Below are 57,502 nucleotides of genomic sequence, written 5' to 3'. Positions count from 1 at the left end.
GGAGAAAAGCGAAACAACGTATGTTGCCTATACGAGTGAACTCGATCGGCCGCTTGAAAAAATGAAGAAAGGCGTAAAAGCGGTGCTTTCCGAAGATATTAGATGGCTCCGCTGCGACATTAAAAGCCTGAATTTGCTCGGCAATGTGCTTGCAAAACAAAAAGCGGTGGAAAACGGGTGCTATGAGGCGATCCAGCACCGCGGAGAAACGGTGACGGAAGGTTCATCATCCAATGTCTTTATCGTGAAAAACGACGAATTGGCCACACATCCGGCAACCAACCTCATTTTGAACGGGATCACGAGGCAGGTTCTCCTCGATATTTGCCGGAAACAAGGGATCCCCGTCCGGGAAGAAGCATTTACGGTTGACGATTTATTGGGGGCGGATGAAGTGTTTATCACAAGCACGACGTCCGAAGTGATGCCAATTGTGCAAATTGACGGAAAAATGGTTGGAGACGGGGCCCCGGGTGCGGTTACGAGAAAACTGCAGCATGCGTTTGAACGGGAAATCAACGGGCTTTCAGCACAACTCGCATCTGGCACAATGGAATAAAAAGGGGACCCGGCTCCTGGTTGGGCCGGGTCTTGTTAGCTGCAGCGCCCGGTTTCTTCGCCGAAGACCATGAGCTCCGAAGGGTGGGCAAGGACGATTTGATGGAAGTACGGCTTTTTCAGTTCAAAGTAGCCGTTTTTGTAAATAAAAATGATTCCGCAAGTTTCTCCTTTGTAAGTGACATGGTCTCCAATTCTCACACGTGTCCCTCCTTAAATCTTGTATATACCTCCGGGCGAATAAATCAAACTTTTCTGCTTGATATGATCATATGGCGGAAGCTCGCGGAATATGTCATATGGACCCGATTTTTTGCTTGGTGCTGGTAAATTTTATTGTTGATGATTCGCCGGTCCCTGCGTGATGGCGGGGCGGATTTCCCGTTACCCGGCATTGTTTGCGGAAAAGGCCATTTGTTAAAATAAATATGAGTATAAACAGGATAGGGGCGGAAAAATGGTGAATCATTATTTTTACGCGGTATGGCTGCCAGAGGAAATCAAAACCGTGTTGCAGCAAGCCGCCGAAAATATGAAAACGGGGCTGCCGTTCCAAAGATGGGTGCACCGGGATGATTATCATATTACCCTTGCCTTTCTTGGCGCAGCCGGAGAAGACCAATTGGAAAAAGCAAACCGGGCCATTGCCGGAGAAATTGTAAAATATGGTGGTTTCCCTTTGGTGCTTGACCACTTCGGAACATTTGGCAAAAAAGATGAACCGCGTGTGTTATGGGCCGGGACACGCGCTTCAGAGCTCCTTTCCGGCCTCCAGAAAATGGTGGCCCGCTGCTGCCTTGATACGGGCTTCCGGCTTGATAAAAAGCCTTTTAACCCACATATCACGTTGGCAAGAAAATGGCGGGGAGATTTGCCTTTCCAGGCGGGGGTGCTGGACGGCTTTTTGCCGCAGCCTGCGCATTTCCAGGCTGAGCGGATCGTGCTGTATGAAACGCATTTGGACAGAATGCCGAAATACGAAATGAAGCAGTCTTTTCGCTTAGGCTCCAATAACATGAATTTGAAGTAAAGGGACGGATTATGGGACAGTTGTTGAAAATCCAAGATTATGTTTCACGGTATGAGGTGGATATCATCCGCTATACAAACCAATTTGTACGCCTGAAAAAACAGCAGTGGCAAACATTCCGGGAAAACTGGGAAAACAGGCTGGCAGCAGGGCAAATGCAGGAGGTACAGGAAGAAGAGGCTGCCCCCGATGAAGATTCCCGGCAGCTTTTTTCGCGCATTAAACATTGGTTAAGAAAAAAGAACGAAGTTGAAATGGAAGAGCTCGCGGAACCGGTGGCCCCCTTTCAGCCGGGTATACTCCAATTTTCGCCGCAGCTCGTGTTTTTCCCGGAAACGGAAGACCAGTTAAAAAAATTATTTTTGGACCAGCTGTTCAGGTTCCAGCTCAAATGGGCAAGTTCCACTTTGCTAGAGGATTCCCCGATACCAGCCGCCCTGTATTTTGATGCGGACTTAAAATATTTTTTGCAGAGATTTCCGGATACATTTTTATTGCTGTATAAACCGGTTTTTGTTTTTAAAAAAGCCATTTTGGAAATGGAGACGATATTGATTTCCCCTTTGGCAGTATGGTGTTTAACGTTTTTGGAAGAAGAGAAAGATGCCGTCTTTTTCGGTTCAAAAAGCCATTTCTGGGAAAAGCGGGCAGGCAAAAACGCGAAAAAAATTTTAAACCCGGTGATTGCGCTTGATCGGACCGAGAAAATTGTGCGCGGCATTTTGAAACAGCATGGTGTCACAATTCCGATTGAAAAAGGGCTGATTTGCCGGAACGGTTACATTACTTGGCCGGATGCGCCGCAGGGCCTGCATATCCTTGACAAACGGCCCCATATGGAGTGGTTCCGGCACCAGCGGAATTTACGGTCGCCGTTAAAATATATGCAGCTGAAGGCGGCACAGGCGCTGTTGAACGAATGTCTGGCAAAAAGTGTGGCACGAAAAAGACGGGAGTTGGAAGATCACTCACGGGACGGGGAATGATCGTATGAAACCACTCATTTTTATTGTCAATCCGGCGGCAAAAAACGGTGCCTGTTTAAAAGTATGGGAGAAAATGGAGGCAATGCTCGGAGGCCTGCAATATGATGTTTATTTTTCAAAGTACAGGGGGCACGCGAAAGAACTAGCAGAAAAGTTTGCAAAAAAGCTTGCGGAACCGGTTGTGCTCGTTGCAGTCGGGGGAGATGGTACGATCCATGAAGTCATTAACGGCGTGCATCATTTCAGCCATGTGACGGTCGCCTACATTCCGGCCGGGTCCGGCAATGACTTTGCGAGGGGCTACAGGCTGCCGAAAAAACCGCAAGCATGCATCCGCGCCATTTTCGGCATGCTTGAAGAAAGCCCCTCCGCTTATGACCTCGGCCATTTCTTCACGGCAGGCGGAAAAGAAGGCTATTTTGTCAACAGCCTCGGCGCCGGGTTTGATGCTGTCATTTCCGAACGGGCCAACCGTTCGAAGCTGAAGAAATGGCTGAACCGCGTGCTTCTCGGGAAACTGGCCTATGTGCTGATCCTTGTGCTGGAACTGTTTAAATACCGTCCGGTGACGGTGGAAATTGCGGCGGATGGCGTGAAGAAAGTTTTCCGCCGTACATGGTTGGTGGCCGTTTCCAACCAACCGTATTACGGGGGCGGCATGAAAATCTCCCCGGTGGCGGATCCGTCTGACGGCATGCTGAATATGATAGTCGTGCATGATTTATCCCGCTTGAAACTTTTGTTGATCTTTTTCACCGTTTTTTTAGGGAAACATGAATATTTTAAGGAAGTGTCCACTTTTACAGGAACGAAAATGTCAGTCATTTCAAGCACACCACTGCTCGTCCACGCCGACGGGGAAATTGTGGGCAGAACCCCCATTGAATTGAAAATCTGCCCGGAAGGGTGGAACCTTTTAAATACCGGACGCATCGCATCTGGCTTTTCGCCATTATTCTACGAAAACGATAAAATCAGCTTGACGAAAAAAGTCAAAAAGAGATAAAATTTATTAAAAGGTGGCTATTGTTGAATGATACTTGCCAATAGCTGTCTTTTTTTTGTTTTGGACCGTTGTTGATCCTGCAAAGTTTGCGGAAACTTTTGTGGAAACTATAGAAAATTTTAACAGATCCTTTATTTTTCGTGTAAAATGCTTGTATTTGGAAATCATTGTATACATAGAATCACAGTGATATGAGGTTGACTTACTGGATTTGAAGGTGAACGATGTTGGAAGATATATTAGGAAATGGCTGGGAAATTACACCGGCCGGGGGGGCAACAGGAGAAGCCTTCTACGCCAAATATAAGGAACAGACCCTGTTTTTAAAACGGAATTCGTCGCCGTTTCTTGCGGTGCTGTCCGCCGAAGGGATTGTCCCAAAACTCGTCTGGACAAAACGGATGGAAAATGGCGATACCATTACTGCCCAGCAGTGGGTGCAGGGCAGGGAACTGGAACCTTATGAAATGGAAGAACAGCGCGTTGCCAGACTGCTGAAAAAAATTCACGAGTCCAAACCGCTCTTGAATATGCTGCAGAGGCTTGGGATGGAGCCGATGAAGCCGGCCGATATGCTGGGTGATTTGGAGCACGGGATCGGGAAGGAATTGCTGGAGATGCCCGGGGTGCCAGATGCCCTGCAATTTCTTGAAATAGAACAGCCGAACATCCAATATGAGGATTATGTTGTTTGCCACGGCGATGTAAACCACAACAACTGGCTTTTGTCTGATGAGAATGAACTTTTCCTGATCGACTGGGACGGCCCGCTGATCGGCGATCCGGCAATGGATATCGGCATGCTGCTGTATTCGTATATCCCGCCGGAAAAATGGGAAAATTGGCTCATGGAATACGGTATTGGGATGACCGATGATTTGGCTTTAAGAATGAAGTGGCATGCGATATTCCAAACCATTGCCATGATCCGGTGGCATAAGGAAAAAAACCGGTTGGAAGAGATGCGCCGCTGGCTTGATTTTTTGCAGATCGTTTACCATGGCCGTGAAAATGGGAAGAGAAACCGCTGAACGGTTCCTCTTTCGTTTTTCCGGCGTGCGCCGGCATTAAAAATAGGTGTTTAACTGGTCAACCCATTCACTTAATTTGCTTTGATGCGCTTCAATATGGTCATCCAAATGCTGGGCATATTTCCCCGCCTGGCTGTAGCTGTACACATCTGTCAGCATTTGTTTCATATCTTCCCCGACAGCGGGATTCACCAGCAATGATTTTACCAGCCTTTCCAACTGTTCACATTCCGAAACAGATCCGCAGCAGTCTGTCTGATGGTCGTACAAAATATCGGTTAATAAATTCAACTGGTCGCGATGACTGAGTGTCAAATGGAACACATCCTTCACTTTGATATGCAGCTGTTTGCGTGCTATCATCATAAACGGCTGCCGCCGCTTGTACGAAGGATTCATGCTATTTTCCCCGCAACTCACGCGGGGCGTAAACTTCCTTCATACACATTTATTGTTTGATTTACATGTTTTTTTATGCAAATGGAATCCATAAATCGAGGTGCTTTCATGAGATTACGGAATAAACCATGGGCGGAAGATAAAATAAAGCAGTATCCCCAATATGTTGTCCCCGAACCGGAAAAATGGCGCGGCAAATGGCGGGAATTATTCGGGAACAGCCGGCCGCTCCATATTGAAATCGGAACAGGCAAGGGCAGATTTATCGCAGGGATGGCGGAACAACATCCGGATATCAATTTTCTCGGGATCGAAAGACAGCCGAGCGTGATTGTTTCCGCCCTTGACAAGCTGATTGAGAAAGAACTCGGAAATGTAAAGCTGTTAAACGTGGACGGCAGCAGGCTGCGCGATTTTTTTGCGAAAGGTGACGTAGAGCGGATCTATTTAAATTTTTCCGATCCTTGGCCGAAAAAACGCCATGAAAAGCGGCGACTGACATACCGCATGTTTTTAAAACTGTATGAGGATATTTTGGTGGAAGGCGGGGAAATCCATTTCAAAACGGACAACCAGGGCCTGTTTGAATACTCGCTGCAAAGTTTTTCCGAATACGGCCTGCTTTTGAAAAATATCAGCCTTGATCTGCATAACAGCGGTTTTGAAGGCAATATTATGACGGAATATGAAGAAAAATTTTCCGCCAAAGGGCAGCGCATATACCGCTGCGAAGCAAAATACCGGAATTGAACGCGCGCCGCACTGCAAAAAGTTTTGCAGTACGGGGCGCTTTTTCGTACCGCGAAAAAAAGGAAAAAAAGAAGTGACGGAGAATACATTTTAAGGAAACGGTTACATAATCAGGAGGGAAAAAACATGGAACATTTAAAAGTCGGAGAAATGGTGCTGTACTGGCTGGACGGCGGCGTTACGCACCTGGACGGCGGCGCGATGTTCGGCGTTGTTCCGAAGCCGCTTTGGTCGAAAAAATACTCGTATAATGATAAAAACCAGATTGAACTGCGAACAGACCCGATTTTTTTCCAGTTAAACGGGAATAATATCATCATTGATGCCGGCATTGGGAACGGCAAATTGACGGACAAGCAGAAACGCAATTACGGTGTGACGGCGGAATCGAGGATTGATGTGTCTCTGAAAGAATTCGGCCTGGCGCGGGAAGATATCGATATCGTCCTGATGACGCATCTGCATTTCGACCATGCATGCGGATTGACCATACCGGATGCGGACAGGCATGTTCCTTCATTTCCGAATGCGGTGATCTATGTGCCGGAAACCGAGTGGGAGGAAATGTGCCATCCGAACATTCGCTCAAAAAGCACGTACTGGAAAGAAAACTGGGAAGCTGTGCAGGACCAGGTACAGACGTTTAAAGAAGAGATCACAATTGAAGGTGCAGTCCGAATGATCCATACCGGCGGGCACAGCGACGGCCATGCGATAATTACCGGGGAGTCCGGCGGGGAAAAATGGATCCATATGGCGGACCTTTTGCCGACGCATGCGCACCGCAATCCACTGTGGGTCATGGCGTATGACGACTATCCGATGACTTCGATTTTCCAAAAACAAAAATGGATTGATAAGGCAATACAGGAAAATGCCTGGTTTGTATTTTACCACGATGCAATCTACCGGGCGCTGAAATGGGACGCGGAAGGGAATATTGTTGCGAAAGTGGAAAGGGAAAGAAATCCCGAATCATGATTTTCTGAAAAACGGTGAACACCTGGCATGTCCACCGTTTTTTTTTAAGGCTCCCTTATATCGGATACACATCGAGCACGATGCCGGTTTTGGCATCGGCGATGAATTCGTACTGCTTTTTCTCGCCGCCTTCCGTCATTGAAATCCCGCCGCGGTAAACCTTTGTTTTGAACGGGTATTTTTCATAATCTTCTGCTGCCATTTGGATCCATGATCCGTCGATCGGTCCGTTTTCTTTAAACGCTTTTTTTACTTTGGAAAGGACTGAATCCGCAGAAGTTGGCACTGTCTGGTGCACCGTTTCATTGACCGCATATCCCGCCGCTGCGCCAATTGCAATCCCTGCTAAAAACGTTTTCCAATTCATATTTGCCCACCCTTTCTTCTTTTTTGCAGCATATATTGCCATTTGCCTATCATTATACACTGAAACGGCAGGGAAAGTTAACAAACGGGAGCATCTTTGCACGGTATCAACAAATTGTGGCCATATTCGGCGGCCCCTAATCAGCGGAAAAACAGCAGATACCTTCTTTAAAAAAATCAGCGGTAATCTGCAGAAAATCGGTGTTTCCGTATTTACTCTCCAAATTTCAAAAACTGGAAGCCTCCCTTTTCGTCTTGTACAATAAAAAAGTACATACCCAATAAAGGAGCCATACAAATGGAATAAGAAACGCTCGAATTATTTAAAACGCTGACTGAACTTCCGGGCGCGCCCGGGAATGAGCATGCGGTTCGGAATTTTATGAAAGAGCAGCTGCAAAAATATGCGGATGAAGTCGTGCAGGACAATCTCGGCAGTATTTTCGGCGTCCGCCGTGGAAAGGAAAACGGCCCGGTTGTTATGGTCGCCGGGCATATGGATGAAGTCGGATTTATGGTCACCTCCATTACCGATAACGGCTTGATCCGCTTCCAAACGCTCGGCGGCTGGTGGAGCCAAGTGCTGCTAGCCCAACGCGTGCAGATTTGGACAGATAACGGTCCTGTGGCCGGAGTCGTCAGTTCGATTCCGCCGCATCTCTTGTATGAAGCGCAAAAATCGAAGCCGATGGACATCAAAAATAGATCGATATCGGTGCGGATTCCCGGGAAGATGCGGAAAAAATCGGGATCAGGCCGGGGCAGGCGATCGTGCCGGTCTGCCCTTTCACCCCGATGGCCAACCCGAAAAAAATCCTTGCCAAGGCGTGGGACAACCGATACGGCTGCGGCCTAGCAATCGAATTATTAAAAGAACTGCAAGGAAAGAAATTGCCGAATACGCTCTATTCCGGTGCAACGGTAATGGAGGAAGTCGGGGCGCGTGGGGCAAAAACGGCTGCGGCGATGATCAGGCCGGATATTTTCTTTGCGCTTGATGCAAGCCCGGCGAACGACGCCTCCGGGGATAAGGAACAGTTCGGGTAGCTTGGAAAAGGCGCGCTGCCGAGAATTTATGACCGGACAATGGTGACGCATAAGGGCATGCGCGAATTTGTCCTTGATATCGCCGAAAGCAACGGTATCCCTTACCAATATTTTGTCGCCCCGAACGGCGGGACGGATGCCGGCAACGTCCATATTTCCAATGAAGGCATTCCGAGCGCCGTCATCGGGGTTTGTGCCCGCTATATCCACACACATGCATCAATCCTCCATGTAGATGATTATGCGGCGGCGAAAGCTTTAATCATTAAACTCGTTCAGGCCTGCGACCGGGTAACGGTGGATGCCATCAGCGGAAGTAATTGTTAAAACATTGAGGTGAATACATTTGATCATTGCAATTGGTTCAATCAATCCGGCGAAAGTTTCGGCCGTCCGGAACGTTTTTGAAATGATGGAAAAAGCAGAATTTGCCCCTGCCGCCGTTCCATCCGGCGTTAACGAGCAGCCGTTTTCCGATGAAGAAACGATTACGGGCGCGGTCAACCGTTCGAAAGCGGTACTCAAATTAAAAAATGCCGATATCGGTATTGGGCTTGAAGGCGGCGTCACCGAGACACCGCACGGTATGTTTTTATGCAATTGGGGTGCACTCACGGTAAAAGGTGGCGGGACTTATGTTGCAGGCGGGGCGCGGATCCCTCTACCCGAAGAAATTGCGGTGCGACTGCGCGGCGGCGAAGAACTCGGCCCTGTCATGGAAGACTTCGCCCAAAAAGAAAATGTCCGGGAAAAAGAAGGGGCGGTCGGTATTTTTACAAACGGGCTGGTTACAAGAGGGGAAATGTTTACCCATATTGCAAAACTGCTTTTAGGACAGTACTTGTATCATAACAATTGATTGCAGTGCAGGCGGGGCAGTCCTGCCTGTTTTACATTAGGAAAAAAGACCGGCTTTTAAAATCATACTTTTGGCGGACTGCTTTGTAACAAAATTGTCACAAACACATGGTATAATGTGTGGAAAATGAGGAATAGATTACAACTGGCTGACTGCACGTTGTAAGGGACGGATAAAACAATACGTTTAGATACGTGACGCAAAGCACAGACCGATATGGCAGGAGGAAGAAAGCCCAGGTTTTTAGAAAAAACAATATTCAGGCTTTGGCAACATCGCCTTTTTGTTGGCCACAGCAGCAACTGGGCTCATTTTGATGAAAATATGTCTGAAAATTGTGCAGGACAGTTATTTAAAGCTAAAAATGGCAACAGAGATCCAGCTGCTTTTTGCGCAGTCCGACAGGGAAATCCTTTACATATTACAATGAAGAAAAAGGGAAAAACGCTGAAAGCAGCATCAAAAACATCAATCAAAACGGTGACAAAATCCAATCGCGGCTGAATAAGCCCAACGATATTTTAAAACGGAGCCAGGCAGGGAATCTGCTGGCCCAGAGCCAAAACGGCTTCGGACGCAGTTTTTTAAAATTACACGATTTTAGGTTACAATAAAAGACAGAAAATAACTGGGAGGTACTCGAATGGAAGACTTGCAATCTGTAGAAGCATTTCATGAATTGAAAGAAAGCGGCGCGCATATCTTTTTGTTTTCGGCGGTGTGGTGCCCGGACTGCCGTTTCCTCGATCCGTTTATGCCGGAAATTGAAAAAGAATTTAGCGATTACACGTTTGTCCATGTTGACCGAGATAAGTTCATTGATTTATGCGGGGAACTGGATGTATACGGCATCCCGAGTTTTATCGCATACCGCGACGGCAAAGAAATCGGCCGTTTTGTCAGTAAAGACCGGAAAACAAAAGAAGAAGTGGAAAACTTTATTGAAGGCCTTGCCTGATTTGGCTTTTCCCTCCATCATGCCGATGGGGGATTTTTTCGGAAGGCGGCTGCCAGTTGCTTGGATCAGCGTGAATGTCATGGCAATCTAAAACTAAATTTTATAGAGGGAGGTGCGGCGTAAAAAATGGATACGAAACAAATGAGAAAAGAGCTGCAAAAACGGCTGGAAAAAGGAGGAAGAATTTTTTCCTATGATCGTGAGAAAGACGTGCTCCGCGTGGAAAACGGGGCAACCCATCAGGGAATGAATATTTCCCTACCGGAGATTGTGGCCAAATGGAATACGCAAAAAGAAAAAGCGATCGATGAAGTCGTGTATTATGCCGAAGAAGCGCTCAATGTCATGGGGAAAGCCCACCCACTTTCGGGCCGGGAAAAGTATATTTTCCCGGTCATCCGCTCCTCTTCGTTTCCAAAAGAAGCCCGCGAAGGTGTTCTGTTTTTGACGGATGAACATACGGCGGAAACGCGCATTTATTACGCCCTGGACCTCGGGAAAACATACCGGCTGATCGATCTCAAACTGTTGGAAGAAGAAGGCTGGAGCGGGGAGCATGTACGCGAAACGGCGCGTTTTAATGTGCGTTCGCTTTCCACGGAGATGAAAAAAGATACGGTGGCCGGTAATGATTTTTATTTTTTAAATACAAATGACGGTTATGATGCGAGCCGGATTTTGAATGAAAAATTTTTAAAAGAAATGGCAGAAAAAGTGAAGGGGGAAATGGTTGTCGCCGTTCCCCACCAGGATGTTTTAATTATAGGTGACATCCGGAATGAAACAGGGTATGATGTAATGGCGCAAATGACGATGAACTTTTTTGCAAACGGCCATGTGCCGATTACAGCCCTTTCGTTTTTATACAAAGACGGCGAACTGGAGCCGATCTTTATTATGGGCAAAAAGCGCAAATCTTGAAAGGAGTTCGTTTCATGAATGTATTTTACAACCGCGAAGGAATCGGCGATACGCTGATTATCATGATCAAAGATATGGAGCATACCGCTTTTGAAAAAAAAGGCAATGTTGCCCGCATTTATGATGAAAAGACAAATGATACCACCGGCTATAACATTTTCGGGGCATCAAAATACATGGAGATTGATGCAAAAGGCCCAGTAAAGTTAACGGAAGCACTGATGGATAAGCTGAATGGGATTCTCGCTGAAAACGGGTTTGATGAAAAGCTTGAAGCCGACCTATCTCCAAAATTCGTTGTCGGATATGTGAAAGAAAAAGTGAAGCATCCGGATTCCGACCATTTGAGCATCTGCCAGGTCGATGTCGGCAATGAGACGCTGCAAATTGTCTGCGGCGCTCCAAATGTGGAGGCCGGCCAAAAAGTTGTCGTTGCGAAAGTCGGCGCCTGCATGCCGAACGGGATGATTATCAAAGATGCTTCGCTGCGCGGCGTCGCTTCTAGCGGCATGATTTGTTCGGCACGTGAACTTGGGCTGCCGAATGCACCGCAAAAGAAAGGCATCCTTGTGTTAGATGACGAATACGAGGTTGGCCGGGAATTTCCGCTACCGGCTTAACCATTTGAAAAGGCCACGCCCGCTCTGCGGTTCGTGGCCGGATTTTTAACGGCTGCCGTTCGGAAATACACGCTGGACCGTATCATTAAACTGGTCAAAGAAGCCGGAAATCGGGCGCCCGTTCCGAAAATCATTTACATAGTCGTTCATTTGGTCAAAGAAATCCGGGTTTTCGGAAACATACACATCATCGATCGACTTATCTGTTTGCTTGACAACTTTTGCAATTTTGTTTTTTAAACTTTTGTTCAATTTGTCATTATTTTGCTTGTTGTCCAGCAATACGGCCACGTAAGCATTGTCATCCGTAGCGATGACTCTCGCTTTATCCACTTCTTTTAAATCTTCAACGCGGCGGGCGATTTTGTTTGCGACCCTGACGTTTTGCGTGTTTGTCATATTGTTGTTGGCATCATTATCCAACAAGTTTGTATTGTTTGTGCCGTTGTCATTCCGGGTGTTATAACGGACGTTGTTGTAACGAACATCATTGTTATCAGCCGTGTTATCATAGCGGACAGGGCGCGTATTGTTGTTGTCCACGTTAGAACGGTTATTGTTGTTGCCGCATCCGATTAATAGGCCTGATGCAAGCCCGATGCCCAGCAATGTTTTTGCAGCTTTCAATTTACTTGCCTCCTTTTAAAATGGTATCAATCATAATGTGCCTAGCGCAGTTTTTTTTATGCTGGAAGGGCTGTGTTAAAAAATCCCTCGAAAAACATGTGTTTCCTTTGTATAATGGAGAGTGACAGGATTTTTTGGGGACTCTTCGGACGCAGGAGCAAAGGGAAAGAGTGATGAATGTGAATTGGTTTAAAAAAATGGCAAAATACTTTAAAGACGACAGCGGGCACGAAGAGGAAACAGAAACGGCCCAAAATCACCGGACGTTAAACAAAAACATTGATACCCGTGTGGTTTACCAATATCCGAAAAACCATTTCCGTTTTCCGGTAATACCGGATCAGGACGCCCTTCCTGCCCGTACGTCGAAAAAGGGGCTGGAGCGCCCGCAGCCTGATTTAAGGGCGCATCAGCCTATTACCCGCTATAAAAGAGAAAAAATTGGGCAAAAGGGAAGCCATCCTTTCCGGCCGACCGATATCCCTTCCCCGGTTTACGGGTATAAACGGCCGGAAAACGGGCCGCCGCTTCAGCAGAAAGAACCGGTTTTTGAATATGAACTGGAAGACGATTACCAAAAAGATATCCGTATTTGTGATATAGAAAAAGTGACAAAACAGGCGCTTGATTTTGAACCCGTTTTTGGCCAAAATACGGCGGAAGCGGCTCCAGTAACGGGTTTGTCAGCACATGGTGAAAAGGTGCAGGCATTTACCGGAACAGATTCTATATCAGGGACCCAATCGGAAACGTCTGAAAATCTTTCCGGAGAAAAGGCTGCTCAAAAAGTGCAACAAAGGGAAGCTGCGGCAATGGGCCGGGCAGCTGGTACGGGAAGCCCAGATCAAATATTGGATCCGCAGACAGGGGAAATAGCAGCAACAACTGATCCTGAAGCGGTTTTTGGAACGCCGGGACCCCTCTCTGTGGAAGGTGAGGCGGAGATACCGCAGCAAGGAATGATGCAGGACGTTTCACAAACGGGAACGGCAGCTTATACAAAAGGCTCCTCTGATGCGTTGGAAAATTCCGCCGGGGAACAGGCGTTTTTAGAAGCGGGCCCGAGCCTGCAGGAAGAAACCGGTGGCCGGACAGAGCGGCAGGAGCATGTTATCGGTAAAGGTACAGAGCTGTTGACTGCGGAGAAAGAAACAGAAGCATCCGGACTCGTTCAACCATCTGAAACGGAACAGGTGAAAGAAGAACAGCAAACGGCATCTGAAACGGAACAAGTTGGAGCAGCGGCTGTTGAAACTATTGAAGCACAGGATGTTTCCGGAAAAACGGAAGAGAAGCCTAAAAAAGAGAGGAAACACTTGCCATTTAATGTATTGATGCTAAACCAGGACCGCAGAAAAATCGCTGCAAAAAAAGAAGCGCCGCGCATACAGCAGGAAAAACCGGCGCTTGGCATGGCAGCGCAGGCGGAAAACGGCAGGGAGAAGCCGTATGCTTTCCCGCCGCTTTCCCTGCTGGATCCGCCGGTAAAACAAACCCGGGATGCTGAATGGATAAACGAACAAAGCGAAACGCTTGACCGGGCGCTTGAAAATTTTAATGTCCGCGCCAAAGTGGTCAATGCGAGCCAGGGGCCATCCGTGACGCGCTTTGAAGTACAGCCTGAGCCGGGTGTAAAAGTCAATAAAATTACAAACTTAAATGACGACTTAAAATTAAGCCTTGCCGCGAAAGATATAAGGATCGAGGCGCCGATCCCGGGCAAGCATACGGTCGGCATTGAAATCCCGAATGTGAAAAGCCGCCCTGTGCGGTTAAGCGAAATTATCGGGGATCCGGCATTCCAAAACGGCCCCTCGCCATTGACCGTTGCGATGGGCCTCGACATTTCCGGAAAGCCGGTTGTGACCGACCTGCAAAAAATGCCACACGGGCTGATCGCCGGCGCCACCGGGTCCGGGAAAAGCGTCTGCATCAATTCCATTCTGGTGTCGCTTCTTTACAAAGCGGCGCCGCACGATTTAAAACTACTTTTAATTGATCCAAAAATGGTGGAACTGGCACCGTACAACAATATCCCGCATTTGGTTAGCCCTGTGATTACAGATGTGAAGATGGCGACGGCCGCATTAAAATGGGCGGTGGAAGAAATGGAAAGGCGTTATGAACTGTTCGCCCATGAAAGTGTGCGCGACATCCACCGCTTTAATCAAATGGCGGAACAATCGCGGTGTTTTGCGGAGAAATTGCCGTATATTGTGATCGTGATCGACGAGCTTGCCGATTTGATGATGACATCTCCAGCGGATGTTGAAGATGCGATTTGCCGGATCGCGCAAAAAGCCCGCGCCTGCGGCATCCATTTGATCATCGCGACGCAGCGGCCGAGCGTGGATGTCATCACCGGTTTAATTAAAGCCAATATTCCGACACGGATTGCCTTTTCCGTTTCTTCGCAGGTCGACTCGCGCACCATCATCGACACGGGCGGGGCGGAGAAACTGCTTGGGAAAGGGGATATGCTGTTTTTGGAAAACGGCTCTTCCAAACCGGTCAGGCTGCAGGGCACTTTTGTAAGCGACAGAGAAATCGATGATGTTGTGCTGCACGCCAGAAAAATGGCAAAGCCCGAATATTTGTTCAAGCCGGAAGAATTGATGGTGCAGGCGCAAATGAATGAAGAGGAAGACGAACTTTTTTTGGATGCGTGCGAATTTGTCATTGAGCAGGGCAGCGCGTCCACTTCGCTTTTGCAGCGCAATTTCAGGATCGGCTATAACCGTGCGGCCCGCCTCGTCGATATGATGGAGGAGCAGGGCATCATATCGGAAGCAAAAGGCAGCAGGCCACGCGACGTCCTTGTTTCAAAAAGCGAATTCAGGCAAATGCAGGAAGCTGGTGCCGCCCGCGAGTAAAAGTTTTTCCTTATATGCGGCGGGGATAATGGCAACGCTAGGAAGTGAAGGGTGCTCTTCCCGCACATATTTGCCGCTTTAGCAGGGTGAAGCAAAGTTTCTGTTTTTTGTGTTCACAGCTGCCCAGAAGTGATATAATGACTAAGCATAAATTTTTTTGTGAAGATGGGCATCGAAACCGGCCGCACGCAGCAAGTGCAGCCGGTGCAGAAACGTGCGCTATCGCACATGATGGGTTTTTATCATATACTGCATACATATAGACAGTGTTGGAGGTTCTATTATGACTGTATACCATTTCGTAGGCATTAAGGGATCGGGCATGAGTGCGCTGGCACAAATCCTGCACGACATCGGATACGAGGTGCAGGGATCGGACGTAGAAAAGCGCTTTTTTACACAACAAGCGCTGGAGGATGCGGGCATCAAAATATTGCCGTTCCAACGTGAAAATATACAGCCGGGGTTGACGGTTATTGCAGGAAACGCATTTCCCGATACGCATGAAGAAATTGACGAGGCATTCAAACGCGGGATTCCTGTGATCCGTTATCACAAATTCCTCGGAGATTTTATCACCAGGTTCACAAGCATTGCCGTTACGGGCGCGCACGGAAAAACATCGACAACAGGGCTGCTTGCACATGTGATGCATGCGATCAAGCCGACTTCCTACTTGATCGGGGACGGCACGGGAAAAGGCGTAAAAGATGCGGAGTATTTTGTGTTTGAAGCTTGCGAATACCGTCGTCATTTCCTTTCTTACCATCCGGATTATGCGATCATGACCAATATTGATTTTGACCATCCTGATTACTATGCCAATATTGACGATGTTTTTTCTGCTTTCCAGGAAATGGCCCTGCAGGTGAAAAAAGGCATCATCGCATACGGGGATGATGAACAGCTGCAAAAAATCCAGGCAAAAGTCCCGGTTGTGTTTTACGGATTTGAAGAAGGAAACGATTTCCAGGCGAGAAATATTGTGACGGAACCAACAGGAACGAAATTTGATGTGGTTGTCCGCAATAATTTTTACGGCACGTTTGAAATCCCGTCTTTCGGGAACCATAATGTGCTGAATGCGCTCGGTGTCATCGCCCTCTGCCAGTACGAAGGGATTGATAAAGAAGCGGTGCAGGAGCATTTAAAAACGTTCCATGGGGTAAAACGCCGCTTTACGGAAAAAGAAATCGGCACGCAAATCATTATTGACGATTATGCCCACCATCCGACTGAAATCAAAGCAACGATTGATGCGACCCGGAAAAAATATCCGGAACGCGAGCTGGTTGCGGTATTCCAGCCGCACACTTTCAGCCGCACACAGGCTTTCTTGACGGATTTTGCCGAAAGTTTAAGCCTTGCCGACCGGGTCTTTCTCTGCGATATTTTCGGGTCGGCCCGTGAGCATTACGGAAAGCTTTCCATCAATGATTTGCAGGAAAAAATTGAAGGTTCCCAAATTATCAAAGAAGAGGACATGTCCCCGCTTCTCGGGATTGAAAACAGCGTCATCCTCTTTATGGGGGCCGGCGATATTCAAAAGTACCAAAAAGCATACGAAGAATTGCTGCAAAGGCATGTAAGCCAGTAATAGAAAAGGCGTTGTCCGGAAAAACGTTGGACAACGCCTTTTCAATTTCCCGGACGATCCTGCGACGCCATTTCCGGCACGTTCCTACTAAATTGTCTTATTTCCGCAAAAAAAGGCAGCAAATGAGCAGGAAAAAAGGAATAAAAATCGAAATAATAATCAAAAAGAAAATCCTGCCATTTATAATTGGCAGGTGCCCGGCAAGTATGAGAAAATAGAGGGAGCAGAGGCTAAAAAAAAGAAATCGAAAGCCTTGCGTGTTTTATGCAGGTGATTTGGGATAATTTGATTGTACATGGAGGTGGTATGGAAAAATGATTATCATACTTTATTTGAGCGTGGCTCTGATTGCTGTGGCCTTTTTTATTTTGGTACTGAGCTTGTCGAAAACGCTCAAATCGTTAAGCAAAACTTTGGACAATCTGTCTGATACGGTCAAAGGGCTTGAAGGGCAGCTGCACGGGATAACCATGGAATCCACAAAACTTTTGGAAAAAACCAATGTGTTGGTAGAGGACATCGAACATAAATCAGAAAGGCTGAACAGCGTGGTTTATGCCGTCGAAGACATCGGCGTGTCCGTCCAGCAGCTGAGCCAGGCACTGCGCAAAGTGACAACAACCATTGCCTCTGCAGTCAGCAAAAGGCAGGATAAAATAGCGCAAGCCATGCAATGGGGCGCTGCGTTAAAAGAAATTAAAAATAGATGGTCGGATAAAAAAAGCAAAAATTCGTCCGGCCAGGACAACAGTACTGTTACCCATCCGCTTTCTGCAAAAAGCCCGAAACCGAAGCGGCTTTTGGAAGAACAGGTCCATGATGAAGAAAGGCAGTTGAGAAGGGCAAGAAATTCATAAGGAGGAATGGATATGTCTAATGAACAAATGTCCACAAAAGATTTTTTGACGGGCGCTATTGTCGGCGGTGTTGTCGGTGCTGCGGTTGCCCTTATGCTCGCTCCGAAATCCGGTAAAGAACTGCGTGAAGATTTAAACGGCCAAATGGAAGCCATTAAAGGAAAAACCGACGGCTGGCGCGAATTTGCGGCTGAAAAAGGAACAAAACTTGCTTCGCAGGCTGCCGAAAAAACAAAGCAGGTACGGGATTTCGCCATGCAAAAAGGCAGCCAGCTGAAAGACAATGTGATGCAAACGGCTCAGCAGGCAAAAGACAAAGCGGGGTTCGATATGGAAGAGATGAATAAACAAATGCAGGATCAGCCCGGAGCCTCCTCTTCATTCGGCGAATAAGCAGGCGGAAAAAAGCGGCATTTGCGCCGCTTTTTTCATACAAGAAAAGAACCATTTCCGATACAAAATAATAATAAAGAATAGGGTGGCAAAACATAAACTTCACTATTTGCTTTAATGCATAAAAGCGTTTATCCGATAAAGAATTTTTCCGTGACTTTTTAAAAAGAATAGACTATAATAAGTGCTAATAACTTGTAAGTTTAATTGACAACAGGAAGACGCCAGAAAAAATTCTATAAAGGACAACAGAGAGGATGAGAGGTACGTGGGGAACCAAGAGCTTGAGCAATTGCGAAAAGAAGTAGAAGCACTGAATTTGAAACTCCTGGAATTGATCAACAGGCGGGGCAAACTTGTGCAGGAAATCGGGAAACTGAAGGAAGTACAGGGGGTGAACCGCTATGATCCGGTCCGTGAACGGGAAATGCTGAATTTGATTAAGGACCATCATGATGGCCCATTTGAAATTTCTACGATTGAGCATCTCTTTAAGGAAATTTTCAAAGCCGGACTAGAACTGCAGGAAGATGACCACCGCAAAGCATTGCTTGTTTCGCGGAAGAAAAAGCCGGAAAATACGATTGTCGATATTAAAGGTGAAAAAGTGGGCGACGGCAACCAATATTTTGTTTTTGGCCCATGTTCGGTTGAATCGTACGACCAGGTTGCGGCTGTTGCTGCATCCGTTAAAGCGAAGGGATTAAAATTGCTTCGCGGCGGCGCTTATAAACCGCGCACCTCTCCGTATGATTTCCAAGGTTTGGGGCTTGAAGGCCTGAAAATCTTAAAGCAAATCGCCGATGAATTTGATTTGGCTGTCATCAGTGAAATCGTAACGCCGGCTGATTTGGAAAAAGCAGTGGATTACCTTGATGTGATCCAAATCGGCGCGCGCAATATGCAAAACTTTGAACTGTTGAAAGCGGCAGGTTCCATAGAAAAGCCGATCCTTTTAAAACGCGGCCTGGCTGCAACGATTGAAGAATTCATCAATGCGGCGGAATACATTATGTCTAGGGGCAACGGCCAGATTATCCTTTGCGAACGCGGCATCCGGACGTATGAAAGGGCGACACGGAATACGCTCGACATAACTGCCGTGCCGATTTTAAAACAGGAAACGCATTTGCCGGTATTTGTGGATGTGACCCACTCAACAGGGAGAAGGGATCTGCTCCTTCCGGCGGCTAAAGCGGCGCTCGCCATCGGGGCGGACGGCATCATGGCGGAAGTCCATCCAGATCCGGCTGTGGCGCTCTCAGACTCGGCACAGCAAATGGATTTGAAACAATTTGATGAATTTTATAAAGAAATCCAAGCTGTACTGCCTGCAAAAATTTAACCTATTTGAAACAGCCTTCTGCGTGGTGCAGAAGGTTTTTTCTTCGCCAGGTCCCCCATTCCTTGAAAATCCATGCGAAGAATGTGTCAATTTTGTGTCAAGACTTGCAGGAAATTTTTCCCTGGCTTATTATATATGGTATAATTAAAAGTCTAATGAACTGATAAAAATGTCGAATACGATCGTGGTTTGGCGTTTTTTAGATCATACACCGCTGACCTGCCGGAATATTGCCGTTGCCATGTTTAATATGGGCTGAATTGTGAAAACTATGAATAGGACTGTAAAATTGGAGTGTGAATGGAAAAATGAATGTGACCATTTATGATGTTGCCCGTGAAGCCAATGTTTCAATGGCTACCGTTTCGCGGGTTGTAAACGGAAACCCGAATGTTAAGCCAACTACAAGAAAGAAAGTTTTGGAAGTGATCGACCGGCTTGGCTACCGCCCGAATGCTGTTGCGCGCGGGCTTGCCAGCAAAAAAACGACGACGGTCGGCGTGATCATCCCGGATGTTTCGAATATGCTTTATGCGGAACTTGCGCGCGGCATTGAAGATATTGCAACGATGTACAAGTACAATATTATTTTGAGCAATTCGGACCAAAATAAAGAGAAAGAGCTGCATCTGCTCAATACGATGCTTGGCAAGCAGGTGGACGGTATTGTGTTTATGAGCGGCAATATTACGGAAGAGCATATTGCTGAATTCGAAAAATCTTCCGTACCGATCGTGCTCGCCGGTTCAATTGAGCCGTTCAACAAAATTCCGTCTGTCAATATTGATTACAAAAAGGCGACGGTAGAAGTCATCAGCGAGTTTGTGAAAAAAGGCCATAAAGAGATTGCTTTGGTCATCGGCCCTCTCCATGATGCGATCAACCGTGAACTGCGCCTGGAAGGGTACAAAGAGGCACTCGCCGAAGCGGGAATTGAATTCGATGAAGACTATGTTATAGAGGGGGACTATACATATGATTCCGGTATAGAAGCATGGCAGCGGCTTCAGGAATTGGATAAAGCCCCTACGGCTGTTTTCGTTGGAAACGATGAAATGGCGCTCGGCGTGATCCATGGCGCCCAGGACGCAGGCGTAAAAATCCCGGATGAGCTGGAAGTGGTTTCGTCCGATAATACGCGCCTTGCCGAAATGGTGCGCCCGCAGCTCACTTCTGTCGTCCAGCCTTTGTATGACATCGGGGCAGTATCTATGAGGCTTTTGACGAAATACATGAATAAAGAAACGGTAGCGGAAAACAAAGTCATCCTGCCGCACCGCATTGAATACCGGAATTCGACGAAATAAGAAAGGGGCCGGCCTTCCAAAAAATACATTTTTGGCAGTGCCGGCCTTATTTTAACTGCCCGATGAACTGCAGCATCCGGTTTAATACGTTCCGGTTCTTTTCTTCAATTTCTTGTTTGCGCGGGATCGGCCGGTATAGGTCAGCGGGATCGTCCCAGACAGCCGGCAGCGGATAAGAGGACTTTTTCTGCCATTTTTCAAGCCATGATGCCGGGATTTCACCTTGCCCGCCATCCCTTTCCGCCATCTCGAGCCAAAGAAGCGACCATGCACGCGGCACTACCCGCCAAATATCATAGCCCCCGCCGCCGACCGCGATCCAGCGCCCTTCGCAATATTGGTGTGCGATTTTATGGGCAAGTTTCGGGATTTCCCTGTAAATCTTCATCGTGGCCGATAAATGGGTCAGCGGATCGTAGTAGTGCGCATCTGCCCCGTTTTGTGTGACAAGCACATCCGGTTTAAAATACGCTGCAATTTCTTCCAGCGCCGCCGCATAGCATTCCAACCATGATTCATCTTCTGTAAACGCATCCACAGGAATGTTGAAAGAATAGCCGTAACCTTTTCCGGTGCCCCATTCATTGACATTACCGGTGCCGGGAAATAAATAACGGCCCGTTTCATGGATGGAAAGCGTACAAACATTTTCATCATCATAGAAAGCCCACTGCACCCCGTCGCCGTGGTGGGCGTCGGTATCCACATAGAGAATGCGTACCCCGTATGTTTCACGTAAATATTTGATGGCAATGGCCGTATCATTGTAAATGCAGAAGCCGGAAGCTTTGCCACGGAAGCCGTGGTGCAGGCCGCCGCCCAAATGGAGGGCATGGCGCGCCCTGCCAGACATGACTTCTTCCGCCGCTGCCAGCGTGCCGCCCGCGATCAGGGCGCTTGCTTCATGCATATTCGGAAAAATTGGCGTATCTTCCGTCCCGAGACCGAAATTTTCGGCTTTTACGGGATCAAGTTTGCCCCGGCCAGCCAGTTTGACCGCCTCCACGTAAGACGGGTCGTGGATGAAAAAAAGTTCTTCATCACTGGCCATGCGCGGTTTCACGATATCTTCCCGGTTTAATGCACCGATCGCTTCGAGCAATTCTTTCACCAATTGGAGCCGCATCTGGTTAAACGGATGGTCGTTGCGGAACCGGTATGCCAATAAGTCGGTTGAAAAAACGAAAACAGCCTCTTTCATCTCGGCATCCCCGGCATATTCGGCCAAAGCACATCAAAGCCGGCCTCTTTTAAATGCGAAATAAGGGTTACAGGATTCATCGTGCTGACGCGGAAGACGAGAATGCGGTTATCAAGGTTCTTGCGGTCCGGATAGATCAGCACGCTTAAAATATTGATATGGTGTTCATAAATAATTTCCGTAATTTCCCGGAGGACGCCCGTACGGTTGCGCACGCGGATTTCAATTTGCGAGCTTGGCTGCCCGGCGCCAGTCAAATCGACAAAAGTCTGGAGCAAATCCGTTCCCGTGACGATCCCGACCAGTTTGCCCCGCTCAAGGATTGGCAGGCAGCCAATGCGGTTGTCGTTCATGAGGGCCGCCATGTCTTCGATAAAATCGAGCGGGTGCCCTGTCAGCAAGTTGGTTTTCATGATTTTTTCCAAAGGCAGCGCCAGTTTTTCCATTTGTTCATTAGGGAAAAACGGATTGGGCGCCACTTCTTTAATGTCGCGCTCCGTAACGACACCCGCCAATTTGCCGTTTCCATCGACAAGCGGTATATGCCGGATCCGTTCCTTTTGCATCAATTGCAATGCGTCCCGTACGGTATTTTTAGGTGTGAGCGTTTTTACGTTTTTTTGCATAATTTCTTCCACAATCATGTTTCCCATCCCCTTTGCCGTAAAATTAATACATATACCGGTTTTTAAACCGGATCCGGTCGAATTGCTCAATCGATTCCTGGCCAACCCTTTTTCCTATCCGCACCATCAGGCAATTCGCCGGGTGCGAGCAAATTTCCGGATCGTCGGTGGCAAACCATTTCAGGCCGCCTGCGCTCATCATTTTTTCCATCATTTTCCGGTATTCCCACACGTTTAGCCCGGTTCCTTTCATGTCCCAGTGCCAGTAATATTCCGTCGTAATAATGATATAGTCTTCCATCGCATCGTCCATCATGGAAACTTTCAGCAAATGCTTGCCTACAGCATTTCCCCGGTATTTCGGGATGACTTCGATGGCACCGAGTTCGAGAAGGTTTTCCATATGGCCTTCAGACCAGCGTTCCAGCGGATCCGGATATAAAAATGTCACATAGCCGACAACGGTATTGCCGTCCCGGGCGATGATGATCCTTCCTTCAGGCAGGTCGGCAATTTCAACCAGCGCTTCAAGTTGTTTCGGGGCGGGACGGAAAGCTTTTAAATCTCCATGGAACTCCATTTTTGCCAGCTTTTCCCCGGGAATTGGCCCTTCAATCACAAGCAACCCGGCTTTTGTTTCCAATTCCTTAGAATAATAGGTTTTCTTATGTTCCATTTTCCACCATCCCTTAAACAAATCAAAAGAAAAACAATTCAATGAATGATCATTCATTATGCATCTTCATCATCTCATGTTTTTCCGGCAAAAACAATACATGGAAAGTGATATTCCCGAATTGTTCAAAATGTTGACTTTGTACACCATTTAATTAAATTGTGAATAAATTGATTTTCATATATAATGGTATATGAATCTAAACAAAGGGGGATATGTGCATGCAACTGGAAGCGTTACCAACGGTGCAAGGGGATTATAATCTGAAAAACTATGAGGAAACTTACAAAACTTTCAGCTGGAAAGACGTGGAGAAAAATTTTTCATGGTCGGAAACCGGCCGCGTCAATATGGCGTATGAAGCGATTGACCGCCATGCGGAAAGCTTCCGCAAAAATAAAGTGGCGCTCATGTATTTAAGTGACACACGCAACGAGAAATATACATTCTATGAAATGAAAAAACTGACGAACAAAGCGGCGAATGTGTTGAAAGAAAAAGCAGGCGTCCAAAAAGGTGACCGCGTCTTTATCTTCATGCCGCGTTCGCCTGAATTGTATTTTGCCACGCTTGGCGCAATTAAGCTCGGTGCAATTGTCGGCCCGCTGTTTGAAGCATTCATGGAAGGGGCCGTAAAAGACCGGCTTGAAGACAGCAAAGCAAAAGTCCTCGTCACGACCCCGGACCTTGTCGGGCGCGTTCCGGTTGACCAGCTTCCGGCGCTCGAAACGATCTTTGTCGTCGGGGAAAATGTCGGGGAAGAAGGGAAGCTTTTAGATTTTCTGAAATATTTTAAAGAAGCTTCCGACAAATTGGATATTGAATGGGTGGGCAGAAACGACGGGCTTATCCTGCATTACACATCCGGATCGACCGGCAAGCCAAAAGGCGTCCTGCACGTCCATAATGCGATGATCCAGCATTACCAAACCGGAAAATGGGTCCTGGACTTAAAAGAAGATGATATTTACTGGTGCACGGCCGACCCGGGCTGGGTAACGGGAACGTCCTACGGAATTTTTGCCCCGTGGCTGAACGGTGCAACGAATGTCGTTGTCGGTGGCCGTTTCAGCCCTGCCGCGTGGTATAAAACGATCGAGCAGTTTGGCGTCACGGTTTGGTACAGTGCACCGACTTCATTCCGGATGCTGATGGGTGCCGGTAATGAAATCGTGAGGCAGTACGATCTCTCGACGCTCCGCCACATTTTAAGTGTCGGCGAGCCGCTGAACCCGGAAGTCATCCGCTGGGGAAATGAAGTTTTTGGGCTGCGCATCCATGATACATGGTGGATGACAGAAACCGGCGCGCAGCTGATCTGCAACTACCCGTGTATGGACATCAAACCGGGCTCGATGGGGAAACCGTTCCCGGGCATCAAAGTGGCGATTGTAGATGACCAAGGCAATGAACTCCCGCCGAACCGGATGGGTAATCTCGCCATTAAAAAAGGCTGGCCTTCGATGATGGCAGCGATTTGGAACAACCCGCAAAAATATGAATCTTACTTTTTCCCGAACGGCTGGTATGTTTCCGGGGATTCGGCCTACATGGATGAGGATGGCTATTTCTGGTTCCAGGGCCGTGTCGATGATGTCATCATGACTTCCGGTGAACGGGTCGGGCCGTTTGAAGTCGAAAGCAAATTGATCGAACACCCGGCTGTTGCTGAAGCGGGCGTGATCGGCAAGCCGGATCCTGTGCGCGGGGAAATCATTAAAGCGTTTATCGCCCTAAGGGGCGGGTACGAACCGTCGAATGAGCTGAAGGAAGAGATCCGCCAGTTCGTGAAAAAAGGCCTTGCCGCCCATGCCGCCCCGAGGGAAATTGAGTTTTGCGAAAAACTGCCGAAAACACGAAGCGGGAAAATTATGCGCCGCGTGCTGAAGGCTTGGGAATTGAACCTGCCGGCCGGTGATTTGTCGACAATGGAAGATTGAGGTTAGAACCGGGACAGCTGTTGCGCTGCCCGGTTTTTTGATAGGAAAAGGTATTGTAATCGGCATAAGTGGTAAAATTTTCAGGTGTACCAAAAAATTGAGAATGAAAATTAAATCCGCTATGATAAATGATAAATACATATCATTTTTTCACAATAAAGTAGAGTTTTGGAATAGGTGATTTAGATGAAAAAATTAAGTTTAGCACTGCTTTGCATCTTGCTGCTTGCAGGGTGTTCGGCGGGGAAAAGTGCCTCCGGGAAAAAGGAATCAAAACCGGTGGAAATCAATGTGGCAGCAGCTTCCGATTTAGCAAAATCTTTCCAGAAAATCGGCAAACAGTTTGAAAAGCAGACCGGCATCAAAGTGAAGTTTATTTTCGCGGCGTCCGGCGAATTGGAACAGCAAATTGAAAACGGCGCGCCGTATGATGTCTTTGCAGCGGCTAATGCCGATTATGTCAACCAACTGGCGGATAAAAACCTGATCGCCTCAGGCACGAAAACCGTTTATGCGTACGGGAAAATCGGCATCGCAACAAATAAAAACCGTTCGCTTTCCATTAATGGGCTGGATGATCTTACAAAACCTAAAGTGAAAAAAATTGCGATTGCAAATCCCAAAACCGCTCCGTATGGAATGGCTGCGAGACAGGCGCTCCAAAAAGCCGGCATTTGGAACAAGGTAAAATCAAAATTGGTCTATGCAAAAAACATTTCGGATACGCTCACATATGTCCAATCCGGCAATACTGAAGCCGGGATCGTTTCCCTTTCCCTTGTGCAGGGGGAGAACATGAAGGTTCAAAACATCGCAAGCAGCCTGTATGATCCGCTGAAGCAGACGGCAGCTGTTGTCAAAAGCTCCGAAAAACAGGATGCGGCACGGAAATTCACCAGCTTTTTAACAAGCAAAAGCGGGCAAAAAATCATGAAACAATACGGCTACACGGTACCTGAGGGGCAGTAAAGGGTGGCGCACCTCAACTTTTTCCCGATCTACTTATCTTTTAAAGTTGCATTGCTGGCAACCGTTTTTTCCCTGGTTTTGGGGCTGCCGGCGGCTTATTATTTAAGCAGGTCGAAAGGGAAACTGGCAGATTTTACGGATGCGCTGCTGACATTGCCGATCGTACTGCCGCCGACCGTCCTCGGCTATTATTTGCTTATTTTTCTAGGTAGGCAGAGTGCGGTCGGCCGTTTTCTCGAACAGCATTTCGGGATCACGGTTGTTTTTACGCAAACAGGGGCGGTCATCGCCGCTCTGGCCGTTTCCATTCCTTTTTTTATTCAATCGGCGCGGACGGCTTTTGCCGGCATTGATGAGGATCTCCTTCATGCCGCCCGAGTGCTCGGGCGCTCGGAATGGAATTTATTTTTTTCCGTTGTCATCCCTTTATCATGGAGGGGTTTGACGAGCGGTATGATGCTTGTATTTGCACGCGCGCTCGGGGATTTCGGTGCGACATTAATGGTTGCCGGCAGTATTCCCAACCAGACGGAAACCATGTCTATTGCCATTTATGATGCCCTGATGAACGGAGATACACGTACGGCTGATCTCCTCGTGATCATCATGACGGTTTTGTCCGTCGCCATTTTATACGGGATCAAGCGGCTTGAAAAACGGGTAATCAGAGGTGAAGACAGGCATGCTGCTCGTAAAGATTAAAAAAACATTGCCACGTTTTGCGCTTGATGTTGATTTTCAGGCACTACCCGGCATTACCGGCATTTTAGGCCCGTCCGGAAGCGGCAAAAGTTTAACGCTGCAATGCATTGCCGGGCTTAAAAATCCCGATGCCGGCCATATTGAAGTAAACGGCAGGGTGATTTTTGATCGGGAAAAAAACATCCGAGTCAAAACACGGTTCCGTAAAGCGGGGTATATGTTCCAGCATTATGCGCTTTTTCCGCATTTAACCGTTAAACAAAATCTCGCATTTGGTTTAAAAGGTAGGACAAAAAAGGAAATAGAAGAGAAAACGGCTGCTTTTTTAAAAAAGATCAAATTGGAAGGGTATGAAAACTGTTATCCGAATGAGCTGTCAGGCGGGCAGCAGCAGCGTGTGGCACTTGCAAGGACGCTTATCCGGGAACCGGACTGCCTGCTGCTGGATGAACCTTTTTCGGCGGTGGATCCCGACACGAAGCAGTATTTGATGAATGAGTTTTTATCGTTTCTCAAAGAAAATTTTGGCGGCACCGTTCTATTGGTTACCCATAATTTGGAAGAGGCTAATCTCTTATGCGACCACTTCATTTTGTACGGAAACGGGAAAGTACTCCAGGCCGGGCCGAAACAAGATGTGATCACAAGGCCAGAGTCAGCGGTGGCGGCCAAGATTATCGGATGCCGGAATATTTTGAGAGTTGACAGGAGCGGGGGATCGTTTTGCACCATCGGCGGCGCGCGGATTGCGGTCGGAATAGGGAAGGAAGCCCGTTATCTCGGTATCCATGCCCATTATATTGAATTTGCGGACAATGCGGATGAAAATGCTTTTGACTATCGTGTCACGGCCATACACCAAGGGATTGAAAATTGTCTTGTCACTGTGGAAACACCGTGGTTTACCGTAGAGGCTTTCGTTTCGCCGCGGGAGATCGGGTCCGTTTTAAGCGGGGAAAAGAAGCTGGTGTTACCGAAAGAACATCTCATGAGGTTATCTTGAACTTTTGGTGAATTTTTAAAAAATGTGACGTGCATCACATTATTGCCATTCCTGACTTTTGTAACATGGAAATAGAATTTAAAATGGAGATGTAGACAAACATGCTGACCGATATGCTGAACCGGCCGCTTTTGGATTTAAGGATTTCGGTGACGGACCGCTGTAATTTCCGCTGTACTTACTGCATGCCTGCTGACGAAGGACAGAAATATTGTTTTATGAAACGGTCCGAGTTGATGACATTCGAAGAGATCGTACGCCTCGCGAAACTTTTCGTTTCATTGGGTGTACGGAAAATCCGCTTAACGGGTGGCGAGCCTTTGTTACGGAAAGATATCGATCAGCTTGTGGGCATGCTTGACAACATCGAAGGACTTGAAGATTTGTCGATGACAACGAACGGCTTTCTTTTAAAAAGATATGCCGCGTCTTTAAAAAAAGCAGGCTTGAAACGCATCAATGTTAGCCTGGATGCTCTTGATGATGAAGTTTTTGCCGCCATTAACGGCGTCGGGGCAAAATCATCGAGAATTTTAGAAGGAATGGATGAAGCCGTCCGGCAAGGGATGAAAGTAAAGGTCAATATGGTCGTTAAAAGGGGCATGAATGATTCGCAAATTTTGCCGATGGCCGCTTATTTTAAAGAAAAAGGGATCACCCTCCGCTTCATTGAATTTATGGATGTCGGATCCCTGAACGGTTGGAAGCTGGATGAAGTGGTTACCAGCAAAGAAATTTACAACATGATCTCCAAGGAAATGCCGCTTGAACCGTTAAAAGAAAATTATTACGGCGAGGTCGCAAAACGCTGCCGTTATGTGGGGACGGATATCGAAGTCGGGTTTATTTCTTCCGTATCACAGCCATTCTGCGGGGACTGCACGCGCTGCCGGCTGTCCGCGGACGGGAAAATCTATACTTGCTTATTTGCTGCAAGAGGGACTGACCTGCTTTCATCAATGCGGAATGGCGCCAGCGATGAGGAGCTGGCCGCACAGATTAAGTGTGTCTGGGATGTCCGATGCGACCGGTATTCGCAGGAAAGAGGGAAAAATCCGACCTACAAGGGGAAGCGGATTGAAATGTCGTATATTGGGGGGTAAAACGTTGAGCACGAAAGAACATAAACATAAAGCTAATATCCCAGTTTTTTGCAAGGTCATTACCGTTTCGGATACACGGACGGAAGAAACTGATAAAAGCGGGAAGTTGATCATGGATTTATTAAAGCAGGAGGGAATCGAAGCGGTTGAATATTGTATTGTAAGAGATGAGGCGGCGGAAATCCGCCCGGCTGTGCAATCGGCGGCTGAAAATGTCAATGCCGTATTATTAAACGGCGGAACCGGTTTTACAAACAGGGATATAACGGTAGAAACTGTCCGCACACTGCTGGATAGGGAGATGCCGGGCTTCGGGGAATTATTCCGCTACTTAAGCTATGAGGAGATCGGAAGCGCTTCGATGCTCAGCAAAGCCCTCGCCGGTACGATCGGCAAAAAAGTGGTGTTCTGCATGCCGGGGTCCAGCAACGCTGTTTCCCTTGCCATGAAAAAATTGATTTTGCCGGAATTAAAACATATTGTGTGGGAGCTCAACCGGTAATGAAAGAAACGGCAGGGATTGTGCTGGCCGGCGGGATGTCACGGCGGTTTGGCGGTGAAAAATCGCTCACAAAAATAAATGGCAAAGAAATGGTCGCATACAGTGTGGAAGCCTTTGCCGGGTTGAATGATATCGTGATCGTGGCGAGGCCCGATCTCGCCGTAAAAATCCTTCAGACCAGACGCATCTGCGTGATTTTCGATCTCCCGCAGTATCGTGGGAAAGGCCCGCTTGCCGGGATTTATTCGGCAATGACGGAAATCGATGCGGAATGGTACGCCGTTTTGCCGTGTGATACACCATGGATCAAACAAAGTGTGATCGAAAAACTCCTAGCGCAGAGGGCTCCGGAATGGGATGTGATTGTCTCTCGTGCGGGCGGAAGGCTCCAGCCGCTCATTTCCGTCTTTCACAGGCGGGCGAAAGAGAAAATCCGCGCAAAACTGGACACAGGCAATTTAAGCATGCGTAGCCTTTTTGAAGACTGCCGAGTGAAAATAATAGATTTTGAGCAGAAAAAATGGTTTGCCAATATCAATACAAAAGATGATTTAAAATGACCGTGGATGATAGAGGCTTTGCAACTTGCCTGCTAAGCAAAGCAATTTCGCGGTCATCCCATAAAAGAATAAAACGAGGCGGTGATGCTGCATGAGAAAACCAATAAAAGTCGAAGAGGCCATACGAAAAGTGATGGAATGGACGCGAACAGGCCGTCAGGAAACCGTGCCGATCAAAGAAAGTTTGAACCGGGTGCTGGCAAAAGATCTGACGGCCACGAATGATGTGCCGTGGTTTAAACGGTCACCGTATGACGGGTACGCTATTTTTTCCGGATCAACGGCGGAAGCAAATGCGGACCATCCTGTTCTGCTTGAAGTCCTCGGCACAATTGGCGCCGGCTATACATGGGATGAAGGGATTAAGCCTGATCAAGCCGTCAAAATTATGACCGGGGCCGCGATTCCGGACGGAGCCGATGCTGTCATCATGGTGGAACTCACAAAAGAATTGGAAAAAGACGGAAAAATTTATGTGCAAATTAAACGAAAAGTCGAAAAAGGCGAGAACATCGTCGAGATCGGCGAGGATATGAAAAAAGGCGAGATCCTTGTTCCAAAAGGCACCACGGTAAACCCGGGCGTCATGGCAACGCTCGCCACTTTTGGATATCAGGATGTGCCGGTGATGAAAAAACCGAAAGCCGCGATCATTGCAACCGGATCGGAACTGCTCGAAGTCGACGAACCGCTCGAAAAAGGGAAAATCCGCAACAGCAACGCCTATATGCTGTGGGGTCAGGTAATCCGCGCCGGGGGCGAACCCGTTTTTTACCGCCTTGTAAAAGATGATTTTAATGAAACCTATGAAGCTGTTAAACGGGCGCTTGGGGAAGCGGATATCGTCATGACAACAGGCGGCGTTTCGGTCGGCGATTTTGATTATATTCCGAAAGTGTATGAAAAACTTGGCGCCGAACTATTGTTCAATAAAGTGGCAATGCGCCCGGGCAGCGTAACATCGGCAGCCGTCCTTGCCGGAAAAATCCTGTTCGGGCTTTCCGGCAATCCGTCCGCGTGCTATGTCGGCTTTGAACTGTTCGTCCGCCCGTATTTGAAAACGATGCTCGGGCATCGGAACGTATATTTGAAAAGAGCGCAGGCAACCCTTGGGGAAGATTTTCCGAAACCGAACCCGTTCACCCGGTTTGTGCGCGCGAAACTGTCTTATGAAGCAGGCGTGATACACGCAGGCCCAGTCAGGATGGACAAATCGAATATCGTTTCGTCTTTAATTGAAGCAAATGCCCTCATCGTGCTGCCGGGCGGGTCACGTGGTTTTACAAAAGGGCTGCAGGTGGATGTGCTGCTTTTGGAAGATGAAGAAGGGGCGCCGGAATGGGATGAAAATATTACAGATCGCAGGCTGCAAAGACAGCGGGAAAACCACTTTAGTTGAACTTTGGTCGCGGGTGCTTGCAGAAAAAGGATACCGCGTCGGGACATTGAAGCATCACGGGCACGGCGGCAGACCAACACTTTCAGCCGGGAAAGATTCAACGCGGCACTTTGAAGCTGGGGCACAGGCGGCCGGTGTGGATGGGGACGGCCTGTTTGTTTTTGCCGTACATAGTGAAAAAGGCTGGGGCCTTGAAGCACTAATCGGCTGGTATAAGGCGCTGCCGCTTGATCTTCTGCTCATTGAAGGCTATAAACAGGCGCCTTATCCGAAAACGGTCTGCCTCCGTGGTGAAGAAGATGCGGACCTGCTCGGGCTTTCAAATGTTTTGGCCGCTTTTAGTCTGAACCCGGAGCTTACGGGCTGCATGCCGATACAGGACCGGAAACGCTGCACCGAATGGATCGAAGCGTTTATGAAGAGGTGATAAAATGTTTGACATTGTAAAGGGGCCGATCGATGTGTCAAAAGTCATTGATGCGGTTGCAGACCGGAATACGGGCGCGATTGTGACGTTTATCGGCTCGGTCCGCGAAATGACAAAAGGAAAGAAAACCTTGTACTTGGAATATGAGGCATATGAGTCGATGGCAAAGAAAAAGCTGGAACAAATCGGGTCGGAAATCAAAACACAGTTTCCCGATGCGAAAACCGCCATCGTGCACCGGATAGGGCGCCTTGAGATCACAGATATAGCTGTTGCGATTGCCGTTTCCGCTCCGCACCGCGATGATGCATACCGAGCAAACCGTTATGCGATTGAACGGATCAAGGAAATGGTGCCGATCTGGAAAAAAGAGCATTGGGAAAACGGCGAAAAATGGATCGGAAACCAGCAGGAAACGGTCTCCTATGAAAAAACAGGGGTTCCAAAGGAGTTTGGTTTATGATTAAAGTTTTATTATTTGCCCATTTAAAAGAACAATTGAACCGTTCCGAAATAACGATTGACCGGAATGAAATGACTGTTGGCGAACTGCGCGCCAAGCTCGGAAAAGATGGTTTTCTTCCGCAGGCTTCATCCGTCATGATTGCGGTCAATGAAGAATTTGCGCAGGATGAAGACATCATCCGGGACGGGGATGTCGTGGCCCTCATCCCACCGGTAAGCGGAGGTTGAAAAATGGAAAAATTGACGCATATGAATGAACAGGGCCGCGCGAAAATGGTCGATGTAACGGAAAAGCAGGAAACGGTCAGAACGGCCCATGCGAAAAGCTGCGTGGTTTTATCAAAAGAAGTATATGAAAACATCATCCAATTGAAAATGAAAAAAGGGGATGTCCTTGCCGTTGCCCAGGTTGCCGGTATCATGGGCGCGAAAAAAACGGCGGACGTCATTCCAATGTGCCACCCGCTCTCGTTAACAGGTGTGGATATTTCCTTCAGCTGGCAGGAGTGCGAAGACGGGCAGTATGCGCTTGAAATCGATACGTACGTGAAAACAAAGGGCAGCACAGGGGTTGAAATGGAAGCCTTGACGGCGGCCTCCATCTGTGCGCTGACGGTTTATGATATGTGCAAAGCGGTTGACAAAAGCATTGTCATCGGTCCGACTTATTTGATCGAAAAAACAGGCGGTAAGAGCGGGCATTTTAAAAGGCAGGAGGAATGAACATGGAACGGTATTCCCGGCAAATGCTGTTTGCCCCGATTGGAAAAGAGGGGCAGGAAAAAATTTCAGGCAGCCATGTGTTAATTGTCGGCGTTGGTGCGCTCGGTTCTGCCAATGCGGAAAGTTTAACAAGGGCGGGTGTCGGAAAGATCACCCTTGTCGACCGCGATTATGTCGATGAAACGAATTTACAGCGGCAAAGTTTGTTCAGCGAGCAGGATGTAAGGGACAATTTGCCAAAAGCGGTTGCCGCCAAAAAACGCCTAGAAGCCGTCAACCGAGATGTCAACATCCGCGCCTATTGCATCGATGCGTTTGATCCGAAACTCATTACCATATTGGAGGAAGGGGTCGATGTCATCATTGACGGGACCGATAATTTTGAAACGCGGTTTTATCTCAATGATCTCGCGATGAAATACCGGATTCCGTGGGTATACGGTTCCTGCGTCGGCAGTTACGGCGTCTCGTTTCCGATCATTCCGGGCCAAACCCCGTGTTTTCGCTGCATGATCGGGCATCTGCCTGCCTACCAGATGACATGTGATACAGTCGGCATTATCGCGCCGGCCGTGCAGATGACGGCTGCCTACCAAACGGCGGAAGCGATGAAGCTTTTGGTAGGGGGAAAGGTGCGCGATACGGTTGCCGTATTTGATTTATGGAAAAACGACCACCATTTTTTCAAAGCAGAAAAGCTGAAAAAACTGGATTGCCCTTCCTGCGGGGAACATCCTGTTTACCCGGCGTTGAACGAAAAATCATCCGTGGATGTGCTGTGCGGCAGGGATACGGTGCACATCCGCCATACAGGGGAATTCCATTTGGAAAACATGGCGCAGCAGATGAAAGCGGGCGGCGCGGATGTAAAATATAATGGCTATTTAATGATCACAGAACTCGAAGGCCACAGGGTAGTTTTGTTTCCGGACGGCAGAATGCTCATACATGGAACAAAAAACAGAATGGAAGCACGTTCTTTGTATCAAAAATATTTTGCTTAAAACGGCGGGGTATTTTCATGAACAATTTAATGAGTGAAAAAAATATCGAACTGCTGAAATCATTGGCGTATATGTCGGAAAAAGTGCCGAAAGGAAAATTTCTGTTCCAGGAAGACCAAAAAGGGGAATACTTTTTTGTTGTCGTCACCGACAATTTTGAAATCAGCCATTTACCGGTGACGGCAAAAAATTAAGCTTAAGGCTGTGCGGAAAAAATGCCGTCATCGGCGAATTGATGATTTTTTCCAATAACGGTAATACTTGCTCAACGGGCGTGCGCTCGAAGACAGCGAAGTGCTTGTTATTAAAAACGAAACAATCGAAAAAGAGCTTTTGGTCAACCCGTACTTTGCCCTCGAATTTATGAAAATGATGACGGACCATTTCCGGAAACAGCATACAAAGTTCCGGGATCTGGTTTTATACGGGAAAAAAGTGCGCTCTACTCCACTTTGATCCGGATGGCCAACAGCTATGGGGTGGAGTGCGAAAACGGGATTTTGCTTGATATCCCGATCAACCACCAGGAACTGGCCAATTTCAGCTCGACTTCACGCGAAAGCATTACACGGGAACTAAACCACTTACAAAGCAAAGGGGTGATCTCCAAGAAAGGAAGAAAAATCGTCATCCACAGCCTTGATTATTTAAAACGGCAGATCAACTGCGAAGGCTGCCCAGTTGAATACTGCGTCATCAACTGAATGGAATATTGAAAAGGGCAAACGGTTTAAGCATTCTTAAGCCGTTCTTTTTTTCACTTTTTGACGGATTTGTGTCAATCTGAAATTTGGTGACAAACGTCACATTTTTCAATTTCCTCTCCGTTTATAGTGAAAATATCTTAAGGCTTAGGAGAGTTGCGTTATGAAAAAGAAGTCACCGCTTTCAAACAATAAAATATATGAAGCCGATTGAGAAAAACGCGGAAGAGCACAGCCAGGTTATCGTCATTATGACGGCCGCCTGCCTATTTGTGTCAGTAATGGCGGGCCTTGGCAATGGAGCAGGTTCTGGTCAAGCCCGGTTAAAAATCCGGCTTCCCCAAGCATGATTTTTCCATTAGGGCGTTGCACGGGCAGACGGTGACGCAGTGCCCGCAGCTGACGCACGAAGATTCGTTGATCGGCACACCGTGGTCCCAAATCACGCGCGGGCGTTCAGCTTCCCAGTCAATCGACAGTGTTTCGTTCACCTGCAGGTTCTGGCACGCTTCCACGCACCGCCCGCACGCAATGCACTGATTCGGGTCGTACCGGTAAAACGGATGGGAATAATCGATGCCGCTTTCTCCCACTTTCGGCGTAAACGGGTATTTCTGGTGTTCGATACCCATCATTTCGCATGTATTATGCACGATGCAGTTCCCATTGTTGTTGTCACAGACCGTGCAGTACAAAAGGTGGTTGGCAAGAATTCTGTCCATCGCTTCGTGGCGCGCTGCTTCAGCCCGGTCAACGTCGCGGCGGATGTTCATGCCGTCTTCCACCAAAGTCGCATATGCACGCACCAAAGCCCCGTTTGCTTCCACGATGCATGTGTCGCAAGTTTGGATCGGGTCTACTTCAGGGTAATAACAAATTTGCGGGTGCGGGATTTTGTTCCGGTTGATCACATCGATGATTTTTTCCCCGGCTGCAGCGATGTAATCCTTGCCGTCGATGTTGATGTGAATGGTTTCTCCTTCCATTTTCTTTTCCTCCTTTGAAGACATTTGACCATGAGGTACAGCCTTCAGAAAAAATGCAGATCATGGCAAAAACGTAATAAGCTGGCTCTGTTACTTATATCAAACTTAGAAAAGTGAACCTTTTTTTAAACGGTGTTGTCATCTTCATATAGCGGTCAATTTTAAAATGAACAAATCATCAGACTGTTTTGTATGTTGGAGCAATTGGCTTTCGTTTTGATATGAATTGATTTAAAATGAAAAATCATAGGCAGGGGGCTGGAGAGGCCATGAAAAACGTGGACACACAAAGGGAAATCCTCCGCTTTCGCAATGGGAAGCTGGAGCGTACGGTCGACACGGTGGTTACGGAGTTTCCGGTGACATTAAAAGTGAACGGGCAGGAATGGGTCACAATGGTTTGCACACCTGAATATATAGAAGATATGGCGGTCGGCTATTTGGTTTCGGAAAGGATCGTCCAGCGTTATGAAGATATCCGCGAGATTTGGACGGATGAAAAAGAAGGTTATGTCAATATCCGGACCGATAAAGTCAACCCGTATTACCAACAGTTGCAAAATAAACGGTATATCACCTCGTGCTGTGGCATGAGCAGGCAGGCGTTTGTGTTTGTTAATGATGCGCTTGCCGCGAAAAAATTAGACGGGATCCATGTAAGAATCACCATTGAAGACTGTTTCCGGCTCATGGAAGAACTACAGAAAAACGCAGCGGTATTCAAGAAAACCGGCGGCGTCCACAATGCCGCTTTATGCGATTCTGGCGGCATCAACATCAGCCGGATGGATATCGGTCGCCATAATGCGCTCGATAAAATATACGGCTACTGTCTCAAAAACGGGGTTTCCACAAAAGGGAAAATACTTGCGTTCAGCGGGCGGATTTCCTCGGAAATTTTATTAAAGGTGGCAAAAATCGGCTGCGAAATCATATTGTCCAAGTCCGCCCCGACCGCTTTCGCATTGAAATCGGCGGAAGAACTCGGCATCACGACTGTCGGTTTTATCAGGGACGGGTCGATGAATATTTATACCCATCCGGAACGGATCGCCAACATCACCGCATACGCCTGCAGCAGCAGTTAAAACTTTTTTATATACCATGCGTTTGCCGGCAAAGGCGTTTCCCATCGCAAGGTTGACATTTCGCTATGCGTATGGTAAAAATAACTTACAATTCGAGATAATGAAGCGTTGAAAGGATCCAGTAGCCTCCTGTTGTTGCATTGAAGAGAGCCGGTGGTCGGTGCGAACCGGTACAGACAGGTGGGCGAATTACACCCCGGAGCTTCTGCCGTGTGCTAGCGGCAGACGGTTCACAGCCGTTATGCATAATGAGCGGAGAAGCAATTCTCAAGTAGGGTGGTAACGCGATATCAATCGTCCCTTCGTTTAACGGAGGGACGTTTTTATTTTTGCAAAAAAAGGAGTTGGTTTTTCGTGGATTTACTCGAAGATTTAAAATGGCGGGGGATCATTTACCAGCAGACCGATGAAGAAGGGCTGGCCGATCTGATAAAAAATGAAAAAATTACGCTTTACTGCGGGATTGATCCGACCGGGGACAGCATGCATATCGGGCATCTCCTGCCGTATTTGACGTTGCGCCGCTTTCAACAGGCGGGGCACCGGCCGATTGTTGTCCTGGGAGGTGCGACCGGGATGATCGGCGACCCGAGCGGCAAAAAGGAAGAAAGGAAACTTTTGACGATTGAAGCTGTGAAACAAAATGGCGAAGCCCTGAGAAAACAGCTGGAACGCTTTTTCGATTTTGAAGGCGAAACCGGCGCGGTCATGGTCAATAACTACGATTGGCACGGATCGATGGATTTGGTGACATTTCTGCGCGATTACGGGAAACATATCGGCATCAACTACATGCTTGCCAAAGACACGATTGCTTCACGGCTGGAAACCGGCATTTCTTTTACGGAATTCACATACACGATTTTACAGGCGGTCGACTTTTTAAACTTATACAAAAAATATAACTGCCGGCTGCAGATCGGCGGCAGTGACCAGTGGGGCAATATCACAAGCGGGCTTGAGCTGATCCGCAAATTGGAACCGGAAGGAGAAAAAGCTTTCGGCCTTACGATTCCGCTCGTCACAAAGGCGGACGGTACGAAATTCGGGAAAACAGAAAGCGGTGCGGTCTGGCTCGATGCCGAAAAAACATCGCCGTATGAGTTTTACCAGTTCTGGGTGAACACTGCTGACCAGGATGTTGTGAAATACTTGAAATACTTTACGTTCTTATCAAAAGAAGAAATTGAAGAGCTGGAAAAATCGGTTGAAACCGAACCGCATCTCCGGAAAGCACAAAAAGCGCTGGCGGCGGAAATGACAAGGCTCATCCACGGCGAGAAAGCTTTGCAGCAGGCGCTGAACATTACGGAGGCGCTTTTTAGCGGCGATGTGAAAAAACTTTCGGCCGAAGAAATGAAACAAGGGTTTAAAGATGTACCTTCTTTTCAAATTGAAAATGAGGAGCAAAAGCAATTGGTCGAACTGCTTGTTGCTGCAAAAATTTCGCCTTCAAAACGGCAGGCGCGCGAAGATATTCAAAACGGCGCAATTTACGTAAACGGCGCCCGTGTAACCGACCTGAATTACACAATAAAAGAATCAGACAAAGTCGGAGGGGAATTTACCGTCATCAGGAAAGGGAAGAAGAAGTACTTCTTAATTAAGCATTAAGAAAAAAAGAAGAAGCCTGTATCCGGGCTTCTTCTTTTTTCAGCCTATATTTCCGTAAAACCAACGACCACCATAATGATCGTCAACACGAGTATATTTAAAAGAACACGGACAAGTGTATCTTTTGGAGGCTTGGCGCGCAGCTCAAGCACAAGGAACACGGCGATAAAAGCAAAATACAAGTAAATGATCCACTTCAATTTAAAAATCGCCTCCAGCACGATGAGCGCGACGCTGACAAAGTTGAGGACATTGGTTTTGGCTTCCATAGTTGATCTCCTTCATTCGTTTCATACGGCTATTTTACCATAACACCATCCCGCTTTCGATGGGAATCAACTGCTGATCCCGTATTTTTTCAGCTTTTGGTACAGCGTCACCCTTGAAATGCCCAGCTTTCTGGCGGCGGCCGATTTGTTGCCGCCCGCTTCCCGCAAAGCTTTTTCAATCAGCTGTTTTTCAATCGTTTCCTTCTCCATCGGCAAGGAATGGCCTGCTGGAAGCGCGGCAAATTCAGGCACGGCCGCATGAGCATTTTGGAAAAACTGAAGGAGGGATTCCCCTTCAATCACCGGTTTTTCCGCCAGTATCACAATTCTCTCCATTAAATTCCGGAGTTCGCGGACATTGCCGGGCCACCGGTATTGTAGCAGGAAAGATAGGGCATCGGAGGTAAGCTCCGGTTCAGGCATTTTATATTGGATGGCAAATTGTTTCAAAAAGTATTGCGAAAGAACCGGAATATCCTCGGTCCGCGTTCTTAGAGGCGGCATGATAATTTGAATGACATTTAGACGATAATAAAGGTCTGACCTGAATTTCTTTTCTTCCATCATTTTTTCGAGGTTTTGATTGGTGGCCGCAATGAACCGGACATTAATTTTCCTTCCCGCTGCATCCCCGATACGGTAAATGACATTTTCCTGCAAAACCCGGAGCAGCTTGACCTGCATATCCAGCGGCAGCTCGCCGATTTCGTCCAAAAATAGGGTTCCGCCGTCCGCTTCTTCGATTTTTCCGGGCTTCCCCTTTTTTTCTGCACCGGTAAATGTGCCGGGTTCATAACCGAATAATTCGCTTTCAAAGAGTGCGGCAGGTATCGACCCGCAATTCACCGGAATAAACGGGCCGTTTTTCCTTGCACTGGCTTCGTGGATCGCGCGGGCGCAAATTTCTTTTCCCGTCCCGCTTTCCCCGAGAATTAACGTGACGGCATCTGTTTTAGCCGCTTTCGCCGCGATCCGGATCGTTTCCTGCAGCGCGCGGCTTTTGCCTTTTAATTTGGCAAACGGTGTTTCTTCAAAGTTTGTATACATTTTTTGCCGCAGTTCGTTCAGTTCAATGGATGTGGATACAAGGTTGTCATTCAGCTTTACAATTTGAGTAATATCCCGCTCAACCGAAATGGCCCCGATCAGTCTGCCTTGATCGTTAAAAATCGGTTTGGCGTTGACAACGACATGTTTATCATGGCGCGGGCGGTGGTACTGATTGGACACATGTTCTTTTGTGCGCAGCACTTTCAGCACGATTAAATCGTCATCCCGGAAAAAATCCGTGATCTTTCTGTTTAAAATTTCTTCTATTGGAATGTTGTATGTCCGGACAGCGGCATCATTCCAGTAAATCACTTCCTGGTTTTCGTCTACGATCGTAATGGCATCATTTTCCGTCGACAGCACCGCCTGCAAATAAAACCGCTCATTTCCCAATCCCATCCCCCTCCAGACCTGTATTGTAAAGTTATTGTACATTTAATTTACAATTGTGTAAATATATTGTACATGGAAAGCGGTTTATTTTCAGTACGGATGATTGGGATGGCAGGTCTTATTTTCGTTGGCATGATTTTTGCAAGGTATATGTGCAGAATGCTTGAAGAGAAGGAGGTTTTTCCTTTGGTTTTACTTTTTAAACACGAACCGTTAACAGATTTTAACCAGCCGGAAAATGCCGCGGCTTTTGAAGCGGCACTCGGAAAAGTGCGTGCTGAACTCGGAAGGGAGTACCCGCTCGTGATCAATGGCGAGCGGATTTATACAGACGAACAACTTATATCTGTCAATCCCGCAAATAAAGAGCAGGTTGTCGGAAAAGTATCGAAAGCGGCTAAAAAACATATCGAAATGGCTTTTGAAGGAGCAAATGAAGCGTTTCAAACATGGCGGAAAATGTCCCCGGAAGCGCGGGCGAATGTGCTGTTTAAAGCTGCCGCGATTGCGCGCCGCCGCAAGCACGAGCTGTCGGCATGGCTTGTCTTTGATGCCGGCAAGCCTTGGAGCCAGGCGGACGGCGATACGGCGGAAGGGATCGACTTCCTGGAATACTACGGCCGCGAGATGCTCAAGCTTGCGAAAGGGCAGAAAATGGAGCAGCGGGAAAATGAACATAATACATATTTTTACCAGCCGATCGGGCCGGGCGTGACGATCCCGCCGTGGAACTTCGCTTTTGCGATTGTTTGCGGCACCACAGTCGCACCGATTGTGGCAGGGAATCCGGTGCTGTTAAAGCCGTCTGAAAACACGCCGGTCATTGCCTATAAACTCGTCGAAATTCTTGAAGAAGCAGGGCTCCCGAAAGGCGTTCTCCAGTTTGTGCCAGGGGATCCGGCGGAAATTGGCGATTATCTCGTCGACCATAAAGAGACGCGCTGGATTAACTTTACCGGTTCCAAGGCGACGGGCTTGCGTATTTATGAACGGGCCGCGAAAGTGCAGAAAGGCCAGCAGTTCTTGAAACAGGTTGTGGCCGAAATGGGCGGAAAAGATACAATTATTGTTGATAAGGAAGCTGATCTCGATCTTGCGGCCGATGCAATTGTGCATTCGGCATTCGGGTTTTCCGGGCAGAAATGTTCCGCCTGCTCGCGGGTTGCTGTCCATGAAGATGTATATGATGAAGTGCTGGAAAAAACCATTGCGCTTGCGCAGGAGTTAACGATCGGCGACCCGTCCGAAAAAAATGTTTACATGGGAGCGGTGATTAACCAAAAGCAGTATGACAAGATTACAAGTTATATAGAGATCGGCAAAAAAGAAGGTAAGCTTGTCCTCGGCGGGGAAGCTGACGATTCAAAAGGCTTCTTTATTCATCCAACGATCTTTAAAGATGTGGACCCGAAAGCGCGTATCATGCAGGAAGAAATTTTCGGGCCGGTTGTTGCCTTTACAAAAGGGAAGGATTTTGACGAGCTTCTGGACATTGCCAATAACACGGAATACGGATTGACAGGCGCTGTCATTTCGAAAAACAGGGAGCATTTGGAGCGCGCTCGTTACGAATTCCATGTCGGGAACTTGTATTTTAACCGCGGGTGCACGGCGGCCGTTGTCGGGTATCAGCCGTTCGGCGGGTTCAAAATGTCCGGAACCGATTCAAAATCAGGCGGCCCGGATTATTTGAAGCTGTTTATGGAAGCCAAATCTGTATCGGAAATGTTTTAATCCTTTGGGGCGGATCCATAGAAAGGAGGGAAGCTGGTGGTGAACTGGACGAGGGATTTTTTCATCTGCCTCTCAAACAGCAAATTTTTAAATAAAAGCGCGCAAAAATGGGGGTTCCGCTTCGGGGCCGAAAAATTTGTGGCAGGCACGGATATCGGCAGCGTCACGCGCACGATCAAGGAGATGAATGCCCGCGGAATCAGCTGCACCGTCGACAATCTCGGGGAATTTGTGTCCGAAAAAACGGAAGCAGAATCCGCAAAACGGCAGATATTGAATATGCTGGACAAAATCCGCGAAGAGAAACTGGATTGCCATGTATCGGTGAAATTGACCCAGCTCGGGCTTGATATCAGCCGTGAATTTTGCATTCAAAATATGTTAGAAATTTTAGCGCGGGCAGAGCACTACGGCATTTTTATCAATGTTGACATGGAAGATTATGCCCATTTTCAGGCCACGATTGATGTGTTAAAAATCCTGCTCCAAAATTACGGCAATGTCGGAACGGTGATTCAAGCGTATTTGCGCTGTGCCGAAGATGTGATGGATGAGCTGAAGGATATCCGGCTCCGCATTGTGAAGGGGGCTTATAAAGAAAGCGAAGCGGTTGCTTTCCAAACGAAGGCTGAAATCGACAGGAATTATTTAAAACTAGCAAAAAAACGGCTGCTCGGCGATGCGTACACATCAATTGCCACCCACGACCACAACATCATACGTGCGTTGGAGGATTTTATCAGGGAAAACAACATTTCCCATGAAAAATTTGAATTTCAGATGCTGTACGGTTTCCGCCAGGAGATGCAGTACGAATTGGCGGAAAAATACCACTTCACCACTTATATGCCGTTCGGGAACGATTGGTTCGGCTATTATATGCGGCGTCTGGCCGAACGCCCGCAAAATATCAATCTCATCGTGAAAGACGTTTTTTATACAAAAGATCACAAACTGAAAAAAGAGCCGCTCCTTACCGGCGCACTGGCTGTTTCATTGCTGCTGCTGTGGCGGAAAAGCGGAAAGAAAAAATAAGGCGGTTTGTTTAGGGCGTGGGCATCTATCACGCCTTTTTGTTTTGCCCCGCTTTCGGCAACCCGAATTTTTATTGTCAGAATTGTGAACAGATCTTTTCAAAAATTGGAAGATCTATTGTTATAATCAACAAAAAGGGGGGATGCGAATGAATCATGCGTATTTTTTAAAGGTAACGATTGAAATGGCAAGGGAAAATATCGAAAATGGGGGCGGGCCGTTTGCCGCCATTGTTGTAAATGGAAACGGTGAAATTGTAGGGATCGGAAAAAACAGCGTTACGAAAAACAATGATCCGACTGCCCACGCGGAAGTTCAGGCGATACGGGATGCTTGCCAAAATCTTGGAACTTTCCAGCTTGCCGATTGTATCCTTTATTCAAGCTGCGAGCCGTGCCCGATGTGTTTGGGCGCAATCTACTGGGCGAGGCCGAAAGAAGTTTATTTTGCCGCCGATCAAAAGGATGCGGCAAATGCGGGATTTGATGATGCTTTTATTTATGAAGAAATTACAAAAGACCACGGTGCCCGCGCGATCCGCTTTAACCGAGTTGACATCCCGGACCGCACGCTTCCATTTGAAGAATGGGAACATACTTATATAAAAATCAATTATTAATGCCATTCAAGAAGACTCCCTTATAGCCTGCTTTTGTGGTGAAAAGCGGGCTCTATTTATTTTTTTCTTGAAAAAATTTCCTTGCTATGATAACCTAACAATATGTAGTATTATTAATGCTATTAAAACACTAAATATGGTATATCAGGCGATGGTGGCATTTTTTGCAATGCCTTAAAAGGGAATCCAGTTGAAAGCTGGAGCTGCCCCCGCAACTGTAAGTGTGGACGAACGAGCAAATCCACTGTACCCCCTGCTTCATGGCGGCGGTATGGGAAGGGCTTTAGTAGGATGATACACAAGCCAGGAGACCTGCCATAGCTTGAAGTTTCCATTCTCCGGGGTGTGGGAAGGTGAAACGATTGGAAAACATGGATACATATTGCAGTTTTTCTGTCGGTTTCGCCGTTCATCCCCGGGGTGGACGGTTTTTTTATGGTTCAAAAAAGGAGGAAAAACATGGAAAACTTATGTTCAACTCAAGCAGCGGGCGTTTTGAAATGGATGGATGAAATTTCGGCCGGACTTGATCTTCAAACCGAAAAGTATAAAGAAAAGGTTGCAAATGCCTGGTATCAGGATGCCCGGCTTGAAGAAAAAACCGATTTGCTTATCAAATACGCGCTCGAAAATGTAGATGAAGCCGGTGCGGACTGGTCGTTCCTTGCGGCCAGGATTTACCTGCAACTGCTTTACATGAAGGCGGCTGCAAACCGGCATTACGATCCGCAGCAGCGTTACGGTCCCTTTTATGAACTGATTGAACAACTGACGAAAAAAGGCATTTATTCGCCACATCTGCTCGCCAAATACAGCAGGAAGGAAATCGAAGAAATTGGCGGATGGATCCGGCCGGAAAGGGATTATCTGTTTACGTATCCCGGAATTTATACACTTGCCACCCGGTATCTTGCCGCGGATTTTGAAAAAAACATTTATGAACTCCCGCAGGAACGCTGGATGGTGATCGCCATGTACCTGATGCAGGATGAAAAGCCGGAAAAACGGATGGAATATGTGAAAGAAGCGTACTGGGCGCTCAGCCATTTGTATATGACCGTTGCGACTCCGACACTCGCCAATGCCGGGAAAACTTACAGCCAGCTGTCGAGTTGCTTTATTGATACAGTAGATGACAGCCTGCAATCCATTTATGACAGCAATACGGATATTGCCCAACTTTCAAAAAACGGCGGCGGAATTGGCGTATATATGGGGAAAATCCGCGCACGGGGGAGTGCCATCAAAGGTTTCCGCGGCATGTCAAGCGGTGTTGTGCCGTGGATCAAGCAGTTAAACAATACGGCGGTCAGCGTTGACCAGCTCGGGACGCGGAAAGGGGCGGTTACAGTCTATTTGGATGTTTGGCACCTTGACATTGAAGATTTTTTGGATTTGAAATTAAACAACGGTGATGACCGGATGCGGGCAAGGGACATCTACACCGGTGTTTGCATCCCGGATTATTTTATGGAACAGGTGGAAAAAAGGGGCGATTGGTACTTGTTTGACCCGCATGAAGTCAGGGAAGCAATGGGGTTCTCACTTGAAGATTTTTACGATGAAACAAAAGGAAGCGGCAAGTGGCGCGAAAAATATGAAGCGTGCATTAAAGCGGACCTCAAATCGAAAAAGAAAGTCCCTGCGATTGAAATCATGAAACGCATCATGAGATCGCAGCTGGAGACGGGAGCGCCGTTCATGTTTTACCGTGATGAAGTGAACAGGAAAAATCCGAACAGCCATCAGGGGATGATTTACTGCTCCAATTTGTGCACGGAAATTGCCCAAAACCAATCCCCGACGGTATGGTTGGAAGAATATGTGGAAAAAGAAAATATGATTGTAAAAAAATACCGGTCGGGTGATTTTGTTGTCTGTAATTTAAGTTCCATCAATTTGGGAAAAGCGGTGCCGGACGGGGTGCTTGAACGGCTCATCCCAATCCAGATGCGCATGCTTGATAATGTCATTGATGTCAACACCCTTCCAATCAGGCAGGTTGAAATCACCAATCAAAAGTACCGGGCGGTCGGGCTTGGCACTTTCGGCTGGCATCATTTATTGGCATTAGAAAATATCCAATGGGAATCGGAAGAAGCAGTGCAGTACGCGGACAAGCTGTATGAAGACATCGCCTACCTTACGATTAAAAGCAGCATGGAACTGGGCAAAGAAAAAGGCTGCTATCCGGTTTTTCCGGGCAGCAAATGGAGCACAGGTGCCTATTTTGCAGAAAAAGGCTATACAAGTGAACGTTGGAAGGCACTTGAAAAAGATGTGAAACAATACGGCATCCGCAATGGTTATTTAATGGCGGTTGCCCCGAACGCGACGACCTCCATCATTGCAGGATCCACCGCGAGCATTGATCCGGTTTTCAAGCCTTTTTACTTTGAGGAGAAAAAGGATTATAAAATGCCGGTCACCGCGCCGGATTTAAATTACCGCACTTACGCGGTTTATCGACGATCCGCCTATGTGCTCGACCAGCGCTGGTCCGTCAGGCAGAACGCAGCCCGGCAGAAGCATGTCGACCAAAGCATCTCGTTCAATTTTTATGTGCCGCATAACATCCGGGCAGCGGTTTTGCTTGATCTTCACCTCCAGGCTTGGAAGGAAGGCCTGAAAACGACTTATTATGTGCGATCCACTTCAAATGATGTAGAGGAGTGCGAATGGTGTCAAAGCTGAACGTTTTAATCGCTTATTTGTCATATAGCGGAAATACAAAAGAAACGGCGGAACTCATCGAATCAGGGCTTAAAGCGCGCGGCATCCGGGTGGACATGTACCAGATCGGTGTTTCGCCTCCGGTAAACCCGGAACATTACGATCTCATCCTGATTGGGACGTTTACTTGGGATATGGGGAGCACACCTGATGAAGTGAAAGATTTTGTCCTCGAAATCGGGTATAAGCCGGAGAATGTCGCTGTTTTTGGTACAGGCGACACGCAGTTCGGCGGTGATGACTTGTTCTGTCTTGCCGCCGTTAAACTCGCGAAATTTTACGGTAGCCGCTGGGAACCTTTAAAAATTGAACAATCCCCTAGAGGGAGCCAAGAGAAGAAAGTTGAAAAATGGCTGGAAGGAGTGCTGGAAGATGCTTTTGCAGGAAAAAGTGAAGACATTAGAGCCCATGTATTCAAATAAAGCGACCGCGCTTTTCGGCGGGAAATCAAGCGGGATACTCAATTGGAATGACCTCCCGTATCCCCACTGGTATAAAATGTACAAACGGCTGCTTGGAAATTACTGGCAGTCTGATGAAATCAATATGTCCTCGGATATCAAACAATTTCCGGAGTTATCGAAGTGGGAACAGGAAACTTTCCTGAAAATCATCAGCCTGCTGGCGACGCTCGATTCCTCGCAGACAAGGACGATGCTGCTTCTGTCGCTTTATGCCGCGGATCCGTCCGTGCAGTCGATCCTGGCTGTTATCGCCCAGCAAGAAGCGGTCCATAATGAGAGCTATTCCTATATTTTATCTTCTGTTGTTTCATTGGAAAAACAGAACAATGCATTTGAGATCGGCAGGACAAATCCCGTGCTGCTGAAACGGAACCGGGCATTAATGGAGCAATATAACCGGTTTGTAAAAGAGCCGTCCGTCGAAAACATCCTGAAAACGCTAGTGTACTCGACCTTGTTGGAGGGGTTGTTCTTTTACTCCGGTTTTGCATTCTTTTATAACTTGGCGCGCCAAAATAAAATGGTCGGCACCTCAACGATGATCAGCTACATCAATCGGGACGAGCTGGAACATGGCCGGTTTGTGTCGGAACTGATCCGCGCGGCATTGGCGGAAAATCCGGAATTGAATACGGAGGGGTTTGCAAATTGGGTGTATGCCCAATTCAAGCGGTCGGTCGAACTGGAAACGGAATGGTCGCAGTATGTCCTTTCTGATGTAGAGGGGATCGATTTGGAGGAAATGGCCGGTTTTATACAATATCGGGCAAACAAAATGCTGCGCATGATCGGCTTAAGTGAAATCTATCCGGAAAATGTCCGGAACCCGATGAAGTGGATCCGCGCCTATCTTGACAATTTTGACGGCACAAAAACCGATTTTTTTGAACAAAAATCGCGCCAGTACACAAAAGTAAGCGATTTGAACGGGTTTGACGAGCTTTAATATCAATGATACTTTCCATATTGAAGGGCAAACAAAAAAGACGGCCGAAATTCGGATTTTGGATTCGGATTCGTCTTCTTTGTTGCCTTACATTTTGTTGTGCAATTTTATTACAGCGGTGTTTTTGATCAGAAAATTTAGGAAAATATAGAAAAAGCGATCAAAAATAATAAACTATTGAAAAACACAAGGCTGCCGTAAATAAAAAAGGTATAGGCAAAAAACGAATTTTGGAAAGCGTCCAGCACGATTTGGGCGATGACTGCCGCGGCGATGACTCCTCCCAAAATGTGGATGGCCCGTTTCGGTTGCAAATCAGCGGAAGCTGCGATGATATATAGAATACTTGCTGCAACCGTTAAGCATATGATGACCCTTGTATCTGACTGGATCGGAAGGTTTAACGGGTTTAAATAGAGCAGCAATGCTTGAATGCTCAATAAGATTCCCATCATTCCTGATACCCTCATTCTACTGCCACCCCTTTTTTCTATTGTGTCCTATGAAAAAACTGATCGGCAAATTTAAATATTCATTTATCAATTAAAACGCTGCTATCGTAATCTCGATATTCGTAATATAGATTTTTTGGATAAAAAAATCCCTCTATGCAAAAACCCCAAAACCATAATGGCTTGGGGTTTTTTGCGCAGCCGTCCAATTAACGTGAATAAAACTCAACGATCAGCGATTCGTTAATTTCAGCCGGAAGTTCCGAGCGTTCAGGCAGGCGGGTGTAGATCCCTTCCAGCTTGTCTGCATCAAAAGAAAGGTAATCCGGAACAAAAGTTGTCGTTTCGATTGCTTCTTTGATGACATCCAAGTTGCGGGATCTTTCGCGAACGCCGATCGTTTGGCCAGGTGTTACACGGTAAGACGGAATATCAACGCGACGGCCGTCAACGAGAATGTGGCCGTGGTTCACAAGCTGGCGTGCCTGGCGGCGTGTGCGTGCCAAACCAAGGCGGTAAACAAGGTTGTCCAAACGGGACTCCAAAAGGATCATAAAGTTTTCGCCGTGTTTACCTTGCATTTTGCCGGCTTTTGCGAAAGTATTGCGGAATTGGCGCTCATTTACGCCGTACATATGGCGAAGCTTTTGTTTTTCTTGCAATTGCAAGCCATATTCAGATAATTTTTTTCGCTGGTTCGGGCCGTGTTGGCCTGGCGCATAAGGGCGTTTTTCTAATTCTTTTCCAGTACCGCTTAAAGAAATGCCAAGACGGCGGGATAATTTCCAGCTTGGGCCGGTATAACGAGCCATGAAAGACTCCTCCTTTGTTTTTATTTTGTTGTAAAATAAAAACAGGTATCATGGACATTCCTTTATGCGCATTTTGTTTTCATGTACCATCGCCCCAGCAGCAGAGGGTTACGCGATACACCTTGCGGGACATCCCGTCCAAGGAACAAAATGCAGGCATAAAGCTGCCCACTAAGGCTGCATTATTTTACACAAAGTTGATTATATGTTTTTATTCCCTAAAAGTCAACAAGGAAATCGGTGTGCCGCGTTTTTCCTGCATTAGACCGAGTATATATAATATATCGGCTGGATATGCTGTACATTAATAGTTCTTTTGTAATATAATAGTATTAATTTAAGTGACTTTTTTCCTTTTTCGCGGTACACCACGCGATTTTTTGTTTTAATTTTCTTCATTTTCAATATGTGGATGCGTTTGTTTTCGTTTTTACATGAAACAAGGTGATTAGGTAATGGAAAAGAATTTCAGTCATTTGATCCTATATTACAAGTCCCGTTTATTGGATTTAATGAATTTGCAGGAGGGCAGCAGCTTGGATGAATGGGTGGGGGTTGTGGCCGACTGTTTAAACGCGGAAAAGATTGCATATTATAAACAGGACACCGAAAATACAAAATGTTATAAAATCAGCGGTTTTTACAACCCTTACCAGCAACCCGTCAAAACAAGCCTGCCATCTGGGAAAATAAAAGCTTTGACAGGGAAATCCCCGATCGTCTTTAGCAGGGAATTGCAAAAAGATCCTTACTTTTCACAGTTTAATATTGCCTTTTCCATTCCGGATAAAGAGATGGAGGACGGCTGCCTTTTTCTTTCTATTCCAAAGAAGATTTTAGAAACGCTGTCAAACGCGGATCTGCAGGCATTCGTCCGGGAGAGCCGGAAATTTTTGAAGTTGAAATATGAGTTATCTGTTGTGGAAAGCGACCGGAAACGTTATATTGAATTATTTCAAGTGACCGAGAAATTCCACTCTTCCATGGATACAGACACTATCCTAGCAGAAATCATTTATACGCTCCAAAGGGTGTACCCGGTTTTTGAATATTCCTTAATGCTGTCTGATGATGATCATCATAATGTGGATTTGCCGATCAAATCGCTCCAGTACGATGCAATCGACGATATGGCGCTTGATTCGTATGTGAACGGCCAGATCCAGATTGCAACTTTGTGGCGTACGAACCAGACGCTGCTGTATGCCCCGCTTCGAGGGAGGCAGGGGGTATATGGCGTTTTGCAAGTCATCGCGTTTGCCAACTATGAATTTAACCGCAGCGATGTCGAATTTATCAGCCTGTTGGCGAATACGGCGGGCAGTGCACTCGAAAATGCCAAGTTGTACCAGCAGTCGATGCAGTCCATTGAAGAACTCCGTCTCATCAATTCGGTTTCTCAGCAGTTAAATAAAAGCACGAATGTAAAAGAAACGGTTGATTTTTTAATGTCGCAAATCTCCTGCTCGTTTGATGCGAAAGAAATCGGCTTTATCATGATCCAGGACGGGAAGTACCACCTGCTTGAGGGCAGCAGCCCTGTCTTCGAACAAAATGAGGGCATCCGTTATATTGACTTTGTCAACCAATCCTTTTCCGACAACAATAAGGAATCATTGTTTATCAGCAATTTAAACCGGCGCTATCCCGAAAGAGGGTACCGTTTTGCTTCGCTGATGGCCGTCCCGTTGATCCAGGAAGATGCATTAAAAGGATTCTGCATCGTCCTCCACGAGGAACCGTACCATTTTTCTTTTGATATGTTCAAACTCTTTCAATCTTTGATTTACCAGTCGGGCATGGCTTTAACGAATTCGATGCTCCGTGAGCGGCTGGAAAAGATGGTAATCACGGATCAACTTACACAACTGTTTGCCAAAAATTATTTGAACAGCAGGATGGAGGAATCAATTAGAGAAGATGAGCAGGGTACATTGATTTTGTTGGACATTGACGATTTTAAAAAAGTGAATGATACATATGGTCACCAGGTGGGGGATGAAATTTTGGTTCAAGTTGCCCGTTTGATTAAAGAAAATATCCGTTCAACAGATGTCGGCGCAAGGTGGGGAGGAGAGGAATTGGCCATTTACCTCCCCGGTGTGCCGCTTGAAACGGGCGAACAGGTCGCAAAAAGATTACTTACAGCTGTGGAGAAAAATACAAACCCGCCGATCACCGTTTCTTGCGGTGTTTCGTACTGGAACAAAGAAATGAACGAAACGGCTGAATCCCTTTTTAACAGGGCGGATGCCGGTTTATACCATGCCAAAAATTTAGGGAAAAACCAGGTTGTGATCAGCAATACGCAAATCAAAGCAAATGAGTAAAACCCCTTGCCCGGCAATTCCGGCAAGGGGTTTTGGGCATACGCCATTTTACAAAACTTTCACAAGCGCGGCGGCAAACGCGGTTAAGCCGGCTTCGTCTTCCTCGTCAAAACGGTTCTTTTCGGGGCTGTCAATATCCAAAACGCCGACCACTTTACCGCTTTTTACAAGCGGGACAACGATTTCCGACTGCGAAGCGGCGTCACAGGCAATGTGCCCTGGAAATTGGTTGACATCGGCGACGCGCAAGATCTTGTTTTCTTTCCATGCCGTGCCGCACACACCCTTCCCATATGGAATCCGCACGCAAGCCGGCAAGCCTTGGAAGGGGCCAAGCACCAATTCTTTTCCGTCCGCCAAATAAAATCCGACCCAGTTGATCCGGTCCAGAGAGTGGTTTAAAAGCGCGGAAGCATTACTTAAATTGGCAATTCGGTTTGGTTCGCCATCCGTCAGCGCCTCAAGCTGTTTTACGACAAGCTGGTAATTTTCTTTTTTCGTTCCTCGATATGTATCTGCATGAAACATGGCCATCATCCTCACGTCAACAAATTTTTCAACAAGAAACGGGGCACGGGATAAGAATTTGTCGAGAAGTTCTTAAAGGAAACCGGCCCAAAACATTGAATTCTTATGAATAGAATATTTTTATCACACAAGGGCAAAATCGGCAAGCATGAACATAGGAAGAAAGGATGAAGCACATGGACGGTAATGGTGCGGCAGCAAAAGAAAAAATATTAAATACAGCCATTTCTTTATTCCATACGTACGGTTACCGGGGGACAACCATCAGGGCAATCGCCTCCGCCGCGAAAGTCAATTCTGCCAATATCTCTTATTATTATAACGGAAAGCAGGGCCTGCTGGAAGCGTGTTTTATCCGCTTTTTTGAACCATATATTGCATGCCTTGAGGAGGTGGTGCAGGATGCCCAAAACCTTCCCGGGGAAGGACTGATTCGGGCAATCCGCCGCATGCTTTATTTCCAAAGTGAAAACCATCTGCTTTCAAGATTTGTGTGGAGGGAAGTAACGATCGATTCGCAGATTGTCCGCGAGATCACTTCCACGTACTTGATGAAAGAGCGCTATTTGTTGAAAAAGCTTGCCAAAGCCTGGTTTGGCCTGGGGATGCAGGGAAACAAACTGAATTTTATGGTGATTCAGCTCAGAAGCATGATTGCGATGCCTTATTTAAACAGCCAATATATTCGCGAAGTATGGGGCATGCAGCCGGAAGAACCTTATTTCACCGAGCAGTACAGCCGTGCCATTACGGAATGGCTAGGCAGCTTGAAGCAAAACGGCGAGGGGCAGCCGGAATCATTATTATTAAGGCTCTGTTAATTGTTGTTGTTGATTATCGTTCATTTCTGAGACATCTGCAGTATAAGCGGGCAAGAAGAGGCCCTCGTGCTGTGGTATCGGGAGGGGAGGCCGCGACGCGCCATATGCGAAGCGGATTTCGCGATCATCCATATTGATCACTAACATAACCTTTATTAAAAACCGCTTTTTAACGGGCCGGCTCTGTTTCATTGATTGTTGGCCGCCGCATACTGTGGTATGGAATTTCGCGGCAGCCAGCAATCTATTAAACAGAGCCGGTTTATTTAAGGATTTTTTTGTACATTGAAGGAAGAACAAACCAAATTGATGCGAAAAATCTCGAATTCCATAGTCAAATATTGTCGTTACATGGTATCATAGAATACAAATACCATACGGGAAAATCCGGGCGGAAAAAGCCCGGAAGAAATTTTACATAATGAGCGGTTGATATAGATTTGATTTGTGGATGGACGGGAGGCTTTTAAGTTTATGATGTACGGCATCATTGGCGCGATTGTATTGCTTTTAATCTTATTGATATACGGATTTATCATCAGAAGGCAGTTTTACAAGGAGATTGACAGGCTAGAAGCTTGGAAAATTGATATTATGAACCGGCCTGTCATCGAAGAATTGGGAAAAGTGAAGCAGCTCAACATGACCGGGGAGACGGAAGAATTGTTTGAGCGCTGGCGCAAAAACTGGGAAGACCTATTAAATGACGAGCTGCCCGCGGTGGAAGAAAAGCTTTTCGAAATCGAAGAGCACACCGACAAATACCGGTTCAAAAGGGCAAAAGAAGTGCAGGCTGAAACGGAAGCATTTCTCAATGATGCCGAATTAAAAATAAAAAACATACTTGTGGAACTCCATGAACTGATCGATGCCGAAAAACAAAGCCGGCAGGAAATGGAAGAGACCGGGAAGGTTTTTAAAGAAATTAAGAAGCAGCTTTTGACCCACCGCCACACATACGGAAAAGCCATTAAAAATCTGGATTTGAAGACGGATGCTCTGGCAGCGAAGTTTGACCGGTACGGGGAGCTGACGGAAGCGGGCAATTATCTTGAAGCAAAAAAATTAGCAGATGAACTAAAGGCCGAAGTGAAAAAACTTCAGGAGGATACTAGGAAGATCCCGGATTTATTGGCGGAAACGGGATCGCTTTTACCGATGCAGCTTGCGGAATTAACAGAGGGCTATAAAGAAATGGCTGCCCAAGGTTTTGTGCTGGATCATCTACAGTTTGATGAAGAAATGAAGGATATAAAAGAAAAGCTTGCGTCATACCACCAGAAACTGGAAATGGCGGATACCGGCGGTGTGGAAGAGGGAATTCAGTCATTAAAGGAAAGAATCGATACGATTTATGATATTTTGGAAAAAGAAGCTTATGCGAAAAACTATGTGCTGCTGAATTACCGGAAAGTGAAAGAACAGCTCGATGAAATTCAGGGGGAAAACAGCCGTCTGAAGCATGAAACGGAATCCATCCGGCAGACGTATCAGCTTCAGCAGGAAAACATGGCGGTCCCGGATGAGCTGGAAAAACAAATTGAAAAACTGGCAAAGCGTTTTGCAGTCCTTGAGGCTAAAATTCCCGAAAACCAGTCGATTTATTCGGTTTTAAGCGAACAGTTAAAAGAAATTGAAGGGCAGATTGAAAAACTGCAGGATGACCAGGAGACATTTACGGAGTATCTGCAAAGCCTGCGAAAAGATGAAATGGAGGCGCGCGGGAAAATTGCCGCATTAAGGCGGCAAATCCAGGAGATGCGCCGCCAGGTTGGCAGAAGCAATGTCCCGGGGCTGCCGGAATCGTACCGGGAGCAGTTTGAAGCAGCGCGCAAAGCCATCCGGGAGACGGCGGAAAGCTTGGATGCAAAACCGCTGAATATGGAAACGGTGAACCGTCATCTGGCTGAAGCGGAAAGCACGGTCAGCGGGCTTGAGAAAAGTACGAAAGAACTGCTGGAAAATGTTGTATTGGCTGAAAAAGTGATTCAATACGGCAACCGGTACCGCGCAAAATATAAAAAAGTGGCGGACGGGTTGCAGCGCGCCGAAGATGCTTTCCGGAGCTACAATTACCAGGCTGCGCTGGAAGAAGCCGCCACAACAGTGGAATCTGTCGAGCCCGGTGCCTTAAAAAAAATTGAAAAAATGCTTGAAACGGAAGAAACGTTGTAACGGGCATGCAGGCAAACGGAAAAGGCGGAGATACCCGCCTTTTCCGTTTGCTTTTTACCGCTTTTCCAATATTCGCATCTATGGTATGATGTAGATTTGGATACAACTTTATGCCGATCGAAGGTGTTCAAATGATTTATTTCGATAACAGTGCAACCACGAAGCCTTACCCTGAAGTTTTGGATACTTTTGTGAAAACTTCGGTAAACTATTATGCGAATCCCTCTTCCCTGCACAGCCTCGGCGCGCAGGCAGAGAAGCTCGTCACACAGGCGAGACAGCAAATTGCAAACATTCTCGGTGTAAACCAAAACGAAATTGTTTTTACTTCCGGCGGCACGGAAGGGAACAATTTGGCGATTAAAGGAACCGCCCTTGAGTACCGTGCAAGGGGCAGGCATATCATTACAACGGCTGTCGAGCATGCTTCCGTTTTTGAAACTTGCCGCCAGCTGGAAAAGCTGGGCTTTCGCATTACTTATCTGCCTGTGGATAGCAGGGGTAGAATCCGAATAGATGATTTAAAAGCGGCGATCACGGACGAAACGATTTTGGTGTCCGTCATGCATGTGAATAATGAAGTCGGGGCGGTCCAGCCGGTTGAGGAAATCGGACGCCTCCTGAAAAACTATCCAAAAATTTTATTCCATGTCGACCATGTTCAGGGGTGCGGAAAAGTCCCGCTTTCCTTGCATGAAGCTGGCATCGATCTTTGTACGATTTCTGCGCATAAATTCCATGGCTTAAAAGGGACAGGCGTTTTATATAAGCGTGCAAATATCAGAATTTCACCGCTTTTAACCGGCGGGCACCAAGAAAGCCAGCTGCGCAGCGGCACCGAAAATACGGGTGGGATTGTTGCAGCCGCAAAAGCGCTCCGGCTGATCCATGAAAAGTTCGAAAACGGGGCAGCAGAAAAAACGTCCCAAATCCGCGATTACCTGATCGAAAAGTTAGCAGCGATACCGGGCGTTACCGTGCATACGGACCCGGAAGTGTCGGCACCGCATATCATTAATTTTTCGGCCGGCGGTATCCGCGGTGAGGTGTTGGTGCACGCGCTTGAGCAGCAAGGAATTTTTATTTCGACAACAAGTGCCTGCTCTTCAAAAACGCGGGAACTGAGCCGCACGCTCCTGGCGATGGGTGTTTCCAAAGCTGAAGCCGAGGGGGCGGCGCGCATCAGCCTTTCCTATGAAAACACAATGGAAGAAGCGGAAAATTTTATACGCATTTTGCAACAAACGATCCAAAATCTACAACAAGTGTTGGGGAGAAATCAATGAATTACGACCAAATTTTGATTCGTTACGGCGAGCTCTCGACAAAAGGGCATAACCGCCAGTTTTTCATCAGGCATTTAAAAGACAACATCAAAAAAGCGCTGAAGCCTTATAAAGGCATTCAGGTCCAGGCGCTGTACGACCGGATGTACGTGCTGTTGAACGGGGCAAACGGAGAACAGGTGATCGAAACGTTAAAATCGATTTTCGGGATCCAGTCGTTCAGTCCTGCTGTCCGGGCCGATAAACGGCTTGAAAGTATCCAGCAGGCAGGTCTTGAACTGGTCAAAAATAGCTTTCGGGAAGGAAAAACGTTTAAAGTATCGGCACGCCGCGGCGACAAAACTTTCGAATACGATTCAAATGATTTAAACCATTTGGTCGGAGGCTATATCTTGAAAAATATCGGCGGCATCCGGGTCGATGTTAAACATCCGGATATCGAACTGCTCGTGGATGTCCGCAAAAACGGCGTCTATTTGTCGACCGAAGTGATTAAAGGCGCCGGCGGGCTTCCGGTCGGTTCATCCGGAAAAGCGATGCTGATGCTTTCCGGTGGCATCGACAGCCCTGTTGCCGGCTATTTGGCGATGAAACGCGGCGTGAAGGTGGAAGCCGTCCACTTTCACAGCCCGCCGTTCACAAGCCCGCGGGCAAAGCAAAAAGCGCTGGATTTGGCGGAAAAAATTTCAGCATACAGCGGATCGATCAAAGTGCACATCGTTCCGTTTACAAAAATCCAGGAAACAATCCATAAAGGCGTTCCGGAAGGCTATTCCATGACAGTACAGAGAAGGGTGATGCTGGAAATTACGGACCGGCTGCGCAAGATCCACAACGGGCTTGCTATTGTGACCGGCGAAAGCCTCGGGCAGGTGGCCAGCCAGACGTTGGACAGCATGGTGGCGATTAATGACGTGACCACGACGCCGGTTTTACGTCCGCTCATTTCAATGGATAAACTGGAAATCATTGAGATGGCGCAAAAAATTGATACGTACGAGATCTCAAGCCTTCCGTATGAAGACTGCTGCACCATTTTTACGCCGCCTGCGCCGAAAACACGGCCGAAGGTGGAGCTTTCGCGGCTCTATGAAAGCCGGCTTGATATGGAAACACTGATTGAGGAAGCAGTGCAGCATACTGAAACCGTCTTTATCACGCCAAACCAAAAAAAGCAGGAAGAAGACTTATCGGATCTGCTGTAAAATCCATTAACTGGTAGCACCGCCAATATCATTACAGCATGTTGCTATGTGTTTGTGCACATTCTATACTCACAAGGAGGTGAGACACATGGCACAAAGCAACAACAGCAACCAATTGCTTGTAAGCGGTGCTGAACAGGCACTGGAACAAATGAAATACGAAATTGCACAAGAATTTGGCGTGAACCTTGGCGCTGATACGACTTCCCGCGCGAACGGGTCTGTAGGCGGCGAAATTACAAAACGCCTTGTTTCGATGGCTGAACAACAATTAGGCGGATTTTCCCGATAATTAAATGATGATGGATAGGAAAAAGCGGGCCGGTTCTGGTCCGCTTTTTCTATTTGGGTGCACCTGGCATGGCTGCACTCTATAGGGTGAAAGTCCCGAATCGCGAAGGCAGTAGTAGCGATAGCCTAACGCAAGGGTGTCCGTAGTGATGCGGG

At 47.2% G+C, this 57,502-nt stretch carries 57 protein-coding genes, 3 pseudogenes, 1 riboswitch and 1 other annotated feature (1 of these 62 cut by a window edge); of the genes and pseudogenes, 47 read left to right on the top strand and 13 right to left on the bottom strand.

Annotation, left to right across the window (positions count from 1 at the left end; all coding sequences use genetic code 11):
- Positions 1-559, top strand: the 3' portion of a protein-coding gene (dat, locus tag GBH70_RS01700) for a D-amino-acid transaminase (RefSeq protein WP_151679412.1). 311 nt of this gene lie to the left of the window's left edge; 559 of the gene's 870 nt are visible here — the last part of the coding sequence; its start codon lies off the left edge, out of view; its stop codon occupies positions 557-559.
- A 35-nt stretch (positions 560-594) separates the two neighbouring features.
- Here dat and GBH70_RS16605 read toward each other — a convergent pair whose 3' ends face one another.
- On the bottom strand, positions 595-759 hold the full coding sequence (locus tag GBH70_RS16605; protein WP_172967442.1) for a hypothetical protein: 165 nt from the start codon (positions 757-759) through the stop codon (positions 595-597).
- Positions 760-1,015: 256 nt separating this feature from the next.
- Between GBH70_RS16605 and thpR the strand changes: the two genes are divergently transcribed.
- From thpR to GBH70_RS01680, 4 genes are all read left to right on the top strand, one after another.
- Positions 1,016-1,588: an RNA 2',3'-cyclic phosphodiesterase gene (gene thpR, locus GBH70_RS01695; protein ID WP_151679411.1), complete on the top strand. Its 573-nt coding sequence runs from the start codon at positions 1,016-1,018 to the stop codon at positions 1,586-1,588.
- 11 nt (positions 1,589-1,599) lie between these two features.
- Positions 1,600-2,574 (top strand): NERD domain-containing protein, encoded by a 975-nt coding sequence (locus GBH70_RS01690; RefSeq protein ID WP_151679410.1) that lies wholly within the window; start codon positions 1,600-1,602, stop codon positions 2,572-2,574.
- Positions 2,575-2,578: 4 nt separating this feature from the next.
- A complete protein-coding gene (locus GBH70_RS01685; protein ID WP_151679409.1) occupies positions 2,579-3,580 on the top strand; it encodes a diacylglycerol/lipid kinase family protein in 1,002 nt (333 codons plus the stop codon).
- Positions 3,581-3,804: 224 nt separating this feature from the next.
- Positions 3,805-4,611, top strand: coding sequence for a phosphotransferase family protein (locus GBH70_RS01680; protein WP_151679408.1), 807 nt, complete (start codon positions 3,805-3,807; stop codon positions 4,609-4,611).
- 36 nt (positions 4,612-4,647) lie between these two features.
- Here GBH70_RS01680 and GBH70_RS01675 read toward each other — a convergent pair whose 3' ends face one another.
- Complete coding sequence (locus GBH70_RS01675) at positions 4,648-5,010, bottom strand: YtzH-like family protein (protein WP_371862159.1); 363 nt, start codon at positions 5,008-5,010, stop codon at positions 4,648-4,650.
- A 108-nt stretch (positions 5,011-5,118) separates the two neighbouring features.
- Between GBH70_RS01675 and trmB the strand changes: the two genes are divergently transcribed.
- Both trmB and GBH70_RS01665 read left to right on the top strand, forming a co-directional pair.
- Positions 5,119-5,760 carry a tRNA (guanosine(46)-N7)-methyltransferase TrmB gene (gene trmB, locus GBH70_RS01670; RefSeq protein ID WP_151679407.1) on the top strand — a complete coding sequence of 214 codons (642 nt, stop codon included), beginning with the start codon at positions 5,119-5,121 and terminating at the stop codon, positions 5,758-5,760.
- A gap of 126 nt (positions 5,761-5,886) precedes the next feature.
- Positions 5,887-6,741, top strand: a complete 855-nt coding sequence (locus GBH70_RS01665; protein ID WP_151679406.1) for a YtnP family quorum-quenching lactonase — start codon at positions 5,887-5,889, stop codon at positions 6,739-6,741.
- 55 nt (positions 6,742-6,796) lie between these two features.
- Here GBH70_RS01665 and GBH70_RS01660 read toward each other — a convergent pair whose 3' ends face one another.
- Positions 6,797-7,108, bottom strand: a complete 312-nt coding sequence (locus tag GBH70_RS01660; protein WP_151679405.1) for a PepSY domain-containing protein — start codon at positions 7,106-7,108, stop codon at positions 6,797-6,799.
- Positions 7,109-7,438: 330 nt separating this feature from the next.
- Here GBH70_RS01660 and GBH70_RS01655 point away from each other — a divergent pair.
- The 6 genes and pseudogenes from GBH70_RS01655 to ytpR all read left to right on the top strand — a co-directional run bounded on the left by GBH70_RS01655 (position 7,439) and on the right by ytpR (position 11,512).
- A pseudogene (locus tag GBH70_RS01655) lies at positions 7,439-8,481 on the top strand (M42 family metallopeptidase).
- A 19-nt stretch (positions 8,482-8,500) separates the two neighbouring features.
- Entirely contained in the window at positions 8,501-9,013 is a 513-nt protein-coding gene (locus GBH70_RS01650; RefSeq protein WP_172967443.1) for a DUF84 family protein, read from the top strand.
- Between the two features lie 216 nt (positions 9,014-9,229).
- Complete coding sequence (locus tag GBH70_RS01645; RefSeq protein WP_151679404.1) at positions 9,230-9,517, top strand: hypothetical protein; 288 nt, start codon at positions 9,230-9,232, stop codon at positions 9,515-9,517.
- Between the two features lie 139 nt (positions 9,518-9,656).
- The gene (locus tag GBH70_RS01640) at positions 9,657-9,971 is read left to right on the top strand and encodes a thioredoxin family protein (protein ID WP_151679403.1); all 315 of its coding nucleotides are present in this window, start codon (positions 9,657-9,659) and stop codon (positions 9,969-9,971) included.
- Between the two features lie 126 nt (positions 9,972-10,097).
- Positions 10,098-10,892 carry a DUF1444 domain-containing protein gene (locus GBH70_RS01635; protein WP_151679402.1) on the top strand — a complete coding sequence of 265 codons (795 nt, stop codon included), beginning with the start codon at positions 10,098-10,100 and terminating at the stop codon, positions 10,890-10,892.
- Positions 10,893-10,906: 14 nt separating this feature from the next.
- On the top strand, positions 10,907-11,512 hold the full coding sequence (ytpR, locus tag GBH70_RS01630) for a YtpR family tRNA-binding protein (protein ID WP_151679401.1): 606 nt from the start codon (positions 10,907-10,909) through the stop codon (positions 11,510-11,512).
- A 45-nt stretch (positions 11,513-11,557) separates the two neighbouring features.
- Here ytpR and GBH70_RS01625 read toward each other — a convergent pair whose 3' ends face one another.
- On the bottom strand, positions 11,558-12,139 hold the full coding sequence (locus GBH70_RS01625; protein ID WP_151679400.1) for a YhcN/YlaJ family sporulation lipoprotein: 582 nt from the start codon (positions 12,137-12,139) through the stop codon (positions 11,558-11,560).
- Between the two features lie 179 nt (positions 12,140-12,318).
- Here GBH70_RS01625 and GBH70_RS01620 point away from each other — a divergent pair, with 179 nt between their 5' ends.
- From GBH70_RS01620 to ccpA, 6 genes are all read left to right on the top strand, one after another.
- Positions 12,319-15,012, top strand: coding sequence for a DNA translocase FtsK (locus GBH70_RS01620; RefSeq protein WP_443098250.1), 2,694 nt, complete (start codon positions 12,319-12,321; stop codon positions 15,010-15,012).
- Positions 15,013-15,295: 283 nt separating this feature from the next.
- Positions 15,296-16,609, top strand: coding sequence for a UDP-N-acetylmuramate--L-alanine ligase (murC, locus tag GBH70_RS01615; RefSeq protein WP_151679399.1), 1,314 nt, complete (start codon positions 15,296-15,298; stop codon positions 16,607-16,609).
- Positions 16,610-16,923: 314 nt separating this feature from the next.
- Complete coding sequence (locus tag GBH70_RS01610) at positions 16,924-17,466, top strand: DUF948 domain-containing protein (RefSeq protein WP_151679398.1); 543 nt, start codon at positions 16,924-16,926, stop codon at positions 17,464-17,466.
- Between the two features lie 12 nt (positions 17,467-17,478).
- Positions 17,479-17,859: a YtxH domain-containing protein gene (locus GBH70_RS01605; protein ID WP_151679397.1), complete on the top strand. Its 381-nt coding sequence runs from the start codon at positions 17,479-17,481 to the stop codon at positions 17,857-17,859.
- 268 nt (positions 17,860-18,127) lie between these two features.
- Positions 18,128-19,204 carry a bifunctional 3-deoxy-7-phosphoheptulonate synthase/chorismate mutase gene (locus tag GBH70_RS01600; protein ID WP_151679396.1) on the top strand — a complete coding sequence of 359 codons (1,077 nt, stop codon included), beginning with the start codon at positions 18,128-18,130 and terminating at the stop codon, positions 19,202-19,204.
- Positions 19,205-19,512: 308 nt separating this feature from the next.
- The gene (gene ccpA / locus GBH70_RS01595; RefSeq protein WP_151679395.1) at positions 19,513-20,511 is read left to right on the top strand and encodes a catabolite control protein A; all 999 of its coding nucleotides are present in this window, start codon (positions 19,513-19,515) and stop codon (positions 20,509-20,511) included.
- Positions 20,512-20,557: 46 nt separating this feature from the next.
- On the opposite strand, the gene GBH70_RS01590 is transcribed toward ccpA, so the two are convergent.
- Genes GBH70_RS01590 through GBH70_RS01580 form a run of 3 tightly spaced genes read right to left on the bottom strand, consistent with a single transcriptional unit; the run spans position 20,558 to position 23,014 of the window.
- A complete protein-coding gene (locus tag GBH70_RS01590) occupies positions 20,558-21,712 on the bottom strand; it encodes an acetoin utilization protein AcuC (RefSeq protein ID WP_151679394.1) in 1,155 nt (384 codons plus the stop codon).
- Positions 21,709-22,356 (bottom strand): acetoin utilization AcuB family protein, encoded by a 648-nt coding sequence (locus tag GBH70_RS01585; protein ID WP_151679393.1) that lies wholly within the window; start codon positions 22,354-22,356, stop codon positions 21,709-21,711. Before GBH70_RS01585 ends, GBH70_RS01590 begins: the two co-directional genes overlap by 4 nt.
- A 25-nt stretch (positions 22,357-22,381) precedes the next feature.
- Complete coding sequence (locus GBH70_RS01580; protein ID WP_151679392.1) at positions 22,382-23,014, bottom strand: GNAT family N-acetyltransferase; 633 nt, start codon at positions 23,012-23,014, stop codon at positions 22,382-22,384.
- Between the two features lie 221 nt (positions 23,015-23,235).
- Between GBH70_RS01580 and acsA the strand changes: the two genes are divergently transcribed.
- From acsA to GBH70_RS01510, 14 genes and pseudogenes are all read left to right on the top strand, one after another.
- Positions 23,236-24,954 (top strand): acetate--CoA ligase, encoded by a 1,719-nt coding sequence (gene acsA, locus GBH70_RS01575; protein WP_151679391.1) that lies wholly within the window; start codon positions 23,236-23,238, stop codon positions 24,952-24,954.
- Positions 24,955-25,140: 186 nt separating this feature from the next.
- Positions 25,141-25,923 (top strand): molybdate ABC transporter substrate-binding protein, encoded by a 783-nt coding sequence (gene modA / locus GBH70_RS01570; protein WP_151679390.1) that lies wholly within the window; start codon positions 25,141-25,143, stop codon positions 25,921-25,923.
- Positions 25,924-25,926: 3 nt separating this feature from the next.
- Positions 25,927-26,625: a molybdate ABC transporter permease subunit gene (gene modB / locus GBH70_RS01565; RefSeq protein ID WP_151679389.1), complete on the top strand. Its 699-nt coding sequence runs from the start codon at positions 25,927-25,929 to the stop codon at positions 26,623-26,625.
- Complete coding sequence (locus tag GBH70_RS01560) at positions 26,606-27,628, top strand: sulfate/molybdate ABC transporter ATP-binding protein (protein ID WP_151679388.1); 1,023 nt, start codon at positions 26,606-26,608, stop codon at positions 27,626-27,628. The genes modB and GBH70_RS01560 overlap by 20 nt, the downstream gene beginning before the upstream one ends.
- Positions 27,629-27,729: 101 nt before the next feature.
- Entirely contained in the window at positions 27,730-28,731 is a 1,002-nt protein-coding gene (gene moaA, locus GBH70_RS01555; RefSeq protein ID WP_151679387.1) for a GTP 3',8-cyclase MoaA, read from the top strand.
- Between the two features lie 4 nt (positions 28,732-28,735).
- Positions 28,736-29,233, top strand: a complete 498-nt coding sequence (locus tag GBH70_RS01550; RefSeq protein ID WP_151679386.1) for a MogA/MoaB family molybdenum cofactor biosynthesis protein — start codon at positions 28,736-28,738, stop codon at positions 29,231-29,233.
- Positions 29,233-29,793, top strand: coding sequence for a molybdenum cofactor guanylyltransferase (mobA, locus tag GBH70_RS01545; protein WP_151679385.1), 561 nt, complete (start codon positions 29,233-29,235; stop codon positions 29,791-29,793). Before GBH70_RS01550 ends, mobA begins: the two co-directional genes overlap by 1 nt.
- 91 nt (positions 29,794-29,884) lie before the next feature.
- Complete coding sequence (locus GBH70_RS01540; protein WP_151679384.1) at positions 29,885-31,192, top strand: molybdopterin molybdotransferase MoeA; 1,308 nt, start codon at positions 29,885-29,887, stop codon at positions 31,190-31,192.
- The gene (gene mobB / locus GBH70_RS01535) at positions 31,137-31,619 is read left to right on the top strand and encodes a molybdopterin-guanine dinucleotide biosynthesis protein B (RefSeq protein ID WP_151679383.1); all 483 of its coding nucleotides are present in this window, start codon (positions 31,137-31,139) and stop codon (positions 31,617-31,619) included. The genes GBH70_RS01540 and mobB overlap by 56 nt, the downstream gene beginning before the upstream one ends.
- A gap of 4 nt (positions 31,620-31,623) precedes the next feature.
- The gene (locus GBH70_RS01530; RefSeq protein ID WP_151679382.1) at positions 31,624-32,082 is read left to right on the top strand and encodes a molybdenum cofactor biosynthesis protein MoaE; all 459 of its coding nucleotides are present in this window, start codon (positions 31,624-31,626) and stop codon (positions 32,080-32,082) included.
- A complete protein-coding gene (gene moaD, locus GBH70_RS01525) occupies positions 32,079-32,312 on the top strand; it encodes a molybdopterin converting factor subunit 1 (RefSeq protein ID WP_151679381.1) in 234 nt (77 codons plus the stop codon). Before GBH70_RS01530 ends, moaD begins: the two co-directional genes overlap by 4 nt.
- Positions 32,313-32,315: 3 nt before the next feature.
- Complete coding sequence (gene moaC / locus GBH70_RS01520; protein WP_151679380.1) at positions 32,316-32,807, top strand: cyclic pyranopterin monophosphate synthase MoaC; 492 nt, start codon at positions 32,316-32,318, stop codon at positions 32,805-32,807.
- 2 nt (positions 32,808-32,809) lie between these two features.
- Positions 32,810-33,811, top strand: a complete 1,002-nt coding sequence (locus tag GBH70_RS01515) for a ThiF family adenylyltransferase (RefSeq protein ID WP_151679379.1) — start codon at positions 32,810-32,812, stop codon at positions 33,809-33,811.
- 17 nt (positions 33,812-33,828) lie between these two features.
- Positions 33,829-34,515: pseudogene (locus GBH70_RS01510) on the top strand (Crp/Fnr family transcriptional regulator).
- 300 nt (positions 34,516-34,815) lie between these two features.
- Here GBH70_RS01510 and GBH70_RS01505 read toward each other — a convergent pair.
- Positions 34,816-35,501, bottom strand: a pseudogene (locus GBH70_RS01505) (2Fe-2S iron-sulfur cluster-binding protein); the annotation flags it as partial.
- A 269-nt stretch (positions 35,502-35,770) separates the two neighbouring features.
- Here GBH70_RS01505 and fdhD point away from each other — a divergent pair.
- Positions 35,771-36,589: a formate dehydrogenase accessory sulfurtransferase FdhD gene (gene fdhD, locus GBH70_RS01500; RefSeq protein ID WP_151679378.1), complete on the top strand. Its 819-nt coding sequence runs from the start codon at positions 35,771-35,773 to the stop codon at positions 36,587-36,589.
- Between the two features lie 99 nt (positions 36,590-36,688).
- Positions 36,689-36,894: a binding site (T-box leader), on the top strand.
- A gap of 49 nt (positions 36,895-36,943) precedes the next feature.
- Positions 36,944-38,203 (top strand): tyrosine--tRNA ligase, encoded by a 1,260-nt coding sequence (gene tyrS / locus GBH70_RS01495; RefSeq protein WP_151679377.1) that lies wholly within the window; start codon positions 36,944-36,946, stop codon positions 38,201-38,203.
- A 44-nt stretch (positions 38,204-38,247) separates the two neighbouring features.
- Here the strand turns inward: tyrS and GBH70_RS01490 are convergent, their stop codons facing one another.
- Positions 38,248-38,472 (bottom strand): hypothetical protein, encoded by a 225-nt coding sequence (locus GBH70_RS01490; RefSeq protein ID WP_151679376.1) that lies wholly within the window; start codon positions 38,470-38,472, stop codon positions 38,248-38,250.
- Between the two features lie 66 nt (positions 38,473-38,538).
- The gene (locus tag GBH70_RS01485) at positions 38,539-39,915 is read right to left on the bottom strand and encodes a sigma-54 interaction domain-containing protein (RefSeq protein WP_151679375.1); all 1,377 of its coding nucleotides are present in this window, start codon (positions 39,913-39,915) and stop codon (positions 38,539-38,541) included.
- Positions 39,916-40,101: 186 nt separating this feature from the next.
- Here GBH70_RS01485 and pruA point away from each other — a divergent pair, with 186 nt between their 5' ends.
- The 6 genes from pruA to GBH70_RS01455 all read left to right on the top strand — a co-directional run bounded on the left by pruA (position 40,102) and on the right by GBH70_RS01455 (position 47,446).
- Positions 40,102-41,649 (top strand): L-glutamate gamma-semialdehyde dehydrogenase, encoded by a 1,548-nt coding sequence (gene pruA, locus GBH70_RS01480; RefSeq protein ID WP_151679374.1) that lies wholly within the window; start codon positions 40,102-40,104, stop codon positions 41,647-41,649.
- 36 nt (positions 41,650-41,685) lie between these two features.
- A complete protein-coding gene (locus GBH70_RS01475) occupies positions 41,686-42,684 on the top strand; it encodes a proline dehydrogenase family protein (protein WP_151679373.1) in 999 nt (332 codons plus the stop codon).
- Between the two features lie 148 nt (positions 42,685-42,832).
- Positions 42,833-43,303 (top strand): nucleoside deaminase, encoded by a 471-nt coding sequence (locus GBH70_RS01470; RefSeq protein ID WP_151679372.1) that lies wholly within the window; start codon positions 42,833-42,835, stop codon positions 43,301-43,303.
- A gap of 135 nt (positions 43,304-43,438) precedes the next feature.
- A riboswitch (cobalamin riboswitch) is annotated at positions 43,439-43,637 on the top strand.
- A 125-nt stretch (positions 43,638-43,762) separates the two neighbouring features.
- Positions 43,763-45,997, top strand: coding sequence for a ribonucleoside-diphosphate reductase subunit alpha (locus GBH70_RS01465; RefSeq protein WP_151679371.1), 2,235 nt, complete (start codon positions 43,763-43,765; stop codon positions 45,995-45,997).
- Positions 45,982-46,458, top strand: a complete 477-nt coding sequence (locus GBH70_RS01460) for a flavodoxin (protein WP_151679370.1) — start codon at positions 45,982-45,984, stop codon at positions 46,456-46,458. Before GBH70_RS01465 ends, GBH70_RS01460 begins: the two co-directional genes overlap by 16 nt.
- A complete protein-coding gene (locus tag GBH70_RS01455) occupies positions 46,409-47,446 on the top strand; it encodes a ribonucleotide-diphosphate reductase subunit beta (protein ID WP_151679369.1) in 1,038 nt (345 codons plus the stop codon). Before GBH70_RS01460 ends, GBH70_RS01455 begins: the two co-directional genes overlap by 50 nt.
- A 137-nt stretch (positions 47,447-47,583) precedes the next feature.
- Here the strand turns inward: GBH70_RS01455 and GBH70_RS01450 are convergent, their stop codons facing one another.
- Together GBH70_RS01450 and rpsD are read right to left on the bottom strand one after the other, a co-directional pair.
- Positions 47,584-47,901, bottom strand: a complete 318-nt coding sequence (locus GBH70_RS01450) for a hypothetical protein (RefSeq protein ID WP_151679368.1) — start codon at positions 47,899-47,901, stop codon at positions 47,584-47,586.
- A 206-nt stretch (positions 47,902-48,107) separates the two neighbouring features.
- A complete protein-coding gene (rpsD, locus tag GBH70_RS01445; RefSeq protein WP_151679367.1) occupies positions 48,108-48,710 on the bottom strand; it encodes a 30S ribosomal protein S4 in 603 nt (200 codons plus the stop codon).
- Between the two features lie 455 nt (positions 48,711-49,165).
- On the opposite strand from rpsD, the gene GBH70_RS01440 reads away from it, so the two are divergent.
- Entirely contained in the window at positions 49,166-51,040 is a 1,875-nt protein-coding gene (locus GBH70_RS01440) for a sensor domain-containing diguanylate cyclase (RefSeq protein ID WP_151679366.1), read from the top strand.
- A 48-nt stretch (positions 51,041-51,088) separates the two neighbouring features.
- Here the strand turns inward: GBH70_RS01440 and msrC are convergent, their stop codons facing one another.
- Entirely contained in the window at positions 51,089-51,568 is a 480-nt protein-coding gene (gene msrC, locus GBH70_RS01435) for a free L-methionine (R)-S-oxide reductase MsrC (protein WP_151679365.1), read from the bottom strand.
- A 176-nt stretch (positions 51,569-51,744) separates the two neighbouring features.
- Here msrC and refZ point away from each other — a divergent pair, with 176 nt between their 5' ends.
- The 5 genes from refZ to GBH70_RS01410 all read left to right on the top strand — a co-directional run bounded on the left by refZ (position 51,745) and on the right by GBH70_RS01410 (position 57,347).
- Positions 51,745-52,389 (top strand): forespore capture DNA-binding protein RefZ, encoded by a 645-nt coding sequence (refZ, locus tag GBH70_RS01430; RefSeq protein ID WP_151679364.1) that lies wholly within the window; start codon positions 51,745-51,747, stop codon positions 52,387-52,389.
- A 474-nt stretch (positions 52,390-52,863) separates the two neighbouring features.
- On the top strand, positions 52,864-54,564 hold the full coding sequence (gene ezrA, locus GBH70_RS01425) for a septation ring formation regulator EzrA (protein WP_151679363.1): 1,701 nt from the start codon (positions 52,864-52,866) through the stop codon (positions 54,562-54,564).
- 131 nt (positions 54,565-54,695) lie between these two features.
- The gene (locus GBH70_RS01420) at positions 54,696-55,850 is read left to right on the top strand and encodes a cysteine desulfurase family protein (RefSeq protein ID WP_151679362.1); all 1,155 of its coding nucleotides are present in this window, start codon (positions 54,696-54,698) and stop codon (positions 55,848-55,850) included.
- Complete coding sequence (gene thiI, locus GBH70_RS01415; protein ID WP_151679361.1) at positions 55,847-57,055, top strand: tRNA uracil 4-sulfurtransferase ThiI; 1,209 nt, start codon at positions 55,847-55,849, stop codon at positions 57,053-57,055. Before GBH70_RS01420 ends, thiI begins: the two co-directional genes overlap by 4 nt.
- Positions 57,056-57,143: 88 nt before the next feature.
- A complete protein-coding gene (locus GBH70_RS01410; protein WP_151679360.1) occupies positions 57,144-57,347 on the top strand; it encodes an alpha/beta-type small acid-soluble spore protein in 204 nt (67 codons plus the stop codon).
- The last annotated feature ends 155 nt before the right edge of the window (positions 57,348-57,502 follow it).

Source organism: Weizmannia acidilactici (genome assembly GCF_008974225.1).
In the GTDB taxonomy this organism is placed as follows: domain Bacteria; phylum Bacillota; class Bacilli; order Bacillales; family Bacillaceae_C; genus Weizmannia; species Weizmannia acidilactici.
This window is presented reverse-complemented; position numbering and strand designations above follow the sequence as displayed.

Coding starts and splice junctions, on each gene's coding strand:
- thpR (WP_151679411.1), top strand. CDS start 1,016: ATGGTGAATCATTATTTTTACGCGGTATGGCTGCCAGAGGAAATCAAA.
- GBH70_RS01690 (WP_151679410.1), top strand. CDS start 1,600: ATGGGACAGTTGTTGAAAATCCAAGATTATGTTTCACGGTATGAGGTG.
- GBH70_RS01685 (WP_151679409.1), top strand. CDS start 2,579: ATGAAACCACTCATTTTTATTGTCAATCCGGCGGCAAAAAACGGTGCC.
- GBH70_RS01680 (WP_151679408.1), top strand. CDS start 3,805: ATGTTGGAAGATATATTAGGAAATGGCTGGGAAATTACACCGGCCGGG.
- GBH70_RS01675 (WP_371862159.1), bottom strand. CDS start 5,010: ATGAATCCTTCGTACAAGCGGCGGCAGCCGTTTATGATGATAGCACGC.
- trmB (WP_151679407.1), top strand. CDS start 5,119: ATGAGATTACGGAATAAACCATGGGCGGAAGATAAAATAAAGCAGTAT.
- GBH70_RS01665 (WP_151679406.1), top strand. CDS start 5,887: ATGGAACATTTAAAAGTCGGAGAAATGGTGCTGTACTGGCTGGACGGC.
- GBH70_RS01660 (WP_151679405.1), bottom strand. CDS start 7,108: ATGAATTGGAAAACGTTTTTAGCAGGGATTGCAATTGGCGCAGCGGCG.
- GBH70_RS01645 (WP_151679404.1), top strand. CDS start 9,230: ATGGCAGGAGGAAGAAAGCCCAGGTTTTTAGAAAAAACAATATTCAGG.
- GBH70_RS01640 (WP_151679403.1), top strand. CDS start 9,657: ATGGAAGACTTGCAATCTGTAGAAGCATTTCATGAATTGAAAGAAAGC.
- GBH70_RS01635 (WP_151679402.1), top strand. CDS start 10,098: ATGGATACGAAACAAATGAGAAAAGAGCTGCAAAAACGGCTGGAAAAA.
- ytpR (WP_151679401.1), top strand. CDS start 10,907: ATGAATGTATTTTACAACCGCGAAGGAATCGGCGATACGCTGATTATC.
- murC (WP_151679399.1), top strand. CDS start 15,296: ATGACTGTATACCATTTCGTAGGCATTAAGGGATCGGGCATGAGTGCG.
- GBH70_RS01610 (WP_151679398.1), top strand. CDS start 16,924: ATGATTATCATACTTTATTTGAGCGTGGCTCTGATTGCTGTGGCCTTT.
- GBH70_RS01605 (WP_151679397.1), top strand. CDS start 17,479: ATGTCTAATGAACAAATGTCCACAAAAGATTTTTTGACGGGCGCTATT.
- ccpA (WP_151679395.1), top strand. CDS start 19,513: ATGAATGTGACCATTTATGATGTTGCCCGTGAAGCCAATGTTTCAATG.
- GBH70_RS01590 (WP_151679394.1), bottom strand. CDS start 21,712: ATGAAAGAGGCTGTTTTCGTTTTTTCAACCGACTTATTGGCATACCGG.
- GBH70_RS01585 (WP_151679393.1), bottom strand. CDS start 22,356: ATGATTGTGGAAGAAATTATGCAAAAAAACGTAAAAACGCTCACACCT.
- GBH70_RS01580 (WP_151679392.1), bottom strand. CDS start 23,014: ATGGAACATAAGAAAACCTATTATTCTAAGGAATTGGAAACAAAAGCC.
- acsA (WP_151679391.1), top strand. CDS start 23,236: ATGCAACTGGAAGCGTTACCAACGGTGCAAGGGGATTATAATCTGAAA.
- modA (WP_151679390.1), top strand. CDS start 25,141: ATGAAAAAATTAAGTTTAGCACTGCTTTGCATCTTGCTGCTTGCAGGG.
- GBH70_RS01560 (WP_151679388.1), top strand. CDS start 26,606: ATGCTGCTCGTAAAGATTAAAAAAACATTGCCACGTTTTGCGCTTGAT.
- moaA (WP_151679387.1), top strand. CDS start 27,730: ATGCTGACCGATATGCTGAACCGGCCGCTTTTGGATTTAAGGATTTCG.
- mobA (WP_151679385.1), top strand. CDS start 29,233: ATGAAAGAAACGGCAGGGATTGTGCTGGCCGGCGGGATGTCACGGCGG.
- GBH70_RS01540 (WP_151679384.1), top strand. CDS start 29,885: ATGAGAAAACCAATAAAAGTCGAAGAGGCCATACGAAAAGTGATGGAA.
- mobB (WP_151679383.1), top strand. CDS start 31,137: ATGAAAATATTACAGATCGCAGGCTGCAAAGACAGCGGGAAAACCACT.
- GBH70_RS01530 (WP_151679382.1), top strand. CDS start 31,624: ATGTTTGACATTGTAAAGGGGCCGATCGATGTGTCAAAAGTCATTGAT.
- moaD (WP_151679381.1), top strand. CDS start 32,079: ATGATTAAAGTTTTATTATTTGCCCATTTAAAAGAACAATTGAACCGT.
- moaC (WP_151679380.1), top strand. CDS start 32,316: ATGGAAAAATTGACGCATATGAATGAACAGGGCCGCGCGAAAATGGTC.
- GBH70_RS01515 (WP_151679379.1), top strand. CDS start 32,810: ATGGAACGGTATTCCCGGCAAATGCTGTTTGCCCCGATTGGAAAAGAG.
- fdhD (WP_151679378.1), top strand. CDS start 35,771: ATGAAAAACGTGGACACACAAAGGGAAATCCTCCGCTTTCGCAATGGG.
- GBH70_RS01490 (WP_151679376.1), bottom strand. CDS start 38,472: ATGGAAGCCAAAACCAATGTCCTCAACTTTGTCAGCGTCGCGCTCATC.
- GBH70_RS01470 (WP_151679372.1), top strand. CDS start 42,833: ATGAATCATGCGTATTTTTTAAAGGTAACGATTGAAATGGCAAGGGAA.
- GBH70_RS01465 (WP_151679371.1), top strand. CDS start 43,763: ATGGAAAACTTATGTTCAACTCAAGCAGCGGGCGTTTTGAAATGGATG.
- GBH70_RS01460 (WP_151679370.1), top strand. CDS start 45,982: ATGGTGTCAAAGCTGAACGTTTTAATCGCTTATTTGTCATATAGCGGA.
- GBH70_RS01455 (WP_151679369.1), top strand. CDS start 46,409: ATGCTTTTGCAGGAAAAAGTGAAGACATTAGAGCCCATGTATTCAAAT.
- GBH70_RS01450 (WP_151679368.1), bottom strand. CDS start 47,901: ATGATGGGAATCTTATTGAGCATTCAAGCATTGCTGCTCTATTTAAAC.
- rpsD (WP_151679367.1), bottom strand. CDS start 48,710: ATGGCTCGTTATACCGGCCCAAGCTGGAAATTATCCCGCCGTCTTGGC.
- GBH70_RS01440 (WP_151679366.1), top strand. CDS start 49,166: ATGGAAAAGAATTTCAGTCATTTGATCCTATATTACAAGTCCCGTTTA.
- msrC (WP_151679365.1), bottom strand. CDS start 51,568: ATGTTTCATGCAGATACATATCGAGGAACGAAAAAAGAAAATTACCAG.
- refZ (WP_151679364.1), top strand. CDS start 51,745: ATGGACGGTAATGGTGCGGCAGCAAAAGAAAAAATATTAAATACAGCC.
- ezrA (WP_151679363.1), top strand. CDS start 52,864: ATGATGTACGGCATCATTGGCGCGATTGTATTGCTTTTAATCTTATTG.
- GBH70_RS01420 (WP_151679362.1), top strand. CDS start 54,696: ATGATTTATTTCGATAACAGTGCAACCACGAAGCCTTACCCTGAAGTT.
- thiI (WP_151679361.1), top strand. CDS start 55,847: ATGAATTACGACCAAATTTTGATTCGTTACGGCGAGCTCTCGACAAAA.
- GBH70_RS01410 (WP_151679360.1), top strand. CDS start 57,144: ATGGCACAAAGCAACAACAGCAACCAATTGCTTGTAAGCGGTGCTGAA.